Raw genomic sequence first — 42724 nt, forward strand, 5'->3', positions numbered from 1 at the left:
CGCTCGGGTCCTGCACGATGAAGCTCAACGCCACCGCGGAGATGGAGCCGATCTCGTGGGCCGGCTTCGCCGAGATGCACCCACTGGCGCCGCTCGAGGACGTCGCCGGCTACCGCGTCCTGGTCGAGCAGCTGGAGGAGTGGCTCGCCGAGATCACCGGGTACGCCGCCGTGTCGATCCAGCCCAACGCCGGCTCGCAGGGCGAGCTCGCCGGCCTGCTCGCGATCCGCGGCTACCACCACTCCCGCGGCCAGGCGCAGCGCGACGTCTGCCTCATCCCGGCCTCCGCGCACGGGACCAACGCGGCCTCGGCCGTGCTCGCAGGCATGAAGGTCGTCGTCGTCGCCACCGCCTCGGACGGCACGATCGACCACGCCGACCTCGCCGCGAAGATCGAGGCCAACGCGGACCGGGTCGCGGCGATCATGATCACCTACCCCTCCACGCATGGTGTCTACGACGCGGACGTGCGCGAGGTCTGCGACGCGGTCCACGCCGCGGGCGGTCAGGTCTACATCGACGGGGCGAACATGAACGCGCTCGTGGGCCTGGCCCAGCCGGGCAAGTGGGGTTCGGACGTCTCCCACCTCAACCTGCACAAGACCTTCTGCATTCCGCACGGCGGCGGCGGTCCGGGCGTGGGCCCGTGCGCGGTCAAGTCGCACCTGGCGCCGTTCCTGCCGCGCACGCTGGGCGGCGAAGGCGACGTGGGCATGGTGTCGGCGGCCAGCTTCGGCAGCGCCAGCATCCTGCCGATCAGCTGGATGTACATCACCCTGATGGGCGCGGCCGGCCTGCGCAAGGCCACCCAGGTGGCGCTGCTCAACGCCAACTACATCGCCAAGCGCCTGGCCCCGCACTACGAAACCCTGTACACCGGCCGCAACGGCCTGGTCGCGCACGAGTGCATCCTGGATCTGCGTCCGCTCAAGGACAAGACCGGCATCAGCGCCGAGGACGTGGCCAAGCGCCTGATCGACTTCGGCTTCCACGCCCCCACCCTGAGCTTCCCGGTGGCCGGCACGCTGATGGTGGAGCCGACCGAGAGCGAATCGCAGCACGAACTGGATCGCTTCATCGACGCGATGATCCAGATCCGCGACGAAATCCGCGCGGTCGAGGACGGCCGCCTGGATCGCGAGGACAACCCGCTCAAGCACGCCCCGCACACCGCCACCCAGGTCAGCGCCAGCGAATGGACTCACGCCTACCCGCGCGAGCTGGCCGCCTTCCCGCTGCCCAGCCTCAAGCTGCAGAAGTACTGGCCGCCGGTGGCGCGCGTGGACAACGTGCACGGCGACAAGAACGTGTTCTGCAGCTGCATCCCGGTGGAAGCCTTCGCCGGCGAACCGGAAGCCTTCAGCGAGCCGAACGTGATGTAAGAAAAAAGCCCCGCGATGCGGGGCTTTTTTTCTCCGGGGGATTTTCTTTCCGCGCCAGAAGCCAATCTCCCGTCACCCGCTTCGCGGGCGCCCGCCCCCTTTTTCAAAGGGTGCTATCGAAGCCCTGCGTTCCTGTCGGGAAGCCCACCCTTACCTCCCCCTTTGAAAAAGGGGGATTGAGGGGGATTTGCTCTTTAGCGCCGACTACGCACCAGATCCTTCCCGCCAGCGGAATCCGAAGGATGGATGAAGGCGACCGCTACAGCGACTTGACCAGGTTGTGACTCACCGTCAGATACCCCAGCCGCGCATACAACGCCTGCGCGCCCGCGTTGTGGGCAAACACATGCAGGCCAATCCGGTCGATGCCCAGCGCGCGTACCTGCGCTTCCATCGCGGCGAATGCCGCCGCCGCATGACCACGGCGGCGATGCGCCGGATGCACCAGCACGTCATACACATGCACCTGCCGCTGTTCGCCCTCGGTGTATACGCCGTACCACAGCGATCCCACCGCGCCGGCATCGCCGGCGACGATCTCGAACAGATGGTGATCCGGCGTCGCCGCGCCCTGCGGCAGCAACTGCGCGAAGGCGGCCTGCGAACGTTCCCGCGCGCCTTCGGCCGGCCAGCGACCGGCGGAGACGTTTTCTTCCGCGTAGTTTTCCACCGCGGCATGCAGGAACGCACGGAAGGCGCGCTCGTTCATCGGGACCAGCGAGACGACGGACATGGGCAACCGCTTTGTTCGAGGGAGCCCGACTCTATCCCACTCCCGGGTCACACGCGCGGCGGCGGTGCGGCCGGTATCGCCGGGCGGGTGCCGTCGCTCAGCGCCATCAACTGGCAGAAGGTGGCGTCGTAGGCGGCCGCTTCTTCCTGGTAGCCGGCCATCGCCTGGAACGGACCGCGCAAGGACAGCTTGTGGGCGACCGCGCGCAGGCGCTCGCCCTCCGGGTGGGTCTGCACCAGCGCCGCCATCCAGACGCTCAGCGCTTCCAGTTGGCCGATGGCGCGCGCGTCGGTGGCTTCCAGCCGGCACAGGTGGGTTTGGATCTGGGTGTCTGACAAAAGCATGCAATCGGATTCCGACAGAGGGGGCATCGCCGCAAAGCCCCCTCTCCGCGTCGTTGGTTTCCCTCACGCGGCGGGCGTGACGGATCGGACAAGCCGCACGCGCCATGGTCATTCACCGTTCGGGCGGGTGAAGCCGGAACTGAATATCCCGCGCCCCGTATTCAGCGACATGGCGCGGCGACCGCCGCGTCATGTCCGGCAGGCGTGCCTCGTGCCACGCCTGTGCCTGCTCAGCCCTCGCCGGCCGGCAACGGTTCCTCGTCCTGATCGTAAGCCGGCGGATAGTAGAGATTGAGCGTCTTCAGGAAGGTCCGCCCCGTGTTGCGGATCTCGTGGCGCTCGCCGTGCTCGATCACCAGCAGGCTGCCCGCGCGCAGCGTCTGCCGCTCGCCCTCGATGGTCGCCACACCGGTACCGGACACCACGTACAACCACTGGTCCGCGCCGCGATGCCGATTGTCCGGCCCGCCTTCCGCCTCACCCGGCGCGATGACCATTTCCGCCGCCTGCACTTCCCGCACCGCGAACGCGGTACGAAAGCCTTGTCCAAATCGCAGGTGTTTGTAGTGCATGCCGACTCCCATGGGTTCGTCGCGCAACGGGCAGCAGCCGTACTTTCCTTGCTTCGCTCGCGCGGAACGGGTATCGCGCACTTGATACGGGTACGCGCCGCTTTGCTTCCCCCTTCGAAGAAGAGGGACCGAGGGGGATTTGCTTCTTGCACCCGACAGCCCTCCCTTTCCCACCTCACGGCAAGAGACCGCCCATGTCTCATACGAGTCTCCGGCCGGCAGAGGGAGGCGACCATTCTCAATGCCGCAGATTCACCTCCGCCACCCGGTCGCGATAGTGCTTCTTCGGATCCATGCCCAGCATCAACTTCACGCCGGCCAGCATCGGATTTTCGTTCAACCAGATTTCCGCGTGCTCGGCCTCGAAGCGCAACAGACACAGGCGCGGGTCCTCCATCCCGCCTTCGTACCAGGCGGCCAGATAGGGATTCCACAACCGATCCACCACGTCGCGATCCGTGTGTTGCACCAGCATGCCGTTGATGCTGGCGAACAGATCGTGGCCCTTGGCCGAGAACGTCGCGATGGCCCGTTGCGGCGTGTCCACGCGCTGGGCCAGGCGATTGTCGGTGGTGGTGAAGAACCAGATGGGGCCGTGCCCTTCCTCCTCCACCTGCGCGGTCATCGGACGGGTATGTCCGTCCTCGGCGCCCTCCAGGCCGATCATCACGACCATGTCGGACTTGAGCAGCTTCCAGAATTTCTTTTCGAGTTCCTGTGGCGTGTGCATGACGATACTCCCTCGAAACAGGGTGGCTTCACGCTAGTCCCGCGCATGTCACGCCGCCGTCAAGCAAGCGTTATCGCGGCGATAGACGCGTCCGCCGGCGCGCATCCTTCGCCGCCTGTTCACGTCGACAGGACTAACACAGGCACGTTGTCCCGAAGGAGAACCCTGCCATGCCGGAAGAAAAAACCCGCCGCGCCGTCGCCCGCGACAAGCGCGAAGGCAAGTCGGCCAGCACCCAGGCCGGCGAATTCGTCCGCGAGGAAATCGAGCACGTCCGCGAAGGCAAGCACGGTGTCCAGAACACGAAGCAGGCCATCGCCATCGGTCTGTCCAAGGCCCGCCGCGCCGGCATCGACGTCGAGCCCGGCGACACCGCCTCGCCCGCCGTCAAGAAAAAGGCGCGCAAGGACATCGCCAAGGGCAGGAAGAAGACCGCCGCAGCCAAGCGTCCCGCCGCCAAACGCTCGGCCGGCGCCAAGAAAGCGCTGAAGACCGCCAGCAAGAAGACCGCAAAAAAAGCGGTCAGCCGCACCGCCCTGTCCAAACAGGCCAAGAAGGCCGCCAGCAAGCGCACCGCCGCCGACCGCTCCGCCGCGGCCAAGAAAGCCGCCCGCACCAAAGGCCCGGCCAAGCGCTCGGCGGCCGCCAAGAAGGCCGCGCGCACCCGCAAGCAGGCGGCCTGATCACCGGTGGGCCTCGGCCCACCATTGCCGTCACCGGGTGCTCCCGGGTGAAGCCGCGTCAGGCTCACCCACCGCCCGGCACCGCGATGGTGGACCCAGGCCCTCCCGCTTTCTCCGCTCCCGCCATGGCGCAGCCCCGCCCCTCGGGAGCGTGCGTGCTTCCGCCGTCTGGCGCCGCCGGCCAAGCCCGACGCTTCAGTCCTGGTATACGCTTGCCGATATCGCCGATATGGCCCTGGGGAGGGCCGGCGAGGAAGAGGGGCTGACGGCCACGGGCCGCCGGCAGGGAGGTTTGAAGGATCAACCGGGGATTGGCCATGCATCTGTTCCGTCCGCTCGTCGCGGTCGCCTGCCTGTGGCTGGCCGGCTGCGCGCACAACGTCGCCTATCGCGTGCAGCCGGCATCGGCCACGCCCTGCCAGGAAACCGATCAGCGCGACTGCCGCGCGGCGATCCGGCATCCGCTGCGCAGCGGGCCGGACGGCGCCTACATCACTTACGTGGAGTTCGACGACCAGGGCGCGTTGCACGATCGCGCCCGCACCCGCCAGGCGCTGGATCTACTGCGTGAACGCACCCGCCAGCGCGCCACCCTGCTGGTGCTGTTCGCCCACGGCTGGAAGCACAACGCCGAAGTCGGCGATGAAAACGTGCGCGACTTCCAGGCCCTGCTGGTCAAGCTGCGCGCCAACCTGGCCGCCTACGAGGCCGAGCACCAGATTCCACCCGAACGGCGCCGCCAGGTGGAAGGCGTCTACCTGGGCTGGCGCGGCCTGAGCACGAAATGGGAACCGGGCAAGGAACTGACCTTCTGGCGCCGCAAGGCCACCGCGCATCGCATCGGCACCGACGGCGCCATCGAAATCATTTCCGAGCTGTCCGCCCTGCGCTCGCAGCCGGCGGCCAACGGCGGCCGGCATGCGCTGGTCATCGCCGGGCACAGCTTCGGCGGCGCGCTGGTCTACAACGCCACCGAGCATCTGCTGATGCGCGAACTGGTGGAAGCGCAGCAATGCGTGCCCGCCGCCGGTGCCGGAGAACCGCAACTGAAGATCGCGCCGTTCTCCAACACCCGGGTGGAATCCGCCGAGGGCGTGGCCTTGCAGGAAGACGCCTGCAAGCCGGTGCCGGCTTCGGTCGCCGACATGGTCATCCTGGTCAACCCGGCCTTCGAGAACACCCGCTACGACCCGCTGGAAGCCCGCTCGCGGCAGATTCCCTTCGCGCGCGGACAGATGCCGATCCTGGCGGTCTTCATGTCGGAGAAGGACAAGGCCACGCGCTACGCCTTTCCCGCCGGCCGTTTCTTCTCCACCCTCACCAACAACTACGCCGACCAGGGCCAGCGCAAACGCGATCTGGTGGCGCTGGGCCACCTGAAGGAAAAGTGGACCCACACGCTGGACGTGCCGGACCGGACCCGGCAACTGCTGGGCATCCAGAGCCTGATGGGCATGAAGACCCTCGGCCAGATCGCCGACGCCATCCGCCCCAATTATCCGGGCTGGGACGACTTCATCTGCGGCAACGCCAACACCTGGAGCCTGGATGGCGTGGAACTCAAGCGCTACGCCGACAGCACCCCTGCCCCGGATCCGCATTCCCCGTACATGGTCGTGCGGGTGAAGGGAAAACTGGTCAACGGCCACAGCAAGATCTGGGGCGAAGCCTTCAACGGCTTCGTCGAGAACCTGGTCACCGCGCGCTTCGCCGGAGGATCGGAGATGAGTTGCCAGGGTGGGCGTCCCATGCGCGTGCCGCAGTAAGCCAAGCCGCCAGTCCGGCCAGGCATCTTGTTTGCGCCTGGCCGGAAACGGCGTGAATCGCGACTGCAAGCTCTACGGCTCGAATCCCTTCATCTCCAGCAACATGTCCAGACGCTTCTGCCGAAGCGAACCGGGCTTGTACTGCTTCAACCATCCTTCCGGCTTGTCGGCCAGGAACTGGTAAGGCGGCGCCTCTTTCCCCATCTCATCCGCCTGCTGCCGGACCGCACGGAAGTAGTAGTGGAAGAAGATCCGGTTGAACTCGGTGAAGTAGATGTCCGCCACCCGCCGGTTGCCGCGAATCAGCAGCATGTTCTCGTCGCTGTCGTTGGTGGATGCTTTGCTGAAATTGGCCGAGCCGGTGACCACAATCGGGTCGGGTCCCAACGGATCCCGCAGCAGAAACTTGGAATGCACGTAACTCACGTGTGAATTGAACTTGAGTATCCGCGCATTGGTTTCCCGCGCCCATTGATAGGCCGGATCGTCGATGTAACTGCCCCAGGCTTTGTAGATGTTCTGGCTGGCGTTGAGGGTGACGAACTCGTCGGCATTCTTCTTCCCGGGCTTGTCCTGCTTTTCCAGCAACATCAGCAACAGGTGGCCGTCCTGGGTGTTGTCGCCCAGCTTGTCCTTGAACTGTTTGCCCACTCCGAACGCCAGCGTGATGCAGGCGTTGTAGTCCGCCTCGTCCACCAGGTTCACGTACAGATCCAGCACCTTCGGTCCGCTGCGTGGACTGAACACCGGCGAGACGCCCTTGGGAATGTCCTCGCGCGCCACAGGAACGTCGCACAGTTCCTCCACCGCCGTGCGCAGCTCGGCGTTGTGCTGTCGAGCCTCCGGGTCATCGCGGACCGCGCCCGGGTCGGTCTCCAGCAGTTCCCAGTAACGATGGAAGGCATCGGCTACCTCCTCGTTGCGCAGCCAATGGCCCACGTTGGTCTGGCCATGGATGCCACCCACGGACAAGTTGGTGGAACCGGTCCACACCTGCGCAGGCTTGCGTGCCTTGCCCTTCAGTAACACCATGAACTTGTTGTGCTGGATTTCATTGGGCCGCGCTTCGCGCAGGACGATCGACTTCTTGGGAAGGCCGGCCGCCTTGATCGTCGCCAGATTCTCCTCGCGCGGGAACGGCGGCTCCGTCTTGCCGGTCTTCTTGTTCTTCTGGCCGTTTTCCTTGGCGTCGACAATCAGCTTCACGTCCACCCCGCGCTGGATGGCCGCCTTGAACGCCTCGGCCGCCGGCGGATAGCGGAATTCATAGAAGCACCCCCGCAGTGCATCGCCCTTCTTGGCCTGCTGGATGAACTTCAGCAGCGCTTCGTCCAGATCCCGGCTCAACCAGGCCAGGGCTTCCTGCTGCTTGGCGCCTTTCAGTTGATCCGGCCGACGATTGCCAAACTTCGCGGTGTACGCCTGGCTGCTGGCAACACCCCGGTTGAAGAACACGTCATGCTCGCCGGTGGTGTACAGCTTTTCCGTCCGTACCTGGATACTCACCGCCGGACCGCGCGCCAGGTTCTTCGGCTTTCCGCGCATTGGATAGAAGTGATAGGTGTAGTTGCGGCCATCCTTGGCGGTGAAGTCGCTCCAGATGAAATCCTGGATGGGATGCTGCTCCGTGCTGACCCGGGTATCTTCGCCCGGCACCGGAACGATGGACTCAAACACCTTGAATCCGGGCATGAAGTACCGCTGATCCTCCACCGGATCCTCCCGCTCGATGGCAAACCCCAACAGACCCTTGCGCGCCGCGGCGCTGGCCTGGATGCCGAAACTGATAGTGTTGACCCCGGTCACCGCGAAAATCTGGAACCCCTGCTGGCTCTTGGACTTGAAGCGCATTGCATGACCCTCCTGGCACGATGCGAAGCCGCCCCCATGGCGGCCCCGTGGTGTTGGGCTGAGCGGAATGCGAAAGGTCGCCCCGACGCGGCGATGCCATCAGGCAAACGAAGGCAGGAAGCCAGGGCCGCACGCCACCACCCCGGGCGCACCTCGGCGGCGCATCCGTGCGAGACCGGCGATCGATAGACATTGCCCTGGCGCATGCCGGCTCCCTCGGCACCTGCAAGAACAGGAATCCGTTGACCGAGACCACGCGGAGGTACGCACCGGCCGGCCACGCGGATGTAGCCGTTCGTCGGCGGGAAGACGGCAGACAGGAAGCGGTGCTGTCAGGTCAGGTGGGCTGCCCGACCAACGGTAGAGAGCAGCGTACTAACCTGCGGCCTGTGTCGAAGCCCATTGCTCCCGATGCCAAGCCAAGTACTCCCATTGGCTGGCATGGAAGGGCGACACGGTAAGGCTCGCCGGAATCGACCATTGGTTTAGGACCTCAGCAGGGAGGTCTGGGCGCACCAACATGCGGCCATCGTTCTCGAACGAGATCAGTCCTTGATCAAACAACGCATCGATATGCGGTGACAGCATGATGCCGTTGGCACCATCTAATCGCTCTGTGTTGTTGCACTCGCGCCAAGGCTTGATGTGACTGGCGCGGAGTAGACGGGGGTCGGCCATGCCGGTCACTTTGCAAACGGGATGAAGCTTGAGCACCCGATTGCGGAATACCCCTTGCCCCAAGCGCGCTTTGACCAATTGCTCCCGCGTCGTGGGCTTGAGCTTTTGATCGGACTCAATCTGCTGGATATCCGCCAGCACCTCGGTGCTAGACACAGCAGGCGTTGAAGTTGGCCTAACCTGGCCGGCAAGACCCACTAGTTCCAGCAGCACTTCGCCCAAGTCGTCAGAGATCTCAGCCAGATACAGATTCTGGCTGCCGCCCCCATCCTGATTGATGGGGGAGTGTGCTTTCGGCAGATGCGGCTTCAATCGCGCTAACTGCGCCTTGGGTCGGAAGGACTGGGGAACCGGCTGGAATGTCACCGGTAGCTTCCAGCCCTCGCGGGCCCAGTCATCGCCTGCCTTCCCAAATTCCTCCGGCTTGGTCGCGGTTTCGGCCAGTGCTTGAACGATGCCGATGTGCCCTACTTGGGCGCCAATCATCGAAAACACGACGTCGCCGGGCTGGGCCAATTCCATGTTGTCGTAGCCCCGCAAAGGGCGACCACGACGATCGCGCTTAGGCGACCACAGGAATCCTCCTTGGACCTCCCGCTTGCCGGTCTTCTTGTGATTGACCCACCAATACCCCATGCCTCAAAGCATAAGCGAGGAAAATCACATTTTCACCTCTGAAGGGCCCTCCCCGACCGCGGACCCTAGAACGCCCGAAGCCCGCCTCGCCCACTCCTCACGGTGTATGAGAAGGAATACGCTACCGCGGCGTCCTCCAAGGAAAGACAGGTCCGCATGTCCACCGCCCATAAGCGCCGGTTCCAAGCTATCGCCATTCCGTTGACGTGGCTGTTGGGGGCTGCTGGCGTCATCGGCATGGGATCTCGGTACATCGACCCTTATGGGGACATATGGGATGCGCCATCGCCTCCGCCGTATCCAATCTACCTGGTCCTGATTCTGTTATTCATCATGGCCGTGCAGGCTGTGATGGTGTACTTCCTGCTGCGGCCACCGTCCTATCAACGCAGTTGGTTGCGTGCGTTGTTCGCCCTGGCGGCGTCGGGGATGTTCTTGCAGGGCGCCCTGTTTCTGGGTGGAACCCATGTTCCTCCCGCTTACGCGGCCTATCTCCTGTGGACGTTGCTTGCTGGCATCTCCCTGCTTCTGCTGTTTCTCTGGTCAGCCGGGAACGCAATGGTGGCGCTTGTTCGGACGCGGCGCTCCGCGCCCTCCCCGCCGCCAGCTTGATGCCTTGGAACCGGGCGACGCCGCCGCCCGGTTTTCACGTGCCAGTTAGCGCGGCTGCCAGGCGGTGTTCTTGAGGATGAAGTCCAGTTCCTCGGTCCACTTTTCCAGGATGTAGGCCCAATCGCCCACCGGCGGGCTGGGTTCGTAGCGCTTGGGCAGTTCGCTGCGGGAGCGGGACAAGGTGGTGGTCAGTTGCACCCGCTGGTGCAGGCCGTACAGCAGGTGATAGGCCTCCTGCGTCAGCAGGTAGCCGGTGCGCTTCTTTTCTTCGCGCGGCCGTTGGTGGGGGTGAGAGTGGGTGTGGCGATCGTCGCCCATGGCAGTGCTCCCTTGCAGTGCGGTGGCCCGCCTGCACGCGCAGGCGGGATGTCGGGAGGCTCGAAACCGCACTAAGACGGCGGGCGTATTCCCCTTGTGGGGTGTTGTATTAGCCGCCCTCCCGACACAGGAAGCCTGCGACGGGAAATTATGCCCGAAGGTGAGTTCGGGCATAAAAACCCACCAGTGTTTCGGAGGTGGGTACCGCTTAGTGAGGAGTTTCGAGGCTCCGGGGGCAATGGTTAAGGGCTGGGGCGGGTAGTGTCAACGCACATTGAGCCTAGGCGAGCATCATTTCCAATACGTAAGTCAATTTCCAAATCAGCGTAGATATTGAATGACAATAGATAGGCGAGTGAAATTTTTACAAGCCGAGATCAACTCATCGCTTGCTAGCCGATTTTTGTACGCCACCATCAATAATTACAAATTCGGATGGCTCAAGGCCCGCCTTGATAAGGTCAGATCGAGCATCACTCAATCCCTTCATCTTCGCAGGCGTGAGACCGCCAACATCAATTACGACGTAGTGCGCACGGGTCGTTCCTTCAGATGCGCGATAAGCTTCCAATTGCTTGGTATATCCGTCCACCAGTTTTGGGTTCGTGGAACGCTTTAACTCAAGAAGAACCTTTGATCTAGCGCCACCGGAAACTTTGAAATCAACCGGCCCCGCACCACCATCCGACTCAGGAGAAATATCCAGGTCATTTGCTTCGCAATAAGAAAGAGCAACAGCATAAAAGATACGTTGCATGGCCTTCTCTAGTCGAGGATTCTCCTGCCTATCATCCCAAAATTCCTTCCATAACCCGCGATTCTCCACCAAGTCCTTGAACTGCGAAATTATCGCCACAACAACCTCATCAACCTCATCCAAACTAAGCTTTCTGTTGGAATATTTATGTAAGTCGAGGGGCTGGGCTCTGGATATCCCCCTACGAAGGTCCGCTGGATATATTTCGCCACGATGGTCGTTCTTTACATCGTAGGACTCATCAGCGGCATTTCTAATTACCTCCAAGAAGGTCTCGAAAGACGCCTTGCTTCGCATCGCATTCTTGCGAACCTCCTCTTTGTCTTTTCGTGTTTTTGCTTTCCATATCTCACCGATATGAGCATTTACACGCTCCCGCAAATCCTCGGTCTCCCTGGCCGCCGAGCCAACTGAGTTCCAGTCAGAAGCAACAGGAAGATCCCTTACAACATCCTTAGGAACAAGGAGAATTGGCTCAGATCTCTTAATTGGATTTGGTGGCAAATCATAGAAAACACCCCCAATTTTGAATTTTTCAGTTGCCACGCCGATATCACTACATGCTGAAGCCGTAAATCGAGCAAGGCACGCGACTATGATGTTGGTAGTCATGTCGCTGATCCTGTCAGCACCCACGCCGTCCTCGAACAATGCGAGAGCAACAAAAAGATTCGGGTTGTCGACACCCAAACTAACAACTTCCTTTGCGGTCGAAATCAGATTTCCTGCAAGTTTGTCACCAAATCCAGACCCGCTAGTGCCTGACGAGTAACCGAGATGGGTATATCCGATTTCATGAAATGAAATTTTCTTCTTTGCGGCGCGCCACGCAGCGTCATCGACTGACTTCGATGCCGCCAGAAGCTCTATTAGCTGATTGAATCTACCCTCATATGCTGTGCTTGCGCATTCTCGGAAATCTTTATTTGACGCTTCCGACAAAAGTAGAGGATCAATGAATAGATTTGTGTCGCAATTGAGCGTCACATCTATCGCACCAGCTCTAGTGATCACATCCTGCGCAATCCCCCATGCCATCGAAAGCGTAATCGGTTCATCCTCAGACATGCACTTTCTCCATGTAAATCACTCAGCAGACGCCCCGATGATTGCACATTTACATGAATTCCGCTTTTGGTCGAACTAAATACCGAATACTTTACTTAACATATAAAAAAAGCCCCGCAATGCGGGGCTTTTCTCTCACTGCTCGGTCGGCCTAAGCCCAACCTCAACTCAAGCAAACGGATCCTGCAACGTCATCGTATGGTCGCGGTCCGGGCCGGTGGAGACGATGGCCAGCGGGCAGCCGGACAGTTCTTCCAGGGCACGCAGGTAGGCGCGGGCGGCCGGGGGCAGCTTGTCCCATTCGGTGATGCCGTGGGTGGTTTCGGACCAGCCGGGGAATTCCAGGTAGACCGGCTCGCATTCTTCCCAGCCCTGGGCGTCCAGCGGGGCGTACTCGGTTTCCTTGCCGCGGTAGCGGTAGGCGATGCACATCTTCAGCTTTTCCATGCCGTCCAGCACGTCCAGCTTGGTGATGCACAGGCCGGTGATGCCGTTGATGGCCACGGCGCGCTTGAGCGCGACGATGTCGATCCAGCCGCAGCGGCGGGGACGGCCGGTGGAGGCGCCGTATTCCTGGCCGCGGTCGCGGATGCCCTGCCCCACTTCGTCGTCCAGTTCGGTCGGGAACGGGCCGCCGCCCACGCGGGTGGCGTAGGCCTTGGCGATGCCCAGCACGTAGTCGATGGCGTCCGCGCCCACGCCGCTGCCGGCCAGCGCGCCGCCGACGGTGGTGTTGGAGCTGGTGACGTAGGGATAGGTGCCGTGGTCGATGTCCAGCAGGGCGCCCTGGGCGCCTTCAAACAGCACGCGCTTACCCTGCTTGCGCAGGTCGTGCAGGATGCCGGCCACGTCGGACTTCATGGGCTGGACGTATTCTCCGAAGGCCAGCGCTTCGTCGTAGACCTGCTGGAAGTCCACCGCGTCTACGCCCAGGTACTTGGTGAGGACGAAGTTGTGGTAGTCCAGCGCGCTGCGCAGCTTTTCGGCCAGTTGGTCGGGGTAATGCAGGTCGGCGATGCGGATGCCGCGACGCGCCACCTTGTCTTCATAGGCCGGGCCGATGCCGCGGCCGGTGGTGCCGATGGCCTTGCCGCCGGCGGCCTTTTCGCGGGCCTGATCCAGGGCGATGTGGTACGGCATGATCAGCGGGGCGGCCGGGGAAATCTTCAGGCGCGAGCGCACGTCCACGCCGCTGGTTTCCAGCTCTTCGATTTCCTTCTTGAGGGCGGCCGGGCTGATGACCACGCCGTTGCCGATCAGGCACAGGGCGTCGGGCCGCAGGATGCCGGAGGGAATCAGGTGGAGGACGGTCTTCTTGCCGTTGATGACCAGGGTGTGGCCGGCGTTGTGGCCGCCCTGGAAGCGGACGACCGCACCGATTTCCTCGGTAAGCAGGTCGACGATTTTGCCTTTGCCTTCATCGCCCCACTGGGCGCCGAGCACGACGACTGACTGACCCATGACGGGTAACTCCTTCGCTTGTTGGCGACCATCGGGGCCGCCGGGATGGGCCGGACCGGGCGCGGCGTTACCGATGCGGGCCGTCTCCATCGGGGAGGGGTCCACTACGCTGTGCCCAGACACGGAAAAAGCCGGCGGGGTTGGCTCTGGCGAGCGCCCGTCCGGCTTTTGTGCATTATCCGGGTTTTGGGTGAAGGGGGCTACCCCGATTGGCTGAACGGGGGGAAATCCGGCCAGCGGCCCCTGCCCTCTTTGCCTGGCAGGAGCGGCGCAAACCGCGACCATGCGGCCACTGTCGCCGGGGTTATCGACTTCCGGATTTCCGGCTTCTGTCCGGCTTGCCGGTCGCGACTTGCGTCGCTCCCACAGGGAGCGACGGGGACCTCAGTGCCGCAGCCACCACAGCAGGGTCAGGCCAATGATCAGGACCAGGCCGCCGGCCTGGCGGATCTGGGCGTCGGGCAGGTTGAGCAACTGCAACGCCACCCGCTTCCACAGCCCCGGCGAGACCAGCAGGAACAGGCCTTCCAGGACGGCGACCAGGCAGAGGGCGGACCAGAGATCGGGCATTGAGTGGCCGGAAATGGGGAAAGGGAGAATCGGGAATCGTGGGCCGCCGGCGAACGGATCGTTTGCGGGCTTAGGCCCGATCCCCGTTTCAGCAGCGTGGCGGATTCACCGCCCGGGCCGGGCCGGGGAATGGGAAAACCGAGGCTCGATTCCCCACTCCCGATTCCCGGAGCGACCGCGCTTAGCGGTCGCTCTTGAGGTACTGCAGGAACGGATCGTCCTTGTCCAGGACGATGACGCTGTTGCCGTCGCGGAAGGAGGCGCGATAGGCGTCCAGGCTGCGCTGGAAGGCGAAGAACGCGGGGTCCTTGTTGGCGGCGCTGGCGTAGACGCGGGCCGCCTCGGCGTCGCCTTCACCGCGCAGGCGCTGGGCGTCGCGCTCGGCTTCGGCCACCAGCACGGCCTGATCGCGATCGGCCTGGGCGCTGATGGTGCGGGCCTGCTCCTCGCCTTCGGCGCGCAGCTGGCTGGCGACCTGCTTGCGCTGGGCGCGCATGCGCTCGTAGACGTCGGTGATGACCTGGCTGTCGGTGGGCAGGTCTATCTGCTTCAGGCGCAGATCGGTGATGCGCATGCCCAGGGTGGCGGCGCCCTCGTTGATGCTCTTAAGCTGGGCGGTGACGATCTGGTTGCGATCGCCGGAGACCAGCTGGGTGAGCGTGCGGGCGTTGATTTCGTTGCGCAGCGAGTCGGTGATGATCGGCGCGAGGCGATCATTGACCAGCTTTTCGTCGCCGCCGGTGGCGCGGTAGAACGCGCGCACGTCGGAGATGTGGCCCACGGCGAAGAAGTCGATGCTGACATCCTTGCGCTCGGAGGTCAGGTAGCGCTCGGGCTGGGTTTCCAGCACCTGGAAGCGGCGATCGAACACGCGCGCGGTTTCCACCAGCGGCCACTTGAAGTGCAGCCCCGGCGGAATGTCGGCGCGGGCCACGCGGCCCAGGTTGAGGACCAGGCCGGTCTGGTCCTCACGCACGACGTACACCGAGCCCATCAGGCCCAGCACGATGGCGACCAGCAGCGCCACGATTGCGGGAAGTCTCATCGTCCACTCTCCTCACGTCCGGCCGGTCGCGCGGGACGCTCGGCACTGCGCAGCGGGGTTGTCGCGCTGCTTTCCACGGCGGGCATCACCACTTCCGGCGTCGGCGCGGGTACGGCCCGATTATTGGTGCCGGCCTGCGCCGGCATCGGCAGGTAGATCAGCTGGCGGCTGTCGCCACCGACGACCTTGCGGTTGTTCTGCTGCAACACCTGCTCGACGGTTTCCAGCCACAGGCGCTTGCGGGTGACGTCGGGCGCGTTCTTGTACTGTTCCTGCAGCAACGAGAACCGATCCGCGTCACCCTGGGCGCGCGCCACCACGGCGGCCTTGTAGCCTTCGGCCTCGGTGCGGGTGCGGGCGGCGGTACCGCGCGCCTCGGGCACGATGCGGGCGGCATAGGCGCGCGCTTCGTTGACCAGGCGATCCTTGATCTGCTGGGCGGAGTTGACCTCGTCGAAGGCCGGCTTCACTTCCTCCGGCGGACGCGCGTCGGGCAGGTTGAGTTCGGTCACCACCAGGCCGGTCTTGTAGGCATCCAGCGAGGCCTGCAGGCGCTCCTTGGCTTGGCTGCCCAGCGGGCCGCGCTCGCCGAGCACGGTGTCCAGATCCGAACGGCCGACCTGCTCGCGCACCGCGCTCTGCGCGGCCTGTTGCAGCACGTCGTCGGCATTGCGCGAGCCGTACAGGTACAGGCGCGGGTCGGCGATGCGGTACTGCACGTTGACCGACACGGTGACGATGTTCTCGTCGCGGGTCAGCACCGGCATGGTGTTGCTGAAATTCTTGATCTCGGTGGCGTTGACCTTGGTGACGCTTTCAATCGGCCACGGCCACTTGAAGTTGGGTCCCGGCTGCATGACGCGGGAGAATTGGCCGAAGCGCAGGACAACGCCGCGCTGCTGTTCGCCGATCAGCTGGAAGCTGGAGAACAGGACGACCAGCAGCAGCGCCACGCCAATCCAGCGCAGGGGGCCGTTGCCGTCGAAGGAGCCACGCAGGCGATCCAGCAGGTCGCCGAGGCCGCCGCCACTGTTGCCGCCGCGGGGATTCCAGCCCCGTCGGTTGTCGTTGTTGCCGTTTCCGCCGCCGCTACCAGAGCCGCCGCTTCCAGGGGTGTTCCAGGCCATGCCCACTCCGTCGTCAATGATGCGTGGGCCGAAACCGACGCGTTTCCGATTCTACAAGATAGGGCCGCCCGGCCGCCGGACAAGGGCTGAAGGGCATGGGGCGGGCGGTTTTTCGCGGGTGGGTGGCGGTGGGTGGCGGTGGGTGGCGGGGTGGTTTGTGGGGCGGGTGGGATATTCGGTCGCGACTCACGTCGCTCCTACAGGAGCCCCACCTGCCTGCTCCCACACGAGCCCGCGCTGTTCTCGCGGATTTCTGTCAGAAGGTGTCTTCGACCGGTTCGGGGAGCAGGGTTTCCAGCGCGTGGCCGCCCGCCTCGGCGGCCAGACGGCGCGCGTCGGCCAGGGCCATGTCCAGATCCAGGTGCCAGCCGGTTTCGTCGTGGCGTTCGCCGCGCACCGCGCCGAGCGCGTGCAGGCGCGAACGCAGGCGCGCCGAACGTTCGCCCAGGTGCACGGTGCCGATGATCCGTTCCAGCCCGAGCTTCTGCGCCAGCGCTTCCTTGAGCACGTCCAGCCCGGCCCCGTCGCGCGCGGAAATCCACACGCGCTCGTGGCCCTCGTTGGGTTGATCGTGGCGCGGCGTGGCGCCCTCGATGCGATCGATCTTGTTGAACACCAGCAACTGCGGAATATCGCCGGCGCCAATGGCCTGCAGCACTTCGTCGACCTGGGTGATGCGTTCCTCGCGCAGCGGATCCGCCGCGTCGATGACGTGCAGCAGCAGGTCCGCCTCGCGCGCCTCGGACAAGGTGGAGCGGAACGCGGCGACCAGTTCGTGCGGCAGGTCGCGGACGAAGCCGACGGTGTCGGCCAGCACCACGCCGCCGCCGGGCAGCTCAATGCGGCGCACGGTGGGATCCAGGGTGGCGAACAACTGATCGGCCGCGTACGCCTCCGCGCCGGTCAGGGCATTGAACAGGGTGGACTTGCCGGCGTTGGTGTAGCCGACCAGGGCCACGCGCGGCAGTTCGCTGCGCACGCGGGCGCGGCGCATCTGGGTGCGCTGCACTTCCACTTTCTCCAGCCGCTTCTGCAACTGCTCTACCCGCTTCTGCAGCAGGCGGCGGTCGGTTTCCAGTTGGGTTTCACCCGGGCCGCGCAGGCCGATGGAACCACCTCGCTGGCGCTCCAGGTGGGTCCAGCCGCGGACCAGGCGGGTGGCCATGTGCTTGAGCTGGGCCAGTTCCACCTGCAGCTTGCCCTCGTGGCTGCGGGCGCGCTGGGCGAAGATGTCCAGGATCAGGCCGGTGCGGTCCAGCACGCGGCGCTCCAGGTACTTCTCCAGGTTGCGTTCCTGGCCGGGCGAGAGCGGATAGTTGACCAGCACCAGATCGGCGCCGGTGGCCTCGGCCGCAGCCTTGATTTCTTCCAGCTTGCCGCTGCCGATCAGAGTGGACGGATTGGGCCGGTCGATGCGGGCGGTGAGCAACGCGGCGATGGTGGCGCCGGCGGAGCGGGCCAGGTCGGTGAACTCCTCCGAGGCGCCATCATCCGGCGGGCCGCCGGCGTGGGGCTGGATCAGGAGGGCGTGTTCGCCTTTGCGGGAACGTTCGAACATGGGGAAGCGGTTTGGACTCGATGTCAGGGAGGATCCGGCCGCCGTGGCGCCCGGATCCCATTACATGGGGGCGCCGGCCCCCGATTTCACCCTGGAATCTTCACCGGTTTCCCGGGTGGTTACTCGGTTTCTTCTTCTTCGCCCGGCGCGCCGCCCTCATTGGACTGCACGTAGCCGCCTCCCGGTCCCACGCGCACGTTGCGCGCCGGCACCACGGTGGAAATGGCGTGCTTGTAGACCATCTGGCTGACGGTATTGCGCAGCAGGACCACGAACTGGTCGAACGATTCGATCGTGCCCTGCAACTTGATGCCGTTGACCAGGTAGACCGAAACCGGCACCCGCTCGCGGCGCAGAGCGTTCAGGAAAGGATCCTGCAAGGATTGCCCCTTGGACATTATGGCGAACTCCCGAAGTGTCGCTTATAGGAATAATTGTGGTGTTTCCGGGTCCGCGCGCTTGGTATCCCCTGGCGGCCCGGCCCCCGATGTTACACAACCGGGGCGGTTTGACCAGCTACACAGCGCCCAGAAACTGCCGTCGGGCCCGCTCCAGGGCGGCCGAATCGCGCCCCGGATCGAACCAGCGGGCGTCCAGTTCGCCCCGCAGCCAGGTCAGCTGGCGCTTGGCGAGCTGGCGGGTGGCGAAGATGGCGCGGTCGCGGAATTCTGCCGCGGAAGTGGTCCCGTCCAGGTGTTCCCAGGCCTGGCGATAGCCCACCGCGCGCACCGCCGGCAGGTCCAGCGGCGCGACCACGGCCTGCATGCGCGGCAGCGCGCGCAGGCGCCGGACCTCGTCCAGGAAACCCTCGGCCAGCATGGTGTCGAAACGTTGTTCGATGCGCGCATGCAGCACGGCGCGCTCGGCGGGCGCCAGCACCAGCTTGAGCACCCGGAACGGCAGCCGCGGTGGTCCGGGTTCCCGCTGCCATTGGCTGATGGGCTTGCCGCTGAGCCGGTAGACCTCCAGCGCGCGCTGGATGCGCTGCGGATCGGTGGCGTGGATACGCGCGGCGGCGGCGGGGTCGACCCGGGCCAGCTCCGCATGCAGGGCCGGCCAGCCCCGCTCGACCGCTTCGGCGGCGAGCGCGGCGCGGGTGTCGGGATCGGCTTCCGGCATCGGCGCCAATCCCTCCAGCAATGCGCGGAAATACAGCCCGGTCCCGCCCGCCAGAATCGGCAGCCTGCCGCGCGCGGCGATATCGGCCAGCGCGGCGCGCGCGTCGGCGGCGAACTCGGCTGCCGAATAGGTCTGCCACGGATCCCGCACATCGATCAGGTGGTGCCGCACCTGCGCCTGCATCGCCGCATCCGGCTTGGCCGCGCCGATATCCAGGCCGCGATACACCAGCGCCGAATCGATGCTGACGATCTCGCCACCGCAGCGCTCGGCCCATTCCATCGCCAACGCCGTCTTGCCCGAGGCGGTCGGGCCCATCAGGGCAATGGCGAGCGGGCGGGTGTCGGCGGGCATGCGGGGTTGGTTGGGGATTCGGGATTCGGGATTGGGGACTTGGATAGGAAGGTGGGTTTTTATCTCCCCCTTGATCAGCCATTCGGCTGTTGAGAGCGAAAAAGGGGGATTAAGGGGGATTTGCTTTTGGCGCGAAAAACAAATCCCCCGTCATCTGCCTCGCAGGTGCCCGCCCCCTTTTTTAAAGGGGGCCAAGAAGCGGGCAAGCCCCTCAATCCTCATCCGGCCAGCGAATCGTCGGCGCGGCCGGTTTCGCGCGCGGTTGCGGCACCGCGGCCACCGCGTTCCACACCTTGAGCGCATCGACGGTTGCGGCCACGTCATGCACGCGCACGATCGCCGCGCCGCGCTGCGCGGCAATCAGGTGCGCGGCGACCGAGGCGGCGACGCGTTCGCTGGCGACTTCGCGGCCGGTGAGTTTGCCCAGGGTCCGCTTGCGCGACAGGCCGGCCAACACCGGCACGCCCAGTTCGACGAAGCGCTCCAGTTGCGCCAGCAGTGCGAGGTTGTGCCGGGTGTTCTTGCCGAAGCCGAAACCCGGATCGACGAGGATGTTTTTCTTGGCGATGCCGGCCATTTCGGCGGCGAAGATGCGCTCGGCGAGGAAGCGGTGCACCTCGCCCACCACGTCGTCGTAATGCGGCGCGTCCTGCATCGAGCGCGGCTCGCCCTGCATGTGCATCAGCACCACCGGCACGCCGAGCGCGGCGGCGGCTTCCAGCGCGCCTTCGCGGCGCAGTCCATAGACATCGTTGATCATGCCGGCGCCGGCCTGCACCGCCGCGTGCATCACTTCCGGCTTGAAGGTGTCGATGCTGATCGGCAGCGCGATTTCCTTCGCCAGTCGTTCGATCACCGGCACCACCCGCCGCAGTTCTTCCTCCACCGGCACGTCGGCCGCACCCGGACGGGTCGATTCGCCGCCGATGTCGAGAATGTCCGCGCCCTCTTCCGCCAGCTTCAGGCCATGCGCGACCGCCGCCTCCAGGGTGTCGTGCGCGCCGCCGTCGGAGAACGAATCCGGGGTGACGTTGACGATGCCCATCACCTGCGGGCGATCGAGCTTGAGAATGCGGCCGGCGCAGTCGAGTTGCGGCGTGGTGTCGAACATCAATCGGGATCCTTGGATTTGCGGGCAGCGGCCGCGGCGGACAGCCCCCCGCCAATCGCCACGCCGAGGGCCAGCCACAGGGCCAGGTTGCCGGTGGCGACACCGACCGCGGCGCCGATGGCGATGCCCAGCGCGATGGCCACGCCGGGATTGGGTTTGAAGTTCTTCATGGAAGACTCCTTCGCGCGGCGGGGTCGCCCGATGCGGCCCATTATCCACGCAAAACAAAAGACGGCCGAAGCCGCCTTTCGTGACCTTCCGGAGGCAGCCTGGACTCAGGTCTGCGCGGCCGGACCGCCCAGCGGCGGCAGCGGGCGCGATTCCGGCTTGTCGCCGTCCTTGCCCGACTTGCCCCAGCCGGCCGGCGGCGGCGGCTCGCGACCTTCCATGATGGCGTCGATCTGCGGCGCGTCGATGGTCTCGTACTGCAGCAGCAGCTGGGACATCGCGTGCAGCTTGTCGAGGTTCTCGGTCAGGATGGTCTTGGTGCGCAGGTAGGCGCGATCCAGGATGCCCCGCACGACTTCGTCGATGCGGCGCGCGGTCTCGTTGGACACGTTCTTGTGCTGGGTGACCGACCGACCCAGGAACACCTCGTCCTCTTCCTCGCCATAGGCGATCGGGCCCATCTCGTCGCTCAGGCCCCACTTGGTGACCATGTTGCGGGCCATCTTGGTGGCGCGCTCGATGTCGTTGGACGCGCCGGTGGTGACCTTGTCGGCGCCGAAGATCAGTTCCTCGGCCACGCGGCCGCCGTACAGCGAGCACAGCTGCGATTCGATGGCGACGCGGTTGAGGCTGTACTTGTCGCCTTCCGGCAGGTACATGGTCACGCCCAGCGCGCGGCCGCGCGGGATGATGGTGACCTTGTAGACCGGGTCGTGTTCCGGCACCAGCCGACCGACGATGGCGTGGCCGGCCTCGTGGTAGGCGGTGAGGGTCTTCTCGTCCTCGCTCATGGCCATCGAGCGGCGCTCGGTGCCCATCAGGATCTTGTCGCGCGCTCGGTCGAAGTGATCCATGCGCACTTCCTTTGCGTTTTCGCGGGCAGCGAACAGCGCGGCTTCGTTGGCCAGGTTGGCCAGGTCGGCGCCGCTGAAGCCGGGGGTGCCGCGGGCGATCACCATCGGCTCGACGTCGTCGGCCAGCGGCAGCTTGCGCATGTGCACGCGCAGGATCTGCTCGCGTCCCTTCACGTCAGGCAGGCCCACCACCACCTGGCGGTCGAAGCGGCCCGGGCGCAGCAGCGCCGGGTCCAGCACGTCCGGACGGTTGGTGGCAGCGATGACGATCACGCCCTCGCCCCCCTCGAAGCCGTCCATCTCGACCAGCAACTGGTTCAGGGTCTGCTCGCGCTCATCGTGGCCACCGCCGAGGCCGGCGCCGCGATGGCGGCCGACCGCGTCGATTTCGTCGATGAAGATGATGCACGGCGCGTGCTTCTTGGCCTGCTCGAACATGTCGCGCACGCGGCTGGCGCCGACGCCGACGAACATTTCGACGAAGTCGGAACCGGAAATGCTGAAGAATGGCACCCGGGCTTCGCCGGCGATGGCCTTGGCCAACAGGGTCTTGCCGGTGCCGGGCGGGCCGACCATCAGCACGCCGCGCGGAATCTTGCCACCGAGCTTCTGGAACTTGCCGGGATCCCGCAGGAACTCGACCAGTTCGCCGACTTCCTCCTTGGCCTCGTCGCAGCCGGCGACATCGGCGAAGGTGATCTTCACCTGGTCCTCGCCCTGTAGCTTGGCGCGCGACTTGCCGAAGCTCATGGCGCCCTTGGCGCCACCGCCGCCTTGCATCTGCCGCATCATGAAAATCCAGAAGCCGATGATCAGCAGGACCGGCAGGAAGTTCAGCAGGATCATGCCCAGGCTGATGCCCGATTCCGGCGCATCGCGGGTGATGGTGACGTTCTTGTTGACCAGCTGATTCACCAGCTGGTCGTCGACCGGGCCATAGACGGTGCCCGTCTGGCCATCGGCGCGCTTGTATTCAATGGCGTTGGTGGTGAGGTTGCCGTCCTTGGTGAAGCGCACCGAGGACACGCGGCCGCTGTCGACCTCGCGCAGGAACTCGGAGTAGGTCACCTCGCCACCACCGGCGCCGGCGCCCATCTTCGGCGAGAAGCTCTGGAACACCACCATCAACACGACGGCGACGACTACCCACAGCAGCAGATTCTTGGTCAAGTCGTTCATCCTCATCGGCCCCGCCGTTCCTCTTTCACGATATCCACGTTAAGCCACCTTACTTCATCCGGGCACGCTTGCCCTGCCCCAGCGCATAGACTTCCGGCGACCGCTTGCGCGAGGCGTCCGGCTTGCGGATGACCACCTTGTCGTACCGGCGCCGCATTTCCTTGACGTAGTCATCGAAACCGGTGCCCTGGAACAACTTGATCAGGAACGCACCGCCGGGCTTGAGGTGGCCATCGGCGAATTCCATCGCCAATTCGGCCAGGTACATCGCCCGCGGCTGGTCCACCGCGTCCACACCACTCTTATTGGGGGCCATATCGGACAGCACAAGGTCCACCGGCTGGCCGTCCAGCATGGACTCCAGCTGGGATAACACGGTCTGTTCCCTGAAGTCTCCATGAAGGAACTCGACCCCGGCCAGTGCCGGCATGTCGAGGATATCCATGGCCACGACCCGGCCGTGGTCGCCCATGGCCTGGCGGACGAACTGGGACCAGCCGCCGGGGGCGGCCCCCAGATCCACCACCACCATGCCCGGCTTGAGCAGGCGGTCGCGTTCGAGCAGTTCTTCCAGCTTGTAGGCGGCGCGCGAGCGCATGCCCTCGGCCTGCGCCTTTTTCACGTAGGGGTCGGAAAAGTGTTCGCGGAGCCAGCGTTGGCTGCTTTTGCTGCGGGTGGCCATGGGGCATCAATCTCCGCCGGCCTTGCGACAGCGGGCGGAACGGCGGCGGGAAAGGCCGCCATGATACCCTGAACGCCCTTCCCCACCCTGATTTGTGCATGCCCGTCGTTCTGACCTCCGCCCAGACCCGTTTCCTGCGTGGCCAGGCCCATGACCTGAAAGCGCTGCTGCAGATTGGCGGCAAGGGGGTCACCCCGGCGTTCATCGCCGAACTGGACGGCGTGCTGGAGCACCACGAGCTGATCAAGGTGAAGGTGGCCGGGGAAGACCGCGAGGCCCGCGACGCGATGATCGCCGAGCTGGTCGAGCAGACCGGTTCGGCGCTGGTCCAGCGCATCGGTCATACCGCCGTGCTGTACCGCCCCAGCAAGGAACGCCGCCAGATTGTCCTGCCGCGGGCCTGACGCCCTGCCCGGCTCCGAGTCGCCCCCATGCAGCTGAGCCACGAACTCCCCGATTACGCCTATACCCTGCGCGCGGCTGATGGTCGCAGCGCCAAGGTCAACGACCGCGTGCTGACCGCCAGTTTCGTGCTGTCGCCGTCCGAGCTGTGCGAGGACTGGGGTCCGCGCGATGTCGCCTCGCTGACGCCCGAGGACCTGGCTCCGCTGCTGGCGATGCAGCCGGAGGTGATCCTGCTGGGCACCGGCGATCGCCAGGTTTTCCCGCCGGCCGCGGTGCTGGCGGCCGGGCTGACCCGCGGCGTGGGCATCGAGGTGATGACCAATGCCGCCGCCGCCCGCACCTTCAACGTCCTGGCGGGCGAGTCGCGCCGGGTGGTGGCCGGTTTCCTGCTGGATGCCTCCGCCGCGTGAATCGGCGGCGGGCGCTGATCGCGCTGCTGTCCCTGGGCCTGCTGGCCGCCTGCCAGCGTGACCTTTTCAACGCGGAAACCGAGGAATCACGCTTCCAGCAGTGGCAAAGCGCGCATGCCGCCGAAGCCGGGGCCTACCGGGCCTGGCTGGAGGCCCAGGAGATGGCCGACGTCGCCCCGCTGTCCTCGCTGCTGAGAACGTCGCGACGCTGGCGCCAATGCGACCTTCCCGAGTTCGCCGTCCCGCCACGCGCGCAATGGCCGCAGCTGTTGCCGACCCTCCGGTTGTTGCACCAGCTCCAGAGCGAAGGATTGCTGGATGGCCGGCGCGTCCGTTCCGGCTGGCGCGATGCCCGCAACAACCAATGCTCGGGCGGGAGTTCGCGCAGCCAGCACCTGGCCAATCGCGCGCTCGACCTGGATCTGGATCCCGCGGTGCCCCCGGCGCGGCTGTGCGGCTACTGGCGCCGGCACGGACCGGACCGGGCGATGGGGCTGGGTTTCTACTCGCCCGAACGCATCCATATCGACACCGCCGGATTCCGCACCTGGGGCACGGATCATCGCCGTGGCACGTCGCTGTGCATTCAACCGAAGTGATGCGGGCTTCCGCGCGATCGCCGTCGGACGATGCGGATCAGCGCATCGGTCGCAGGCGCACGAACAGGCCGAAGTGATCCGAGGCCCAGGTGCCATCGGCATCGGCGCGCTCGAACAGGATGCGCGCCTCGTCCACCCGGAATGCATCGGTCTGGAAGAACACGTGATCGATGCGCTGCGCCGGATGTCCCATGTGGGGATTGAGCGTGGTATGCGCGGGCGCGTCCACGTCCTGATCCGGATGCGCGGCGCGATAGGCGCTGCTGAACCGCGGTGACAACGCCGCCAGCTCGGGCGCGCCGTCACCGGTATTGAAGTCGCCACCGATGATGGCCGGCGCCTGCTCGCCGGTGCGATCGATGAAGGCCAGCACGTCCGCGATCTGGCGCGCGCGGATGGCGTCGCCTTCGGGCTTGTAGTGCAAATGGGTGACGTAGACGTTGAGCGGCCGGCCGTTGAACTCGGTGCGGACCCAACCCGCCACGCGGTAGTCATCCAGGGGCTGCAGCTTGATCACATCGCTGGCGCCGATGGCATGACGGGTCAGGATGGCGTTGCCGTAGCGATGCGCCTGCCCTTCCGGATCCACGGAGAAGAAGCGGTATTGGTAGCCCAGACGTTCGGCCAGGCGCTGCGCCTGGTTGACCAGGCCCGGATCCTGCAAAACCTCCTGCAACAGGATCACGTCCGGTTGCCGCTGCGCCAGCTCGCGCACGATGAGGTCCTGGCGGCGTGGCCAATCCTGCTTGTCGTGCCAGAGGTTGAGGGTGACCACATCGAGCGTGGGCGCATCGGCGGACACGGTCGTCGCGGTTTCGCCACGCGCCGGTGCCTGCGCGCAGGCGGTCAGGACGACCAGCAGGACGGGAGCCAGAATGCTCGCGAACAGCCGCTTCATGGCACGCCCTTCAGCGGGCCGGCAGGTACTGCTGCGGATCCACCGGCTTGCCGTTGTAGCGGATCTCGAAGTGCAGCATTTCGCGCGAGGCGCCCGAGCTGCCCATTTCGGCGATCTGCTGTCCGGCCTTCACGTTCTGGCCTTCGTTGACCAGCCGCTTGCGGTTGTGGCCGTAGGCCGACAGCCAGGCCTCGCTGTGCTTGACGATGATCAGTTCGCCGTAGCCGACCAGACCGGCGCCGGAGTACACCACCACGCCATCGGCGGCGGCACGCACGGCCTGGCCGCCGGAGCCGGCGATGTCGATGCCCTGCTTGGTGGCATCGCCGGCGACGAAGCGTCCGATCACGTGGCCATCCGCCGGCCAGCGCCAGTTGAAACCACTGCTCACGGGTGCGGGCTGCGGCGGGGGCGGCTTGGGCGCGTTGGTGGGCGGCGGCGTCGCGGAGCGCGGCGGGGTGCCCGTGGCGACGGTACCGGTCGCCGGGCGGCTGCCGGAAGACGGATACAGGCGCAGGCTCTGGCCCGGATAGATCGTGTAAGGCGACGCTATGCCATTCCACGCGGCCAGGTCGCGGAAGTCGATGCCGTTGCGGAATGCCAGGCCGTACAGGGTATCGCCGCGCTGCACGCGCACGGTCTGCCCGTACTTGGGCTGCGACACGACCCTGCCACCACTCGAGGAACCGGTCTGCCGGACCACGGTGCTGTGGCAGGCCGCCAGGCCCGTCATCACCGCGACGCTCAGGACAAGGGCACGCGTGGCTTTGGTCATCCGTTCACTCACTTTCTGCGGAACTCGGGAATCAGGTGGAAGCGCGCCAGATCAGCCAGCCCACCAGCGCCACCACCAGCGCGGTGGCTATCCAGCCCACCGGCTCGATCCAGCGGCGCAGCGCCGCCTCGGCACGCGCCCCGCCCAACCGGATCGCGATGCCCAGCAGGTAGACCCGCTTGCCGCGCCCGATGAGCATGCTGAGCACGTATTGCAGCATAGGCACGCCCACGATACCCGACGCCCACGTGAACACCTTCATCGGGATGGGCATGAAACCACCCAGCACCAGGAAGGTGAAGACCGCCCACGGCGACTCGGCCATCTTGGCCTTGACCAGGTCGATGCCCGCCTCGATGCCGTCGAGCATGCCCAGCGCGGCAAACAGCGGCTTGAGCGCCTCGAAGGCGTAGTGGCCCAGCGCGTAGCCGACCAGCGCGCCGGCCATGGATCCCATCAGGCTGAGGGTGGCGAACCACAGGGATTTCCTGGGATTGGCCACGCACATCGGCGCCAGCATCACCTCCGGCATCACCGGGAAGATGATCGCCTCCACGAAGCTCAATCCGGTCAGCAGCGCGGGCGCGCGCGGATGGCGGGCCCACAGGATCGCGCGCTCGTACAGCGGTTTGAAGATCTGCATCCGCGATCAATCCAGGGTACCGGACAACAGGGGAACGAACACGACCGGCGCCAGGGTTTCTTCCTGCACGCTGCCGTCTTCGCGTTTGGTGAGCTTGACCAGGGATTGCGAACCGGAACCACCGACTGGCGCGATCAGGTGGCCGCCCACGGCGAGCTGTTCGATCAGCGCATTGACCAGCGCCGGCGCGGCGGCGGTGACCAGGATGCCGTCGTACGGCGCATGTTCCGGCCAGCCGATGCGGCCGTCGTCATGCTTGCTGCGCACGTTCATGCCCAGCTGGCGCAGGCGCTTGCGGGCCTGGCGCAGCAGATCGCCGATGCGCTCGACGGTGTAGACCTCCAGGCCCAGCGCGGCCAGCATCGCGGCCTGGTAGCCCGAGCCGGTGCCGATTTCCAGCACCTTCTTCGGCGCGCCCTGCAACAGGGCCTCGGTCATGCGCGCGACCACCCACGGCTGGGAGATGGTCTGGCTGTGGCCGATCGGCAGCGCGGTGTCCTCGTAGGCGCGCGTGGCCAATGCCTCGTCGACGAACAGATGGCGCGGCACCAGCCGGATCGCGTTGAGCACGGTCTCGTCGCGGATGCCGGATTCGCGCAGGCGCTCGACCAGGCGATCGCGCACGCGCTGCGAGGTCATGCCCATGCCCACGGCTTCCGGTTGCAGGCGCAGCCGCGGGGTCATGCCGGGTTCTCCAGCGACGAGGTCAGGCCGTCGACCCAGCCGGCGACCTTTTCCAGCGCCTGGTAGCGGGTCAGATCGACGTGGATCGGCGTGATGGAAATGTTGCCCATGCGCACGGCATGGAAATCGGTGCCGGGGCCGGCGTCCTGTTCCGGACCGGCCGGGCCGATCCAGTACACGGTGTTGCCGCGCGGATCCTGCTGGGTCACGCACGGCTCGGAGCGATGGCGGTTGCCCAGGCGGGTGACCTCGAAGCCACGTACCTCGCTCCACGCGCGATCCGGCACGTTGACGTTGAGGATGGTGTCGGCCGGCAGCGGATCGGCCTTCAGGCGCGCGACGATCTCCACCGCGGCGCGCGCGGCGGTCTCGAAATGGCGCGGCTCGTGATTGCGCGTGACCAGCGACATCGCCACCGCCGGCAGGCCGAGGAAGCGCCCTTCCATCGCCGCCGACACGGTGCCGGAATAGATCACGTCGTCGCCGAGATTGGCGGAATTGTTGATGCCCGAGACCACGATGTCCGGCTCGAACTCCAGCATGCCGGTGAGCGCCAGGTGCACGCAGTCGGTCGGCGTGCCGGCGACGCTGCAGGTGTAGTGATCGATCCGCTTGAGCCGGATCGGCAGATCCAGGGTGAGCGAATTGCTGGCGCCGGAACGGTCGCGATCCGGCGCGATGACGAACACCTCGTGGCCGGCCTCGCGCAGCCCTTCCGCCAGAACGCGGATACCGGGGGCGTCGACGCCGTCATCGTTGCTGACAAGTACGCGCATGTGCTTCCTCGGGGGATGGCCCATGATACCGGAAGCGGGTGACCGCTTCCCGCGCTTGCGTCACGCGCCCGCCGCGCTACGCTGTGGCGCATGTCCGATCCCCCCGAAGACGACGACGCCGCCTTGTTCCGCCAGGCCATCGGCGAGGTGAAGCCCCTGGCCGACGCGGCCCCGCCGCCGCGCCGGCCCAGGCCGCGTCCGGCCGCGCGGATGGCCGAGCGCGACGAGGTGGATGCGCGCAGCGAATTCCAGCGCGGGCTGGACGATCTGGCGCTGCTGGAGGCCGGCGACGTGCTCAGCTTCCGCCGCGACAACGTGCCGCCGCGGGTGTTCCAGCGCCTGCGCAAGGGCCAGTTCTCGGCCCAGGACGAACTGGATCTGCATGGCGCCACCGCCGCCGAGGCCGAGCGCCTGCTGCGCCAGTTCATGCTGGAAGCGCATGCGCACGAGCATGGGTGCGTGCGCATCATCCATGGCAAGGGCCGTCGCAACGAGCGCGAGATTCCGGTGCTGAAGAATCTGGTGGATCGCCTGCTGCGGCAGCGCGGCGACGTGCTGGCGTTCCATTCGGCGCCGCCCGCGCAGGGCGGCACCGGCGCGGTGCTGGTGCTGCTGGCGCGACGCTGACGGCTCCGGTTGGGCAGACGCGTCACCGGCCACGCGGCCGGTGACGGCTATGGCGCGGATTCGGAATCGCGCCCGGCCTCGATGACCTCGCCCAGTTCATGCAGCAGTGCCGTGGCGTAGCTGCCCGGCGGCAGCGCGAAGCCCAGCGACAGAACGTCATCGGCCAACCATTCCCAGGCCAGCCCCTGCGGGCGCAGACGCAGCGCGCGCCGTTCCTGGCGCAGTTCGGCCTGCTCCAGCCCGCCGCGCAACCGCATTGCGGTGTCGTCGGCCAACGCCGTCAGCTCAAGTTCGCGGCACGCGTCGGCACTGCGCAGTTCCCCCGCTCCCCACAGCGGGCCGCTGGGATGGATGTCGAACGCGGCCAGCCGCTGCGCCAGCACGTCGCTCCACGGCTCCGGCCCGAACACACTGCGGCTGCCATCCAGCATCCACACTTCGCCGTCGACGCCCCGGTTCCAGTTGCCGGCGACGATGCGCGCCGTCAGCACCCGGTTGAAGAGTTCGGAGCGCGCGGCCGACAGCAGCATCGAACGCTGATCGCGGCGCACGCGGCGGCCGCCGAACATCGCCAGCGCTGCGGCGACATTGCCGCCGTCGCGACCGAAGCGCTGTTCGCCGAACCAGTTGGGCAGTCCCTGCACGGCGATATCCGCCAGGCGCTGTTCGATGGCGCGGCGTTCGCCGAGCACTTCGCGCAGCACCAGCACGAAACGATTTCCCGCCAGCGCGCCGCGCGGCAGTTTGCGGTTGTGCCAGGTCGATTCCAGCACCAGAAAATCGTCCGCGTTCAGGGCAGCGATGTCGGGCGCATTGCGCTTGGGCAGATGCACGCTGAAACGCTGGCGGGTGACCGCGTGGCGATCCTTCAGGCCGGCGTAGCCGATCGCCATTTCCGGCAGTCCGGCCCATGCCGCGATGCGTTTGGCGGCGAAGGCGGTGTTCATGCCGCGTTTCTGCACTGTCAGCAACAGGTGCTCGCCCTCGCCGGTGGGCTCGAAACCGGGCAACTCCTCGACGAAGAAATCCTCCGGCGCGGCGCGGAAACGCGCCTGCAGCACCGGTGGACCGAATGCGCGCGGCAGATCCGCGCTCATGCGCGCACCAGCAAGACCGCGGCCTGCGCGGCGATGCCTTCGCCACGACCGGTGAAGCCGAGTTTCTCGGTGGTGGTCGCCTTGACGCTGATCGCATCCAGCGCGATGCCGAGATCCTCGGCGATCGCGGCACGCATCGCGTCCGCATGTGGTCCGACCTTGGGACGCTCGCCAATCACGGTGACGTCGGCGTTCCCAACCCGCCAGCCGCGTTCGCCGATCAGGGCGTTGCAATGGCGCAGGAAGTGCCGGCTGTCGGCGCCTTTCCAGCGCGGATCCGACGGCGGGAAATGCCTGCCGATATCCCCCAGCGCGAGCGCGCCGAGGATGGCGTCGCACAGCGCGTGCAGGACCACGTCGCCATCGCTGTGCGCCAGCACGCCGCGATCATGCGGCACGCGGACGCCGCCGAGCATCAGGTGGTCGCCGTCGCCGAAGGCATGGACATCGAAGCCCTGGCCGATGCGGATGGAAAGAGGGTCGGACATGTACGGGTCCCACGGAAAAAGGGTCGGATGCGGCGGATTCTCGCACCCTGGGGGAATCAGCGTCCGCGCTGGGCCAGCACGAACTCGAATCGCGCCAGATCCGCCGGGGTGGTGATCTTGAAATTGTCCTCGGCGCCTTCGATCAGCAGAGGGCGCAGGCCCTGCCGCTCCATCGCCATCGCCTCGTCGGTGACTTCGATGCCCGCACCGGCGGCGCCTTCCAGCGCGCGTTGCAGGTGCAGGCGACGGAACAGCTGCGGGGTGAACGCGCGCCACAACCGCTCGCGCGGTTCGGTGCCGTCGATGCCGCCATCGTCACCGGCGCGCTTGAGGGTGTCGCGCACCGGCGCGGCGAGGATCGCGCCGACCGGGTCGTTGCGGCCGCGCTCCAGCAACTGCGCCAGATCGGCCAGCGCCAGGTTGGGGCGGGCGGCATCGTGCACCAGCACGAAGTCGTCGGCGCGCACGTCGTCGGGCAGCGCGTTCAGCCCGGCCAGCACCGATTCGGCGCGGGTCGCGCCGCCGGTGCAGGTGAGCAGCGGCCGGCCGGCGAACGAGGTCCAGCCCGGCCAGTCGGGATCGTTGGCGGAAATCGCCAGCACCGCGCCCAGCACGGCGTCGTGCGCGAACAGCGCCGCCAGCGTGTGTTCCAGCAGCAGTTGGCCACCGACCCGCAGGTATTGCTTGGGCACCTCGCCGCCGAAGCGCGTGCCGCGCCCGGCGGCGGGAATGACCGCCCAGATCCCGGCCATCAGGGCTGGTGCTCCGGTTCGCTGATCGGTGCCGGTTCGGGCGCCGCGTCGCCGTCCTGTCCGGACGCCGGCGGCGGGGGAACCGGCGCGTTCGGCTCCACCACGCGGTAGAACTTCTCGCCGGGCTTGATCATGCCCAGCTCACTGCGCGCGCGTTCCTCGACCGCCGCTTCGCCGGACTTGAGGTCCTCGACTTCGGCGGCGAGTGCGTCGTTGCGTTCCTGCAGGCCGGCGTTCTCGCGCTTCTGCACGATGACCTGGCTTTCCAGCGCGACCACCTCGCCCGAACTGCCCGCGCCGAACCAGAACCGGTACTGCAGCCAGGCCAGCAGCAGCATCAATACCAGCAGCAGCCAGACCAGTCGACGCATACGGCTTACTTCTTCAGCGAAACGAAGGCGTCGCGGCCGGCGTAACGCGCCGCGCTGCCCAGGGCTTCCTCGATGCGCAGGAGCTGGTTGTACTTGGCCACGCGATCACTGCGGCACAGCGAACCGGTCTTGATCTGGGTGGCCGTGGTCGCCACCGCGATGTCGGCGATGGTGGTGTCCTCGGTTTCGCCGGAGCGGTGCGAGACGATCGCCGCGTAGTTCGCGTTGTGGGCCATGGCGATGGCTTCCAGCGTTTCGCTGAGCGTGCCGATCTGGTTGACCTTGATCAGGATCGCGTTGGCGGTGCCGGACTCGATGCCTTCCTTGAAGATCTTCGGGTTGGTGACGAACAGATCGTCGCCGACCAGCTGCACCTTGCCGCCGATGCGGTCGGTCAGCAGTTTCCAGCCCGCCCAGTCGTCCTCGGCCAGGCCGTCCTCGATGGTGATGATCGGGTACTGCGCGGCCCAGTCGGCCAGGAAGTCGACGAACTGCTCGCTGGTCAGGCGCTTGCCCTCGCCCACCAGGTGGTACTTGCCGTTGTCGAAGAATTCGCTGGAAGCCACGTCCAGGCCCAGCAGCACGTCCTCGCCGGCGGTGTAGCCGGCCTTGCCGATGGCTTCCAGGATGGTGTCCAGGGCCTCGACGTTGCTGCGGAAATCCGGGGCGAAGCCGCCCTCGTCGCCCACCGCCGTGCTCAGGCCATGGCCCTTCAGCACCGACTTGAGCGAATGAAAGATTTCGGTGCCCGCGCGCAGCGACTCGGCGAAGGAGTCAAAGCCCACCGGCAGCACCATGAATTCCTGGAAGTCGACATTGTTGTCGGCGTGGGCGCCGCCGTTGATGATGTTCATCATCGGCACCGGCAGGGTCACCGCGTCGCCGCCGGCCAGGTAGCGCCACAGCGGCTGCCTGCGCGAGGCGGCCATCGCATGGGCGTTGGCCAGCGACACGCCCAGCAGCGCGTTGGCGCCCAGGCGGCCCTTGTTCTCGGTGCCGTCCAGGTCGATCAGGCGGCGGTCCAGGCCTTCCTGGTCGGCCGCGTCGAAGCCGTGCAGCGCATTGGCGATCGGGCCGTTGACGTTCTCGACCGCCTTGCGCACGCCCTTGCCCAGGTAGCGGGTCTTATCGCCGTCGCGCAGCTCCACGGCCTCCTTGGTGCCGGTGGAGGCGCCGGACGGCACCATCGCGCGGCCGAACGAGCCGTCGGCCAGGGTGACTTCGGCTTCGAGGGTGGGATTGCCGCGGCTGTCGAGGATTTCGCGGGCATGGACTTTGGCGATCGTGGTCATGAGGGGTCGGCCAGACTGTTCAGTTTGAGTAAGGGGACGAAATCGTTCGGAAGGTTACAGGTTTCCGGGGCCAGACGGGCGATGTAAAGGGCCAGCAGGCCAGTGGCCTGCAATTGGCGCGCGCCCGCCGCCGAAGTGTTTTCCGCCCCGTCATGATACTGCTCGACCATCATTCCGACGTTCGCCATGGCGGTAGCCAGCTCGTCGGACCGTTCCCCGGGATCGGCCGGCAGTTCGTAACCGAACGACTTCGACATGCCCGCATGGGCCAGCAATTCGTAGGCGGCCGTGAACAGGCGCGGCAGCTCCGGGCTGTCGGCGAAACGCGCGCGGGCCCCTTCCAGGTCGAAGCCGCCGTCGTTGCCCCGCGCGAGGCACTGCCTGATCTGCGGCATCGCAGCCATCAGCCGCGCGTGCTCTGCTTCGGTCCACACGCTCGTGTAGGCCGCTCCGGCCTTGCAGCGCAGTTGGTCATCGGCGGTGCGCAGGCCGCGCGGGTTGTCCGGCGTGGTCATCAACAGCCGGACGAACGTCTCCGAGGGCGCGCAGCGGCCACCCATCATCCGTGCGCCCAGCAACCGCTCGATGCCGTCGCTGCGCAACTGCCGCGCCGGCATTGGGCCGGCCAGCGTCCCCAGCATGGCGGCGGTCATCGGCAGCGTCGCCAGTTGCCGCATCTGTTCCATCAGTTCCGGTTGGCCACAGTCCGGCGCGTCGAGCGGTTCCACCAGTTCCGGTACGTCCATCAGGCGGGCGTAATCACGGATCAGTCGTTCCAATTCGCCCGAGGCCACCATGGCGTTCAGGCGTTCGTCGAGCGTGCCGTCATCCCGATCCTCGCCGCCGCGCCCGGCTTCGCACTGCCGGAGTTGCCCCAGTTCGGCGACGAACGCCGCGCGTTCGGCCGGCGTCCATGGCACCACCGAAGCCCGACGCAGCGTTTCGACCAGTTCGGCGCGACGCGCGGGATCGGACTCGGCCTTGGCGGCGAACGCGGGCAGCTCGGATTCGGTCAATGGCAGCACCCCGGATTCGGACAGATCATCCAGGCTTTCCGGCATGCGCCAGGCACTGGATTCCTGGGCCTGCGCTATCGACAGGCCTGCCCAGAACAGGGCGGTTGCGCATGCGCCACGCAGGCGTGGCAAGCGAGAGTTGGCAGCACGCAGGAGGGCGAAAGAAGACGTGCGCGGAGACGCGCCAGGGATACGGCTCATGGGTAAACAAACACCGGAAGCGAGAGGAGGCGGACCGGATTCGGTCGCGCCTCGATTATCCGCGCCCCATCAAGACCCGCCAAATCACATTGACATGTGCAAAACCGGCGCCGCCTCGCATGGGCACTCCATCGATTCGAAGATTCGCCGTCCGCACTCCTTCGTCGTCGCGGATTGCCCGTGGATCCGCCGGACAATTCCACGCGCCCAAGTCTGGGTTTTCTCGACCGCATCGGCCCCGGCGAACCGGCGATTTTCATCGCCGTTCGCTTGCCCGGAAGGATTTACAGCGTCTGCTCCAGGAATCCCGAACGCTTGGTGATCGCGTCCAGCGCCAGCAGGGTTTCCAGCAGCGCCTCCATCTTGTCAAGCGGCCACGCGTTGGGACCGTCGGAAAGCGCCTTGGCCGGATCCGGATGGGTTTCGGCGAACAGGCCGGCCACGCCAACCGCCACCGCAGCGCGCGCCAGCACCGGCACGAACTCGCGCTGGCCACCGGAGCTGCTGCCCTGCCCGCCCGGCAACTGCACCGAGTGGGTGGCGTCGAACACGACCGGGCAGCCGGTGTCACGCATCACGCTGAGCGAGCGCATGTCGCTGACCAGATTGTTGTAGCCGAAGCTGGCGCCGCGCTCGCAGACCATGATGTCGTTGTTTCCCGTGGACTTGGCCTTCTCGACGACCGGCTTCATGTCCCACGGCGACAGGAACTGGCCTTTCTTGATGTTGACCGGGCGACCGGCCGAGCAGACCTTGCGGATGAAATCGGTCTGGCGGACCAGGAACGCCGGCGTCTGCAGCACGTCCACCACCGAGGCGACTTCATCCATCGGGGTGTATTCGTGCACGTCGGTCAGTACCGGCACGCCGATCTGCTTCTTCACCTCGGCCAGCACCTTCAGGCCCTCTTCCATGCCCGGGCCGCGGAAGCTGGTGCCGGAGGTGCGATTGGCCTTGTCGAAGCTGGACTTGAAGATGAAGTTCATGCCCAGCTTGCCGGTGATTTCCTTCAGGCGGCCGGCCACGTCCAGCTGCAACTGCATGGACTCGATCACGCAGGGGCCGGCGATCAGGAACAGGGGCTGGTCCAAGCCGACTTCAAAACCGCAGAGTTTCATTGCAATACCTCGTAGGAGCGACGTCAGCCGCGACCATGACACCAGGACACCCGCCGGCCGCCATGCCTCGCGACCGGCCGGAGCGGATTCAGGCGCGCGCTTCCTTCAGCAGCTTGCCACCGGCCTTGCGCTCGCGCGCGGCGCGGATGAAGCCGACGAACAGCGGATGGCCGTCGCGCGGAGTGGACAGGAATTCCGGATGCGCCTGGCAGGCCAGGAACCACGGATGCACCGCGCGCGGCAATTCGATCATTTCCACCAGCAGATCGTCCATCGACTTGGCGGAAATCACCAGGCCGGCGTCTTCCAGCTGGGTGCGGTAACGGTTGTTGAACTCGTAGCGATGGCGATGGCGTTCGGCCACCACGTCCTTGCCATAAAGTTCGCGCGCCAGCGTGCCGGGCTTCAGGCGCGCCTCCTGTAGGCCCAGGCGCATGGTGCCGCCCAGATCCGAGCGCTCGTCGCGCTTCTCGATGTCGCCGCTGGCGGTGCGCCATTCGGTGATCAGGCCGATCACCGGATGCGGCGACTGCTTGTCGTTCTCGGTGCTGTTGGCGCCTTCCAGGCCAGCGACGTGGCGGGCGTAGTCGACCACCGCCGCCTGCATGCCGTAGCAGATGCCGAAGTAAGGCACGCCGGTCTGGCGCGCGTGACGCGAGGTCAGCACCTTGCCCTCGAAGCCGCGATCGCCGAAGCCGCCCGGGACCAGGATGCCGTCGACGCCATCCAGCAGCGACATGTCGCTGTCTTCCAGTTCCTGGGCTTCGATCCATTTCAGGTTGACGCGGGTGCGCTGGCGCAGGCCGCCATGCTTGAGCGCCTCGCCGACCGACTTGTACGCATCCTGGTGATCGACGTACTTGCCGACCACGGCGATGGTCACTTCGTCCAGCGGATTCAGGGTGGCGTCGACCGCCGCTTCCCACTCGGACAGGTCCGCCTCGCGGGCACCGTCCAGGCGCAACTGGCGGATGGCGATTTCGTCCAGGCCCTGGCCGTGCAGGCCCAGCGGGATCTTGTAGAGCACGTCCACGTCGGGAACGCTGATCACCGCGCGCTCGGGCACGTTGGTGAACAGCGAGATCTTGCGGCGTTCGGAATCGGGAATCGGCTGCTCGGAGCGGCACAGCAGCACGTCCGGCTGGATGCCGATCGAGCGCAGTTCCTTGACCGAATGCTGAGTCGGCTTGGTCTTCAGTTCGCCGGCCGCGGCCACGAACGGCACCAGGGTCAGGTGCATGAACAGCGCCTTTTCCGGTCCTCGCTCGGTGCGGATCTGGCGGATCGCCTCCAGGAACGGCAGCGATTCGATGTCGCCCACCGTGCCGCCGATTTCCACCAGCGCCACGTCGTGGCCCTCGGTGGCCTCGTCGATGCAGCGGCGGATTTCGTCGGTGATGTGCGGGATCACCTGCACGGTCGCGCCGAGGTAATCGCCGCGGCGTTCGCGGCGGATGACGTTCTCGTAGATGCGGCCGGTGGTGATCGAGTGCTTGCGGCTGAGCCGGGTGCGCACGAAGCGCTCGTAGTGGCCCAGGTCCAGATCGGTCTCGGCGCCGTCGTCGGTGACGTACACCTCGCCGTGCTGGAACGGGCTCATGGTGCCCGGATCGACGTTGATGTAGGGGTCCAGCTTCATCATCGTGACCTTGAGGCCACGTGCTTCGAGGATGGACGCAAGCGAAGCGGCGGCGATGCCCTTGCCTAGCGAGGACACGACGCCGCCGGTAACGAAAATAAGGGGAGTCATCAGCAGGGCTCCGGAAAGCCATAGTCTACCGGCAACGCCGGGTTTCTAAAAGCCGAACGCCCCGCGGGGGCGGGGCGTCCGGGGCCGCCGGAAAGGCTCGAAAGCCTTGCCTGGCAAGGGTTTCAGGGGAATCAGGGCTTGCGCTCTTCTTCCTCTTCCTTCTCGCCGGACTTCTTGTCCTGCTCGCCCTTCTGCTTGGCGCGGGCGGCGGCGGCGGCCTCGTTGGCGGCCCGGCGCTGCGCCTTGCGATCCGCGTCGGAGGCATCGGACTGCGAAGAGGCGGATTTGTCGGCGTCCTGGCCGCCGGATTTGGATTGCTGCGCCAGCACCAGGCCGGCGGTGGCGGCGGTGACGGCCGCCAGGGCGAGGATCAGCAGCTTGCGCGGTTTCATGGCATGTCTCCGTTTCACTCGTACGTCGCCAGATGGGGCCGGAACGACCCGGATTCAAGCTGGCGCGCGCACCATACCCCAGCCGCCCTCGCCTGCTCCTGAACGTGCAAAAACCGCGCGCTGGCCGCACACTTCGCGTCTCGTGGGATTCCGATGCCGCCATCCGATGCGCCCTGCCCTGATCTGCTCCGCGTTGTTCCTGCTGCTTGCCCAGACCCTGCCGGCGCCGGCCCGGGCGGCGCGCGTCGCGCTGCCGCCCCAGCAGGTGCAGCTTGACGCGTTGACCCGCGACACCCAGAAGCACAGCCTGGGCAGCGGCACCATGGAAGTGGTCTGGTGGATCCCGCCGGAGTACTGGCAGATCAGCGTGGGCCAGCAGAAGGGAGCGACCCCGGAAATGCTTTCCGGGCTGGGCCAGACCTTCAACGACTACAACGTCGTGGCGGTGGTGCAGGCGACCGTCGCCGACGATCTGGAGTATCGCTTCACCCCGGAGGCCGACGTGCGCGAGTCCACCGTGTTGATCGATCCGCAGGGCCGAACCCATACCGTGCTGCCCGAGGACAAGATACCGACCCGGCTGGCGTCGACCCTGGCCTTCCTGAAGCCGATCCTGGCCAACGGCATCGGGCCGATGGGCCGGAGCATGTATTTCCTGGTGTTCCCCGGCAACGACGCCCAGGGCAACCGATTGATCGATCCCCTGGGCGATGGCCAGGCCCGGATCAGGACCACCAACAAGGTGCACGACTTCCGCCTGCCGCTGGGCAGCCTGCTGCCGGACAAGCGCGATGCCGCCACCGGCGAGTCGTTCCCCGGCGATTTCATGTACAACCCCTATACCGGCCGGCCGCTGGACGTTTCCCGTCCCTGAGCCGCACCCGCAACCCGAGACAACAGCGAATTCATGAGCAGTCGTTACAACGCCGCCGACATCGAAGTCCTTTCCGGCCTGGATCCGGTCAAGCGCCGCCCGGGCATGTACACCGACACCGCCCGGCCCAACCACCTGGCCCAGGAAGTCATCGACAACGCGGTCGACGAGGCCCTGGCCGGACACGCCGGCGAGATCGAGGTCACCCTCTACAAGGACGGCAGTTGCGAAGTCAGCGACGACGGTCGCGGCATGCCGGTGGACATCCATCCGGAAGAGAAAATCCCGGGCGTCGAGCTGATCCTCACCCGCCTGCATGCGGGCGGCAAGTTCAGCAACCGCAACTACACCTTCAGCGGCGGCCTGCACGGCGTCGGCGTGAGCGTGGTCAACGCGCTGTCGAAGAAGGTGGAGATCTTCATCAAGCGCGAAGGCAACGAGTACCGGATGGAGTTCCGCGACGGCGATGCCGCCTCGAAGCTGGAAACCGTCGGCAGCGTCGGCAAGAAGAACACCGGCACCCGCCTGCGTTTCTGGCCGGACGCCAAGTACTTCGACACCCCCAAGTTCAACGCGCGCGCATTGCGCCACCTGCTGCGCGCCAAGGCGGTGCTGTGCCCCGGCCTGACCGTCAAGCTGTACGACGAAGCCACCGGCGAGCGCGACACCTGGCATTTCGAGGACGGCCTGCGCGACTACCTGAAGGGCGAGATGCAGGGCCGTGAGCTGCTGCCGCCGGATCTGTTCGTCGGCCAGTTGAAGAAGGACACCGAGATCGTCGACTGGGCGGTGGCCTGGGTGCCGGAAGGCGAGCTGGTGCAGGAAAGCTACGTCAACCTGATTCCCACCGCCCAGCATGGCACCCACGTCAACGGCCTGCGCAGCGGCCTGACCGATGCGCTGCGCGAGTTCTGCGACTTCCGCAACCTGCTGCCGCGCGGGGTCAAGCTGGCGCCGGAAGACGTGTGGGATCGCGTGGCCTTCGTGCTGTCGCTGAAGATGACCGACCCGCAGTTCAGCGGCCAGACCAAGGAACGCCTGAGTTCGCGCCAGGCCGCCGGCTTCATCGAGGGCGCCGCCCACGACGCCTTCAGCCTGTGGCTGAACCAGCACGTGGACCTGGGCGAGAAGATCGCCCAGCTCGCCATCGAGCGCGCCGCCGCGCGCCTGAAGACCGAGAAGCAGGTCGTCCGCAAGAAGGTCACCCAGGGCCCGGCCCTGCCGGGCAAGCTGGCCGACTGCATCAGCCAGGATCTGTCGCGGACCGAATTGTTCCTGGTCGAGGGCGATTCGGCCGGCGGCAGCGCCAAGCAGGCGCGCGACAAGGATTTCCAGGCCATCCTGCCGCTGCGCGGCAAGATCCTGAACACCTGGGAGGTCGCCTCCGGCAGCGTGCTGGCCTCGCAGGAAGTGCATGACCTAGCGGTGGCGATCGGCTGCGATCCGGGCAAGGAGGACATCACCGGCCTGCGTTACGGCAAGGTGGTGATCCTGGCCGACGCGGACTCCGACGGCCTGCATATCGCCACCCTCCTGAGCGCCCTGTTCCTGCGCCATTTCCCGGCGCTGGTGCAGGCCGGCCACGTGTTCGTGGCCATGCCGCCGCTGTTCCGCGTCGATGTCGGCAAACAGGTGTTCTACGCCCTCGACGAGGAAGAGAAGCGCCTGCTGCTGGAAAAGATCCAGCGCGAGAAGATCAAGGGCGCCATCAATGTCACCCGCTTCAAGGGCCTGGGCGAAATGAACGCCTCGCAGCTGCGCGAGTCGACCATCCATCCCGACACCCGCCGGCTGGTCCAGCTGACCGTCGAAGACGGCGACCAGACCCATTCCCTGATGGACATGCTGCTGGCGAAGAAGCGGGCGGGCGAACGCAAGAGTTGGCTGGAGACCAAGGGCGATCTGGCTTCGCTGGAAGTCTGATCCGGCTTTTCCTTGGCATGAGCGGTGGCGACGGCGTCGCCTTCCCGCATCCGCGCCCTTCCCCTGGCGCGGTTGGGGCCTGAATCTGGCTCCAGCCCACGGCCCGGCATCGATTCCGGCCCTCCCCCGGCTTCCCGCATGCCCGCCCCCTTTTCAGGGGGCTGGTGCGTCGCCCGATGACAAGCGGCCAACGGCGATGGCACCATCCGCGCACACCCGCACAAGTTCCTGGGGAGGAACCGTGTACGCATCAAATGGATTGAAGTGGGCCGCGCTGTTGTGTGGCCTGTGGGTAGCGACCGCCTCCGCGCAATCGATTCCCGTTGAGGATTTCGCCCGCCACGGCACGGTAAGTGCCTTGTCCCTATCACCCAGTGGCAAATACGTGGCCATGGCCGTTCCCACGGAGGACGGTCTGGAAACCCAGTTGCAGATCGTTCCGCTGGATGGCAGTGGCAACGTACAAGTACTGCGATTCGGCCCGCAGCAGCATGTCTCCGACCCCATCTGGAGCGACGACGATCAGATCGTCGTGTCGCGCGCCAAGATGGAACCCCTGCATGCCCGTCCCTACAGCTACGGCGAGCTGATTTCCTCGGACATTCGCGGCAAGACCCAGGAAACCCTGTTTGCCTATGTCAAGGATGATGGCGCGCGCACCGGACGCCGCAAGGACCAGGGATTTGCCGCCATCGATCATATTCTGGAAAGCGAACCCGGCAGCGTGCTGGTCGATTTCACCTGCTGGTCAAGCGTCTGCGGCGAGGAATCGCCGACCGTCATCTACAAAGTAAATACCCGCACCGGCAATCGCCAGGAAATAGAGCGCTCGTCGAGGCCCGCCAGCTTCTACTACGACCGTGCCGGAAAGCCTCGCCTCCGTATCACCACCAGCACCAACGACGAACCGGTGCTGCACTATCGCCCCTCCGCGAATGGCGACTGGCAGCCCGTGCCGAAGAACCTGGCCGGTTACACCATGTATGGCCTCACCTTCGACAAGGACAACAACAGCGCGTACGCCTTGATCTCCGACAATCGTGAACCCGCGCAGTTGTACAAGGTGGATTTTTCCGCCGGCACCCGCAGCCTGTTGATAGGTCGGGAAGATGCTTCCGTAACCCGCCTTCTGTATGGCGGTCATGACGGCGTTCCGTTCGGTGTCATCTTCGATTCGGACAAGCCATCCATCCGATATCTGGACAACACTTCGGAATGGGCCAAACTGCATGCAGGTCTGCTCAAGGCGTTTCCGGGACAGATGGTCAGCATTCTGGATTTCAGCCGCGACAACCAGAAAGTCCTGTTTACGACCTGGTCCGACCGTCATCCCGGCAGCTATTACGTACTGGACCGCGAAGCGGGCAAAGTCCAACTGCTCAGCCAGGTACGTGCCTGGATCAAACCCGAACAGATGGCGCCGATGCGGCCGTTCGAGTTCAAGGCGCGGGACGGCCTGAAGTTGTTTGGTTTCTATACGGCGAAGGCCGGCGCCACGGGCCCGCAACCGCTGATCGTCATGGCCCACGGCGGGCCGTACGGCCCTTATGACAGCTGGACGTTCGATGACGACGTGCAGTTCCTGGCCAGCCGCGGCTACGCGGTGCTGCAGGTCAATTTCCGCGGTTCCGGTGGACGCGGCGAAGCGTTCCAGCGCCTGGGCTACCGCGAATGGGGCGGCAAGATGATGGACGACATCGCCGACGGCGTCCGGTGGGCAATCGACAACAAGCTGGCCGCCCCCGATCGCATCTGCACGTATGGCGCCAGCTTCGGCGGCTACGCCGCGCTGATGAATCCGATCCGCTATCCCGAACTTTACAAGTGCGCGATCGGCTATGTCGGCGTCTACGACCTGCAGGTCATGCACAAGGAAGGCGACATCAACGACAGCAAGTCCGGGCGTCGTTATCTCGACCGCGTGCTGGGCAACGATCCGGCCACGCTGGCCGCCAATTCGCCCGCCCGCAATGTCGACAAGATCAAGATCCCGGTGATGCTGGTGCAGGGTCGCCTGGATCAGCGCGTCCCGATGGATCAGTTCAACGCGCTGGAAGGCGCGTTCAAGAAGCAGGGCACGCCGGTCGAAACACTGGTCGTCAGCGGCGAAGGACACGGCTTCTACAAGCCCGAGAACCGCGCCGAGCTGTACCGGCGCATGGAAGCCTTCCTCGGCAAATACCTGGGCAAGTAAGTCGGGGGGGGGGGGACGCCACCCCCCCCACCAAGGGGCGGGAAAAAAAAAAAAAAAAAAAACCAAACAAAAAAAAAAAAA

Annotated in this window: 44 protein-coding genes; 11 read left to right on the forward strand and 33 right to left on the reverse strand. The window is 65.9% G+C overall.

What is annotated here, in order from left to right; genetic code table 11:
• Nucleotides 1-1382, forward strand: a 1382-nt coding sequence (locus ACTHN1_RS02245) for a glycine dehydrogenase (protein ID WP_440469348.1), incomplete at its 5' end; no start/stop codon positions are given.
• A gap of 259 nt (nt 1383-1641) precedes the next feature.
• Here ACTHN1_RS02245 and ACTHN1_RS02250 read toward each other — a convergent pair.
• From ACTHN1_RS02250 to ACTHN1_RS02265, 4 genes are all read right to left on the reverse strand, one after another.
• Nucleotides 1642-2115 (reverse strand): GNAT family N-acetyltransferase, encoded by a 474-nt coding sequence (locus ACTHN1_RS02250; protein ID WP_440469349.1) that lies wholly within the window; start codon nt 2113-2115, stop codon nt 1642-1644.
• Between the two features lie 47 nt (nt 2116-2162).
• Complete coding sequence (locus ACTHN1_RS02255) at nt 2163-2459, reverse strand: hypothetical protein (RefSeq protein WP_440469350.1); 297 nt, start codon at nt 2457-2459, stop codon at nt 2163-2165.
• 230 nt (nt 2460-2689) lie between these two features.
• Nucleotides 2690-3031 (reverse strand): cupin domain-containing protein, encoded by a 342-nt coding sequence (locus ACTHN1_RS02260; RefSeq protein ID WP_440469351.1) that lies wholly within the window; start codon nt 3029-3031, stop codon nt 2690-2692.
• A 238-nt stretch (nt 3032-3269) separates the two neighbouring features.
• Nucleotides 3270-3761 carry a pyridoxamine 5'-phosphate oxidase family protein gene (locus ACTHN1_RS02265; RefSeq protein WP_440469352.1) on the reverse strand — a complete coding sequence of 164 codons (492 nt, stop codon included), beginning with the start codon at nt 3759-3761 and terminating at the stop codon, nt 3270-3272.
• A 170-nt stretch (nt 3762-3931) separates the two neighbouring features.
• Between ACTHN1_RS02265 and ACTHN1_RS02270 the strand changes: the two genes are divergently transcribed.
• Together ACTHN1_RS02270 and ACTHN1_RS02275 are read left to right on the forward strand one after the other, a co-directional pair.
• Nucleotides 3932-4444 (forward strand): DUF6496 domain-containing protein, encoded by a 513-nt coding sequence (locus ACTHN1_RS02270; RefSeq protein ID WP_440469353.1) that lies wholly within the window; start codon nt 3932-3934, stop codon nt 4442-4444.
• A gap of 317 nt (nt 4445-4761) precedes the next feature.
• Nucleotides 4762-6210 (forward strand): hypothetical protein, encoded by a 1449-nt coding sequence (locus ACTHN1_RS02275; protein ID WP_440469354.1) that lies wholly within the window; start codon nt 4762-4764, stop codon nt 6208-6210.
• A gap of 72 nt (nt 6211-6282) precedes the next feature.
• On the opposite strand, the gene ACTHN1_RS02280 is transcribed toward ACTHN1_RS02275, so the two are convergent.
• Together ACTHN1_RS02280 and ACTHN1_RS02285 are read right to left on the reverse strand one after the other, a co-directional pair.
• Nucleotides 6283-8061, reverse strand: a complete 1779-nt coding sequence (locus ACTHN1_RS02280; protein WP_440469355.1) for a phospholipase D-like domain-containing protein — start codon at nt 8059-8061, stop codon at nt 6283-6285.
• Nucleotides 8062-8436: 375 nt separating this feature from the next.
• Nucleotides 8437-9375, reverse strand: coding sequence for an HNH endonuclease (locus ACTHN1_RS02285; protein ID WP_440469356.1), 939 nt, complete (start codon nt 9373-9375; stop codon nt 8437-8439).
• A gap of 156 nt (nt 9376-9531) precedes the next feature.
• Between ACTHN1_RS02285 and ACTHN1_RS02290 the strand changes: the two genes are divergently transcribed.
• On the forward strand, nt 9532-9987 hold the full coding sequence (locus ACTHN1_RS02290) for a hypothetical protein (RefSeq protein WP_440469357.1): 456 nt from the start codon (nt 9532-9534) through the stop codon (nt 9985-9987).
• Between the two features lie 45 nt (nt 9988-10032).
• On the opposite strand, the gene ACTHN1_RS02295 is transcribed toward ACTHN1_RS02290, so the two are convergent.
• The 13 genes from ACTHN1_RS02295 to rlmE all read right to left on the reverse strand — a co-directional run bounded on the left by ACTHN1_RS02295 (nt 10033) and on the right by rlmE (nt 23358).
• On the reverse strand, nt 10033-10305 hold the full coding sequence (locus ACTHN1_RS02295) for an XAC0095 family protein (protein WP_440469358.1): 273 nt from the start codon (nt 10303-10305) through the stop codon (nt 10033-10035).
• Between the two features lie 382 nt (nt 10306-10687).
• Complete coding sequence (locus ACTHN1_RS02300) at nt 10688-12130, reverse strand: hypothetical protein (protein ID WP_440469359.1); 1443 nt, start codon at nt 12128-12130, stop codon at nt 10688-10690.
• Between the two features lie 168 nt (nt 12131-12298).
• Nucleotides 12299-13591, reverse strand: coding sequence for an adenylosuccinate synthase (locus tag ACTHN1_RS02305; protein ID WP_440469360.1), 1293 nt, complete (start codon nt 13589-13591; stop codon nt 12299-12301).
• A 384-nt stretch (nt 13592-13975) separates the two neighbouring features.
• Nucleotides 13976-14161 (reverse strand): DUF2065 domain-containing protein, encoded by a 186-nt coding sequence (locus ACTHN1_RS02310; protein ID WP_440469361.1) that lies wholly within the window; start codon nt 14159-14161, stop codon nt 13976-13978.
• Nucleotides 14162-14342: 181 nt separating this feature from the next.
• Nucleotides 14343-15206 (reverse strand): protease modulator HflC, encoded by an 864-nt coding sequence (gene hflC, locus ACTHN1_RS02315; protein ID WP_440469362.1) that lies wholly within the window; start codon nt 15204-15206, stop codon nt 14343-14345.
• Complete coding sequence (gene hflK / locus ACTHN1_RS02320) at nt 15203-16333, reverse strand: FtsH protease activity modulator HflK (RefSeq protein WP_440469363.1); 1131 nt, start codon at nt 16331-16333, stop codon at nt 15203-15205. The genes hflC and hflK overlap by 4 nt, the downstream gene beginning before the upstream one ends.
• A 256-nt stretch (nt 16334-16589) precedes the next feature.
• A complete protein-coding gene (gene hflX, locus ACTHN1_RS02325; RefSeq protein ID WP_295374474.1) occupies nt 16590-17891 on the reverse strand; it encodes a ribosome rescue GTPase HflX in 1302 nt (433 codons plus the stop codon).
• A gap of 119 nt (nt 17892-18010) precedes the next feature.
• Nucleotides 18011-18289 (reverse strand): RNA chaperone Hfq, encoded by a 279-nt coding sequence (gene hfq / locus ACTHN1_RS02330; RefSeq protein WP_295374471.1) that lies wholly within the window; start codon nt 18287-18289, stop codon nt 18011-18013.
• Nucleotides 18290-18407: 118 nt separating this feature from the next.
• Nucleotides 18408-19364 carry a tRNA (adenosine(37)-N6)-dimethylallyltransferase MiaA gene (miaA, locus tag ACTHN1_RS02335; RefSeq protein ID WP_440469364.1) on the reverse strand — a complete coding sequence of 319 codons (957 nt, stop codon included), beginning with the start codon at nt 19362-19364 and terminating at the stop codon, nt 18408-18410.
• Between the two features lie 211 nt (nt 19365-19575).
• Nucleotides 19576-20475: a dihydropteroate synthase gene (folP, locus tag ACTHN1_RS02340; protein ID WP_440469365.1), complete on the reverse strand. Its 900-nt coding sequence runs from the start codon at nt 20473-20475 to the stop codon at nt 19576-19578.
• On the reverse strand, nt 20475-20645 hold the full coding sequence (locus ACTHN1_RS02345; protein WP_440469366.1) for a hypothetical protein: 171 nt from the start codon (nt 20643-20645) through the stop codon (nt 20475-20477). The genes folP and ACTHN1_RS02345 overlap by 1 nt, the downstream gene beginning before the upstream one ends.
• A 105-nt stretch (nt 20646-20750) precedes the next feature.
• Entirely contained in the window at nt 20751-22676 is a 1926-nt protein-coding gene (gene ftsH / locus ACTHN1_RS02350) for an ATP-dependent zinc metalloprotease FtsH (protein WP_440469387.1), read from the reverse strand.
• 49 nt (nt 22677-22725) lie between these two features.
• Nucleotides 22726-23358, reverse strand: coding sequence for a 23S rRNA (uridine(2552)-2'-O)-methyltransferase RlmE (gene rlmE / locus ACTHN1_RS02355; RefSeq protein WP_440469367.1), 633 nt, complete (start codon nt 23356-23358; stop codon nt 22726-22728).
• A gap of 98 nt (nt 23359-23456) precedes the next feature.
• Here rlmE and yhbY point away from each other — a divergent pair, with 98 nt between their 5' ends.
• From yhbY to ACTHN1_RS02370, 3 genes are read left to right on the forward strand one after another with little or no spacing between them, the layout of a single operon-like run.
• A complete protein-coding gene (gene yhbY, locus ACTHN1_RS02360; protein WP_295374458.1) occupies nt 23457-23762 on the forward strand; it encodes a ribosome assembly RNA-binding protein YhbY in 306 nt (101 codons plus the stop codon).
• A 27-nt stretch (nt 23763-23789) separates the two neighbouring features.
• Complete coding sequence (locus ACTHN1_RS02365; RefSeq protein ID WP_440469368.1) at nt 23790-24173, forward strand: Mth938-like domain-containing protein; 384 nt, start codon at nt 23790-23792, stop codon at nt 24171-24173.
• Nucleotides 24170-24772, forward strand: a complete 603-nt coding sequence (locus tag ACTHN1_RS02370; RefSeq protein ID WP_440469369.1) for a D-Ala-D-Ala carboxypeptidase family metallohydrolase — start codon at nt 24170-24172, stop codon at nt 24770-24772. Before ACTHN1_RS02365 ends, ACTHN1_RS02370 begins: the two co-directional genes overlap by 4 nt.
• A 37-nt stretch (nt 24773-24809) precedes the next feature.
• Here the strand turns inward: ACTHN1_RS02370 and ACTHN1_RS02375 are convergent, their stop codons facing one another.
• The 5 genes from ACTHN1_RS02375 to surE are packed head-to-tail and all read right to left on the reverse strand — an operon-like array spanning nt 24810 to nt 28548.
• On the reverse strand, nt 24810-25670 hold the full coding sequence (locus ACTHN1_RS02375; RefSeq protein ID WP_440469370.1) for an endonuclease/exonuclease/phosphatase family protein: 861 nt from the start codon (nt 25668-25670) through the stop codon (nt 24810-24812).
• Between the two features lie 10 nt (nt 25671-25680).
• The gene (locus ACTHN1_RS02380) at nt 25681-26457 is read right to left on the reverse strand and encodes a peptidoglycan DD-metalloendopeptidase family protein (RefSeq protein ID WP_440469371.1); all 777 of its coding nucleotides are present in this window, start codon (nt 26455-26457) and stop codon (nt 25681-25683) included.
• A gap of 19 nt (nt 26458-26476) precedes the next feature.
• Nucleotides 26477-27088: a YqaA family protein gene (locus ACTHN1_RS02385; RefSeq protein ID WP_440469372.1), complete on the reverse strand. Its 612-nt coding sequence runs from the start codon at nt 27086-27088 to the stop codon at nt 26477-26479.
• A 6-nt stretch (nt 27089-27094) separates the two neighbouring features.
• Nucleotides 27095-27772 carry a protein-L-isoaspartate(D-aspartate) O-methyltransferase gene (locus ACTHN1_RS02390; protein WP_440469373.1) on the reverse strand — a complete coding sequence of 226 codons (678 nt, stop codon included), beginning with the start codon at nt 27770-27772 and terminating at the stop codon, nt 27095-27097.
• Complete coding sequence (gene surE / locus ACTHN1_RS02395; protein ID WP_440469374.1) at nt 27769-28548, reverse strand: 5'/3'-nucleotidase SurE; 780 nt, start codon at nt 28546-28548, stop codon at nt 27769-27771. Before surE ends, ACTHN1_RS02390 begins: the two co-directional genes overlap by 4 nt.
• 90 nt (nt 28549-28638) lie before the next feature.
• On the opposite strand from surE, the gene ACTHN1_RS02400 reads away from it, so the two are divergent.
• Nucleotides 28639-29175: a Smr/MutS family protein gene (locus ACTHN1_RS02400; protein WP_440469375.1), complete on the forward strand. Its 537-nt coding sequence runs from the start codon at nt 28639-28641 to the stop codon at nt 29173-29175.
• A 47-nt stretch (nt 29176-29222) separates the two neighbouring features.
• Here ACTHN1_RS02400 and truD read toward each other — a convergent pair whose 3' ends face one another.
• The 9 genes from truD to ACTHN1_RS02445 all read right to left on the reverse strand — a co-directional run bounded on the left by truD (nt 29223) and on the right by ACTHN1_RS02445 (nt 37652).
• The gene (gene truD, locus ACTHN1_RS02405) at nt 29223-30272 is read right to left on the reverse strand and encodes a tRNA pseudouridine(13) synthase TruD (protein WP_440469376.1); all 1050 of its coding nucleotides are present in this window, start codon (nt 30270-30272) and stop codon (nt 29223-29225) included.
• Nucleotides 30269-30760, reverse strand: coding sequence for a 2-C-methyl-D-erythritol 2,4-cyclodiphosphate synthase (gene ispF / locus ACTHN1_RS02410; RefSeq protein ID WP_440469377.1), 492 nt, complete (start codon nt 30758-30760; stop codon nt 30269-30271). Before ispF ends, truD begins: the two co-directional genes overlap by 4 nt.
• Nucleotides 30761-30816: 56 nt before the next feature.
• Nucleotides 30817-31515, reverse strand: a complete 699-nt coding sequence (gene ispD / locus ACTHN1_RS02415; protein WP_440469388.1) for a 2-C-methyl-D-erythritol 4-phosphate cytidylyltransferase — start codon at nt 31513-31515, stop codon at nt 30817-30819.
• A complete protein-coding gene (ftsB, locus tag ACTHN1_RS02420) occupies nt 31512-31883 on the reverse strand; it encodes a cell division protein FtsB (protein WP_440469378.1) in 372 nt (123 codons plus the stop codon). Before ftsB ends, ispD begins: the two co-directional genes overlap by 4 nt.
• Nucleotides 31884-31888: 5 nt before the next feature.
• Nucleotides 31889-33175, reverse strand: a complete 1287-nt coding sequence (gene eno / locus ACTHN1_RS02425; RefSeq protein ID WP_440469379.1) for a phosphopyruvate hydratase — start codon at nt 33173-33175, stop codon at nt 31889-31891.
• Nucleotides 33172-34392, reverse strand: a complete 1221-nt coding sequence (locus tag ACTHN1_RS02430) for a hypothetical protein (RefSeq protein WP_440469380.1) — start codon at nt 34390-34392, stop codon at nt 33172-33174. The genes eno and ACTHN1_RS02430 overlap by 4 nt, the downstream gene beginning before the upstream one ends.
• Nucleotides 34393-34676: 284 nt before the next feature.
• Nucleotides 34677-35510, reverse strand: coding sequence for a 3-deoxy-8-phosphooctulonate synthase (gene kdsA / locus ACTHN1_RS02435; RefSeq protein WP_440469381.1), 834 nt, complete (start codon nt 35508-35510; stop codon nt 34677-34679).
• Between the two features lie 88 nt (nt 35511-35598).
• Nucleotides 35599-37260 carry a CTP synthase gene (locus ACTHN1_RS02440; protein ID WP_440469382.1) on the reverse strand — a complete coding sequence of 554 codons (1662 nt, stop codon included), beginning with the start codon at nt 37258-37260 and terminating at the stop codon, nt 35599-35601.
• 131 nt (nt 37261-37391) lie between these two features.
• On the reverse strand, nt 37392-37652 hold the full coding sequence (locus ACTHN1_RS02445) for a hypothetical protein (RefSeq protein WP_440469383.1): 261 nt from the start codon (nt 37650-37652) through the stop codon (nt 37392-37394).
• 166 nt (nt 37653-37818) lie between these two features.
• On the opposite strand from ACTHN1_RS02445, the gene ACTHN1_RS02450 reads away from it, so the two are divergent.
• The 3 genes from ACTHN1_RS02450 to ACTHN1_RS02460 all read left to right on the forward strand — a co-directional run bounded on the left by ACTHN1_RS02450 (nt 37819) and on the right by ACTHN1_RS02460 (nt 42643).
• Complete coding sequence (locus ACTHN1_RS02450) at nt 37819-38526, forward strand: hypothetical protein (RefSeq protein ID WP_440469384.1); 708 nt, start codon at nt 37819-37821, stop codon at nt 38524-38526.
• A gap of 33 nt (nt 38527-38559) precedes the next feature.
• Nucleotides 38560-40449: a DNA topoisomerase IV subunit B gene (gene parE, locus ACTHN1_RS02455; RefSeq protein ID WP_440469385.1), complete on the forward strand. Its 1890-nt coding sequence runs from the start codon at nt 38560-38562 to the stop codon at nt 40447-40449.
• Between the two features lie 391 nt (nt 40450-40840).
• The gene (locus ACTHN1_RS02460) at nt 40841-42643 is read left to right on the forward strand and encodes an alpha/beta hydrolase family protein (RefSeq protein ID WP_440469386.1); all 1803 of its coding nucleotides are present in this window, start codon (nt 40841-40843) and stop codon (nt 42641-42643) included.
• The last annotated feature ends 81 nt before the right edge of the window (nt 42644-42724 follow it).

It is taken from the genome of Pseudoxanthomonas sp. (genome assembly GCF_051953815.1).
Taxonomy (GTDB): domain Bacteria; phylum Pseudomonadota; class Gammaproteobacteria; order Xanthomonadales; family Xanthomonadaceae; genus Pseudoxanthomonas_A.

What these genes read in the sequence shown, in the direction of transcription:
- hfq (WP_295374471.1), bottom strand. Translation starts at nt 18,289, where the DNA reads ATGTCCAAGGGGCAATCCTTGCAGGATCCTTTCCTGAACGCTCTGCGC.
- ACTHN1_RS02460 (WP_440469386.1), top strand. Translation starts at nt 40,841, where the DNA reads ATGGCCGTTCCCACGGAGGACGGTCTGGAAACCCAGTTGCAGATCGTT.
- ACTHN1_RS02275 (WP_440469354.1), top strand. Translation starts at nt 4,762, where the DNA reads ATGCATCTGTTCCGTCCGCTCGTCGCGGTCGCCTGCCTGTGGCTGGCC.
- ACTHN1_RS02310 (WP_440469361.1), bottom strand. Translation starts at nt 14,161, where the DNA reads ATGCCCGATCTCTGGTCCGCCCTCTGCCTGGTCGCCGTCCTGGAAGGC.
- ACTHN1_RS02260 (WP_440469351.1), bottom strand. Translation starts at nt 3,031, where the DNA reads ATGCACTACAAACACCTGCGATTTGGACAAGGCTTTCGTACCGCGTTC.
- ACTHN1_RS02300 (WP_440469359.1), bottom strand. Translation starts at nt 12,130, where the DNA reads ATGTCTGAGGATGAACCGATTACGCTTTCGATGGCATGGGGGATTGCG.
- ACTHN1_RS02295 (WP_440469358.1), bottom strand. Translation starts at nt 10,305, where the DNA reads ATGGGCGACGATCGCCACACCCACTCTCACCCCCACCAACGGCCGCGC.
- ACTHN1_RS02345 (WP_440469366.1), bottom strand. Translation starts at nt 20,645, where the DNA reads ATGAAGAACTTCAAACCCAATCCCGGCGTGGCCATCGCGCTGGGCATC.
- ACTHN1_RS02265 (WP_440469352.1), bottom strand. Translation starts at nt 3,761, where the DNA reads ATGCACACGCCACAGGAACTCGAAAAGAAATTCTGGAAGCTGCTCAAG.
- hflK (WP_440469363.1), bottom strand. Translation starts at nt 16,333, where the DNA reads ATGGCCTGGAACACCCCTGGAAGCGGCGGCTCTGGTAGCGGCGGCGGA.
- ACTHN1_RS02430 (WP_440469380.1), bottom strand. Translation starts at nt 34,392, where the DNA reads ATGAGCCGTATCCCTGGCGCGTCTCCGCGCACGTCTTCTTTCGCCCTC.
- kdsA (WP_440469381.1), bottom strand. Translation starts at nt 35,510, where the DNA reads ATGAAACTCTGCGGTTTTGAAGTCGGCTTGGACCAGCCCCTGTTCCTG.
- ACTHN1_RS02305 (WP_440469360.1), bottom strand. Translation starts at nt 13,591, where the DNA reads ATGGGTCAGTCAGTCGTCGTGCTCGGCGCCCAGTGGGGCGATGAAGGC.
- miaA (WP_440469364.1), bottom strand. Translation starts at nt 19,364, where the DNA reads ATGCCCGCCGACACCCGCCCGCTCGCCATTGCCCTGATGGGCCCGACC.
- ACTHN1_RS02255 (WP_440469350.1), bottom strand. Translation starts at nt 2,459, where the DNA reads ATGCTTTTGTCAGACACCCAGATCCAAACCCACCTGTGCCGGCTGGAA.
- ftsB (WP_440469378.1), bottom strand. Translation starts at nt 31,883, where the DNA reads ATGCGTCGACTGGTCTGGCTGCTGCTGGTATTGATGCTGCTGCTGGCC.
- eno (WP_440469379.1), bottom strand. Translation starts at nt 33,175, where the DNA reads ATGACCACGATCGCCAAAGTCCATGCCCGCGAAATCCTCGACAGCCGC.
- ftsH (WP_440469387.1), bottom strand. Translation starts at nt 22,676, where the DNA reads ATGAACGACTTGACCAAGAATCTGCTGCTGTGGGTAGTCGTCGCCGTC.
- ACTHN1_RS02385 (WP_440469372.1), bottom strand. Translation starts at nt 27,088, where the DNA reads ATGCAGATCTTCAAACCGCTGTACGAGCGCGCGATCCTGTGGGCCCGC.
- ACTHN1_RS02365 (WP_440469368.1), top strand. Translation starts at nt 23,790, where the DNA reads ATGCAGCTGAGCCACGAACTCCCCGATTACGCCTATACCCTGCGCGCG.
- folP (WP_440469365.1), bottom strand. Translation starts at nt 20,475, where the DNA reads ATGTTCGACACCACGCCGCAACTCGACTGCGCCGGCCGCATTCTCAAG.
- ACTHN1_RS02280 (WP_440469355.1), bottom strand. Translation starts at nt 8,061, where the DNA reads ATGCGCTTCAAGTCCAAGAGCCAGCAGGGGTTCCAGATTTTCGCGGTG.
- hflX (WP_295374474.1), bottom strand. Translation starts at nt 17,891, where the DNA reads ATGTTCGAACGTTCCCGCAAAGGCGAACACGCCCTCCTGATCCAGCCC.
- ACTHN1_RS02445 (WP_440469383.1), bottom strand. Translation starts at nt 37,652, where the DNA reads ATGAAACCGCGCAAGCTGCTGATCCTCGCCCTGGCGGCCGTCACCGCC.
- ACTHN1_RS02450 (WP_440469384.1), top strand. Translation starts at nt 37,819, where the DNA reads ATGCGCCCTGCCCTGATCTGCTCCGCGTTGTTCCTGCTGCTTGCCCAG.
- ACTHN1_RS02250 (WP_440469349.1), bottom strand. Translation starts at nt 2,115, where the DNA reads ATGTCCGTCGTCTCGCTGGTCCCGATGAACGAGCGCGCCTTCCGTGCG.
- truD (WP_440469376.1), bottom strand. Translation starts at nt 30,272, where the DNA reads ATGAGCGCGGATCTGCCGCGCGCATTCGGTCCACCGGTGCTGCAGGCG.
- rlmE (WP_440469367.1), bottom strand. Translation starts at nt 23,358, where the DNA reads ATGGCCACCCGCAGCAAAAGCAGCCAACGCTGGCTCCGCGAACACTTT.
- ACTHN1_RS02440 (WP_440469382.1), bottom strand. Translation starts at nt 37,260, where the DNA reads ATGACTCCCCTTATTTTCGTTACCGGCGGCGTCGTGTCCTCGCTAGGC.
- ACTHN1_RS02375 (WP_440469370.1), bottom strand. Translation starts at nt 25,670, where the DNA reads ATGAAGCGGCTGTTCGCGAGCATTCTGGCTCCCGTCCTGCTGGTCGTC.
- ACTHN1_RS02390 (WP_440469373.1), bottom strand. Translation starts at nt 27,772, where the DNA reads ATGACCCCGCGGCTGCGCCTGCAACCGGAAGCCGTGGGCATGGGCATG.
- yhbY (WP_295374458.1), top strand. Translation starts at nt 23,457, where the DNA reads ATGCCCGTCGTTCTGACCTCCGCCCAGACCCGTTTCCTGCGTGGCCAG.
- surE (WP_440469374.1), bottom strand. Translation starts at nt 28,548, where the DNA reads ATGCGCGTACTTGTCAGCAACGATGACGGCGTCGACGCCCCCGGTATC.
- hflC (WP_440469362.1), bottom strand. Translation starts at nt 15,206, where the DNA reads ATGAGACTTCCCGCAATCGTGGCGCTGCTGGTCGCCATCGTGCTGGGC.
- ispF (WP_440469377.1), bottom strand. Translation starts at nt 30,760, where the DNA reads ATGTCCGACCCTCTTTCCATCCGCATCGGCCAGGGCTTCGATGTCCAT.
- parE (WP_440469385.1), top strand. Translation starts at nt 38,560, where the DNA reads ATGAGCAGTCGTTACAACGCCGCCGACATCGAAGTCCTTTCCGGCCTG.
- ACTHN1_RS02400 (WP_440469375.1), top strand. Translation starts at nt 28,639, where the DNA reads ATGTCCGATCCCCCCGAAGACGACGACGCCGCCTTGTTCCGCCAGGCC.
- ACTHN1_RS02270 (WP_440469353.1), top strand. Translation starts at nt 3,932, where the DNA reads ATGCCGGAAGAAAAAACCCGCCGCGCCGTCGCCCGCGACAAGCGCGAA.
- ACTHN1_RS02290 (WP_440469357.1), top strand. Translation starts at nt 9,532, where the DNA reads ATGTCCACCGCCCATAAGCGCCGGTTCCAAGCTATCGCCATTCCGTTG.
- ACTHN1_RS02285 (WP_440469356.1), bottom strand. Translation starts at nt 9,375, where the DNA reads ATGGGGTATTGGTGGGTCAATCACAAGAAGACCGGCAAGCGGGAGGTC.